45 protein-coding genes and 1 riboswitch are annotated in these 49720 nt (G+C 42.6%); of the genes, 30 read left to right on the forward strand and 15 right to left on the reverse strand.

Features of this window, described 5'->3' with window-relative positions; all coding sequences use genetic code 11:
- Window positions 1-384: 384 nt before the first annotated feature.
- From V7K21_RS25490 to V7K21_RS25510, 5 genes are all read left to right on the forward strand, one after another.
- The gene (locus V7K21_RS25490) at window positions 385-1257 is read left to right on the forward strand and encodes an aldo/keto reductase family oxidoreductase (RefSeq protein WP_335178164.1); all 873 of its coding nucleotides are present in this window, start codon (window positions 385-387) and stop codon (window positions 1255-1257) included.
- Window positions 1258-1355: 98 nt separating this feature from the next.
- Window positions 1356-2711, forward strand: coding sequence for an aromatic ring-hydroxylating dioxygenase subunit alpha (locus tag V7K21_RS25495; RefSeq protein WP_335178166.1), 1356 nt, complete (start codon window positions 1356-1358; stop codon window positions 2709-2711).
- A gap of 172 nt (window positions 2712-2883) precedes the next feature.
- Window positions 2884-3222, forward strand: coding sequence for a hypothetical protein (locus V7K21_RS25500; RefSeq protein WP_335178168.1), 339 nt, complete (start codon window positions 2884-2886; stop codon window positions 3220-3222).
- Window positions 3223-3490: 268 nt separating this feature from the next.
- On the forward strand, window positions 3491-4675 hold the full coding sequence (locus V7K21_RS25505) for an AbrB family transcriptional regulator (protein WP_335178170.1): 1185 nt from the start codon (window positions 3491-3493) through the stop codon (window positions 4673-4675).
- A gap of 452 nt (window positions 4676-5127) precedes the next feature.
- Window positions 5128-5943 carry a DUF1838 domain-containing protein gene (locus V7K21_RS25510; RefSeq protein WP_335178172.1) on the forward strand — a complete coding sequence of 272 codons (816 nt, stop codon included), beginning with the start codon at window positions 5128-5130 and terminating at the stop codon, window positions 5941-5943.
- A gap of 79 nt (window positions 5944-6022) precedes the next feature.
- On the opposite strand, the gene V7K21_RS25515 is transcribed toward V7K21_RS25510, so the two are convergent.
- From V7K21_RS25515 to glsA, 3 genes are all read right to left on the reverse strand, one after another.
- Window positions 6023-6187 (reverse strand): hypothetical protein, encoded by a 165-nt coding sequence (locus V7K21_RS25515; RefSeq protein WP_335178174.1) that lies wholly within the window; start codon window positions 6185-6187, stop codon window positions 6023-6025.
- Window positions 6188-6271: 84 nt separating this feature from the next.
- Entirely contained in the window at window positions 6272-6580 is a 309-nt protein-coding gene (locus V7K21_RS25520; RefSeq protein ID WP_335178176.1) for a hypothetical protein, read from the reverse strand.
- 414 nt (window positions 6581-6994) lie between these two features.
- Window positions 6995-7969, reverse strand: a complete 975-nt coding sequence (gene glsA / locus V7K21_RS25525) for a glutaminase A (RefSeq protein WP_335178178.1) — start codon at window positions 7967-7969, stop codon at window positions 6995-6997.
- Window positions 7970-9205: 1236 nt separating this feature from the next.
- Between glsA and V7K21_RS25530 the strand changes: the two genes are divergently transcribed.
- The 7 genes from V7K21_RS25530 (at window position 9206) to V7K21_RS25560 (ending at window position 16612) form a co-directional block, all read left to right on the forward strand.
- Window positions 9206-10309: a septal ring lytic transglycosylase RlpA family protein gene (locus V7K21_RS25530; protein WP_335178180.1), complete on the forward strand. Its 1104-nt coding sequence runs from the start codon at window positions 9206-9208 to the stop codon at window positions 10307-10309.
- 210 nt (window positions 10310-10519) lie between these two features.
- Complete coding sequence (locus tag V7K21_RS25535) at window positions 10520-12127, forward strand: bifunctional pantoate--beta-alanine ligase/(d)CMP kinase (RefSeq protein WP_335178182.1); 1608 nt, start codon at window positions 10520-10522, stop codon at window positions 12125-12127.
- A gap of 496 nt (window positions 12128-12623) precedes the next feature.
- The gene (locus V7K21_RS25540) at window positions 12624-13226 is read left to right on the forward strand and encodes a superoxide dismutase (protein ID WP_335178184.1); all 603 of its coding nucleotides are present in this window, start codon (window positions 12624-12626) and stop codon (window positions 13224-13226) included.
- A gap of 369 nt (window positions 13227-13595) precedes the next feature.
- Entirely contained in the window at window positions 13596-13931 is a 336-nt protein-coding gene (locus V7K21_RS25545; protein ID WP_335178186.1) for a hypothetical protein, read from the forward strand.
- Window positions 13932-14097: 166 nt separating this feature from the next.
- Window positions 14098-14325, forward strand: coding sequence for a hypothetical protein (locus V7K21_RS25550; protein WP_335178188.1), 228 nt, complete (start codon window positions 14098-14100; stop codon window positions 14323-14325).
- A gap of 11 nt (window positions 14326-14336) precedes the next feature.
- On the forward strand, window positions 14337-15524 hold the full coding sequence (locus V7K21_RS25555; RefSeq protein ID WP_335178190.1) for an AIR synthase related protein: 1188 nt from the start codon (window positions 14337-14339) through the stop codon (window positions 15522-15524).
- A 401-nt stretch (window positions 15525-15925) separates the two neighbouring features.
- Complete coding sequence (locus V7K21_RS25560) at window positions 15926-16612, forward strand: PHP domain-containing protein (RefSeq protein WP_335178192.1); 687 nt, start codon at window positions 15926-15928, stop codon at window positions 16610-16612.
- 99 nt (window positions 16613-16711) lie between these two features.
- Here the strand turns inward: V7K21_RS25560 and V7K21_RS25565 are convergent, their stop codons facing one another.
- From V7K21_RS25565 to cobG, 3 genes are all read right to left on the reverse strand, one after another.
- The gene (locus tag V7K21_RS25565; protein WP_335178195.1) at window positions 16712-17416 is read right to left on the reverse strand and encodes a precorrin-2 C(20)-methyltransferase; all 705 of its coding nucleotides are present in this window, start codon (window positions 17414-17416) and stop codon (window positions 16712-16714) included.
- A gap of 2 nt (window positions 17417-17418) precedes the next feature.
- On the reverse strand, window positions 17419-18045 hold the full coding sequence (locus V7K21_RS25570; protein ID WP_335178197.1) for a precorrin-8X methylmutase: 627 nt from the start codon (window positions 18043-18045) through the stop codon (window positions 17419-17421).
- Window positions 18046-18213: 168 nt separating this feature from the next.
- Complete coding sequence (gene cobG, locus V7K21_RS25575) at window positions 18214-19797, reverse strand: precorrin-3B synthase (RefSeq protein WP_335178199.1); 1584 nt, start codon at window positions 19795-19797, stop codon at window positions 18214-18216.
- A 1-nt stretch (window position 19798) separates the two neighbouring features.
- A riboswitch (adenosylcobalamin-variant (AdoCbl-variant) riboswitch) is annotated at window positions 19799-19891 on the reverse strand.
- A gap of 148 nt (window positions 19892-20039) precedes the next feature.
- Here cobG and V7K21_RS25580 point away from each other — a divergent pair.
- The gene (locus V7K21_RS25580) at window positions 20040-20291 is read left to right on the forward strand and encodes a hypothetical protein (protein WP_335178201.1); all 252 of its coding nucleotides are present in this window, start codon (window positions 20040-20042) and stop codon (window positions 20289-20291) included.
- Window positions 20292-20442: 151 nt separating this feature from the next.
- Here V7K21_RS25580 and V7K21_RS25585 read toward each other — a convergent pair whose 3' ends face one another.
- Both V7K21_RS25585 and V7K21_RS25590 read right to left on the reverse strand, forming a co-directional pair.
- A complete protein-coding gene (locus tag V7K21_RS25585; protein WP_335178203.1) occupies window positions 20443-20859 on the reverse strand; it encodes a hypothetical protein in 417 nt (138 codons plus the stop codon).
- Window positions 20860-21150: 291 nt separating this feature from the next.
- Window positions 21151-22002, reverse strand: coding sequence for an FAD-binding domain-containing protein (locus V7K21_RS25590; protein ID WP_335178205.1), 852 nt, complete (start codon window positions 22000-22002; stop codon window positions 21151-21153).
- Between the two features lie 232 nt (window positions 22003-22234).
- Between V7K21_RS25590 and V7K21_RS25595 the strand changes: the two genes are divergently transcribed.
- The 6 genes from V7K21_RS25595 (at window position 22235) to V7K21_RS25620 (ending at window position 27425) form a co-directional block, all read left to right on the forward strand.
- A complete protein-coding gene (locus tag V7K21_RS25595) occupies window positions 22235-22477 on the forward strand; it encodes a 4-Cys prefix domain-containing protein (RefSeq protein WP_335178207.1) in 243 nt (80 codons plus the stop codon).
- A 75-nt stretch (window positions 22478-22552) separates the two neighbouring features.
- On the forward strand, window positions 22553-23995 hold the full coding sequence (locus tag V7K21_RS25600) for a serine/threonine protein kinase (protein WP_335178244.1): 1443 nt from the start codon (window positions 22553-22555) through the stop codon (window positions 23993-23995).
- A gap of 209 nt (window positions 23996-24204) precedes the next feature.
- A complete protein-coding gene (bcp, locus tag V7K21_RS25605; RefSeq protein WP_335178209.1) occupies window positions 24205-24684 on the forward strand; it encodes a thioredoxin-dependent thiol peroxidase in 480 nt (159 codons plus the stop codon).
- A 167-nt stretch (window positions 24685-24851) separates the two neighbouring features.
- The gene (locus tag V7K21_RS25610; RefSeq protein WP_335178211.1) at window positions 24852-25508 is read left to right on the forward strand and encodes a type I restriction endonuclease; all 657 of its coding nucleotides are present in this window, start codon (window positions 24852-24854) and stop codon (window positions 25506-25508) included.
- 76 nt (window positions 25509-25584) lie between these two features.
- Window positions 25585-26211: a type I restriction endonuclease gene (locus tag V7K21_RS25615; protein ID WP_335178213.1), complete on the forward strand. Its 627-nt coding sequence runs from the start codon at window positions 25585-25587 to the stop codon at window positions 26209-26211.
- A 5-nt stretch (window positions 26212-26216) separates the two neighbouring features.
- Complete coding sequence (locus tag V7K21_RS25620) at window positions 26217-27425, forward strand: cysteine desulfurase family protein (RefSeq protein ID WP_335178215.1); 1209 nt, start codon at window positions 26217-26219, stop codon at window positions 27423-27425.
- Here the strand turns inward: V7K21_RS25620 and V7K21_RS25625 are convergent.
- Window positions 27373-28329 (reverse strand): aldo/keto reductase, encoded by a 957-nt coding sequence (locus V7K21_RS25625; protein WP_335178217.1) that lies wholly within the window; start codon window positions 28327-28329, stop codon window positions 27373-27375. The genes V7K21_RS25620 and V7K21_RS25625 overlap by 53 nt on opposite strands.
- A gap of 225 nt (window positions 28330-28554) precedes the next feature.
- Between V7K21_RS25625 and V7K21_RS25630 the strand changes: the two genes are divergently transcribed.
- Window positions 28555-29295: an SDR family oxidoreductase gene (locus V7K21_RS25630; RefSeq protein ID WP_335178219.1), complete on the forward strand. Its 741-nt coding sequence runs from the start codon at window positions 28555-28557 to the stop codon at window positions 29293-29295.
- 362 nt (window positions 29296-29657) lie between these two features.
- On the opposite strand, the gene V7K21_RS25635 is transcribed toward V7K21_RS25630, so the two are convergent.
- The 3 genes from V7K21_RS25635 to lepA form a co-directional block, all read right to left on the reverse strand.
- Window positions 29658-30707, reverse strand: a complete 1050-nt coding sequence (locus tag V7K21_RS25635; RefSeq protein WP_335178221.1) for a cyanophycinase — start codon at window positions 30705-30707, stop codon at window positions 29658-29660.
- Window positions 30708-31112: 405 nt separating this feature from the next.
- Window positions 31113-32300, reverse strand: coding sequence for a glycosyltransferase family 4 protein (locus tag V7K21_RS25640; RefSeq protein ID WP_335178223.1), 1188 nt, complete (start codon window positions 32298-32300; stop codon window positions 31113-31115).
- Window positions 32301-33111: 811 nt separating this feature from the next.
- Entirely contained in the window at window positions 33112-34923 is a 1812-nt protein-coding gene (gene lepA, locus V7K21_RS25645) for a translation elongation factor 4 (RefSeq protein WP_335178225.1), read from the reverse strand.
- Window positions 34924-35534: 611 nt separating this feature from the next.
- Between lepA and V7K21_RS25650 the strand changes: the two genes are divergently transcribed.
- From V7K21_RS25650 to V7K21_RS25675, 6 genes are all read left to right on the forward strand, one after another.
- A complete protein-coding gene (locus tag V7K21_RS25650; RefSeq protein WP_012408258.1) occupies window positions 35535-35771 on the forward strand; it encodes a hypothetical protein in 237 nt (78 codons plus the stop codon).
- Between the two features lie 170 nt (window positions 35772-35941).
- Window positions 35942-37717 (forward strand): ATP-binding protein, encoded by a 1776-nt coding sequence (locus V7K21_RS25655; RefSeq protein WP_335178227.1) that lies wholly within the window; start codon window positions 35942-35944, stop codon window positions 37715-37717.
- A gap of 522 nt (window positions 37718-38239) precedes the next feature.
- Window positions 38240-38470 carry a NifU family protein gene (locus V7K21_RS25660; RefSeq protein WP_012408256.1) on the forward strand — a complete coding sequence of 77 codons (231 nt, stop codon included), beginning with the start codon at window positions 38240-38242 and terminating at the stop codon, window positions 38468-38470.
- A 78-nt stretch (window positions 38471-38548) separates the two neighbouring features.
- Window positions 38549-40783: a glycoside hydrolase gene (locus tag V7K21_RS25665; RefSeq protein ID WP_335178229.1), complete on the forward strand. Its 2235-nt coding sequence runs from the start codon at window positions 38549-38551 to the stop codon at window positions 40781-40783.
- Between the two features lie 434 nt (window positions 40784-41217).
- On the forward strand, window positions 41218-42270 hold the full coding sequence (locus V7K21_RS25670) for a serine/threonine-protein kinase (RefSeq protein WP_335178230.1): 1053 nt from the start codon (window positions 41218-41220) through the stop codon (window positions 42268-42270).
- 446 nt (window positions 42271-42716) lie between these two features.
- Window positions 42717-44750 carry a serine/threonine-protein kinase gene (locus V7K21_RS25675; RefSeq protein ID WP_335178232.1) on the forward strand — a complete coding sequence of 678 codons (2034 nt, stop codon included), beginning with the start codon at window positions 42717-42719 and terminating at the stop codon, window positions 44748-44750.
- A gap of 315 nt (window positions 44751-45065) precedes the next feature.
- Here V7K21_RS25675 and V7K21_RS25680 read toward each other — a convergent pair whose 3' ends face one another.
- Window positions 45066-45227, reverse strand: a complete 162-nt coding sequence (locus tag V7K21_RS25680; RefSeq protein ID WP_335178234.1) for a hypothetical protein — start codon at window positions 45225-45227, stop codon at window positions 45066-45068.
- Window positions 45228-45380: 153 nt separating this feature from the next.
- On the opposite strand from V7K21_RS25680, the gene V7K21_RS25685 reads away from it, so the two are divergent.
- Window positions 45381-45680, forward strand: coding sequence for a WGxxGxxG family protein (locus tag V7K21_RS25685; RefSeq protein ID WP_335178236.1), 300 nt, complete (start codon window positions 45381-45383; stop codon window positions 45678-45680).
- 216 nt (window positions 45681-45896) lie between these two features.
- Window positions 45897-46088, forward strand: coding sequence for a hypothetical protein (locus tag V7K21_RS25690; RefSeq protein WP_335112920.1), 192 nt, complete (start codon window positions 45897-45899; stop codon window positions 46086-46088).
- Between the two features lie 264 nt (window positions 46089-46352).
- Here the strand turns inward: V7K21_RS25690 and V7K21_RS25695 are convergent, their stop codons facing one another.
- Window positions 46353-47666: a TldD/PmbA family protein gene (locus tag V7K21_RS25695; RefSeq protein ID WP_335178238.1), complete on the reverse strand. Its 1314-nt coding sequence runs from the start codon at window positions 47664-47666 to the stop codon at window positions 46353-46355.
- On the opposite strand from V7K21_RS25695, the gene V7K21_RS25700 reads away from it, so the two are divergent.
- Entirely contained in the window at window positions 47665-47853 is a 189-nt protein-coding gene (locus V7K21_RS25700) for a hypothetical protein (RefSeq protein WP_334795015.1), read from the forward strand. The two genes, V7K21_RS25695 and V7K21_RS25700, sit on opposite strands and share 2 nt — an antisense overlap.
- 83 nt (window positions 47854-47936) lie before the next feature.
- On the opposite strand, the gene V7K21_RS25705 is transcribed toward V7K21_RS25700, so the two are convergent.
- Window positions 47937-48797, reverse strand: coding sequence for a Tab2/Atab2 family RNA-binding protein (locus V7K21_RS25705; RefSeq protein WP_335178240.1), 861 nt, complete (start codon window positions 48795-48797; stop codon window positions 47937-47939).
- 130 nt (window positions 48798-48927) lie between these two features.
- On the opposite strand from V7K21_RS25705, the gene V7K21_RS25710 reads away from it, so the two are divergent.
- Window positions 48928-49314: a hypothetical protein gene (locus V7K21_RS25710; RefSeq protein WP_335178242.1), complete on the forward strand. Its 387-nt coding sequence runs from the start codon at window positions 48928-48930 to the stop codon at window positions 49312-49314.
- Window positions 49315-49720: the final 406 nt, after the last annotated feature.

Raw genomic sequence — 49720 nt, forward strand, 5'->3', positions numbered from 1 at the left:
ATCAAGCAATGGCTGAAGTTGTAAATTATATTACCGAGGATGATACTTTCGGTTGGTTCAATCACTGTGGTCTATTTACCTGAAAACTGCTGTAAATAAATTAGCTCTGAGTCCTGTTGATATTAAATTAATAAACAGAAGAAGCAAAAGTGGTGGAAGCAGCAGCGCAGGGTCAATTTTGGCTGATGCACCATCTGCTATTTACCTATCAAAAAGCTTTGGTAAACGGCTATCTTGTGGAGTATGCTGATGTTTTAGTTTATTAATGGAGTTCGCTATTTCGCTATACTGATTTCTGGAACGTGGAGCAGTTGAAGGCGGCCATTACCACTGCAAGTCATTGATTTCTTCACAAACCGATAAACATTTAGGAGGAACAAAAACATGATTGCTCAAGTGAACCTTGGCGGTAGTTTCACGCTCACAGGCACTTCTGTGACTCTGAAGCGGATAGGCTATGGTGCGATGCAGCTTGCTGGATCAGGTGTTTGGGGACCGCCACGCGACGTGGATGCTGCCGTTGCCGTTCTGCGCGAAGCGATCGCACTCGGAATCAATCACATCGACACCAGCGACTTCTACGGTCCGCACATCACCAACCAAATCATTCGGCAGGCGCTTCACCCCTACCCCGAAGATTTGACGATTGTCACCAAGGTGGGCGCAGTGCGCGGCGCGGACGCATCGTGGAATCCAGCGCAGAGTCCGACCGAGCTTCGCCAAGCGGTGCACGACAACCTGACCAACCTGGGCGTTGACGTGATCGATGTCGTCAACCTGCGCCGATGGGGGGAGGGGCCGAACGAGGGGTCGATCGCAGAGCAATTCACTGCACTCGCCGAGATGCAGCAGCAGGGGCTGATCCGGCACCTGGGACTTAGCAATGTGACGGCGGCGCAGATCGAGGAAGCGCGCGCGATCGCGCCTGTGGTTTGTGTGCAGAACCAGTACAACCTCGCTCACCGCGACGACGACGCGCTAGTGGGCAATCTGGCGCTTAAGGGCATCGCCTACGTGCCGTTCTTTCCGCTCGGCGGCTTCAACCCGCTTCAGTCTTCGACGCTGGACACGGTGGTGGCGTCGGTCAAAGCTACTAAGATGCAGGTTGCGCTGGCGTGGCTGTTGCAGCGCTCGCCGAACATCTTGCTGATTCCGGGTACATCATCGGTTGAGCATCTGCACGAGAATCTCAAAGCCGCAGATTTGCAACTTCCACCGCAAATAATTGCCGAACTGGACGCGATCGGCGGCGCTTAACTATGCCGACCGTACTCGTCTACGGTACAGCCAGCACCAAAAACTTTGAGATGCTACGCGGTTACGGCGCATAAAATCAAAGAAACTTGGAGAAAAGTATGTCATTAGAAACAGAGACACTACAGGCTACACCACCAACTTCTACCTTTGAGACACCTGAAAAGAAGCAAGAATTTAACTGGAGGCAATGCTGGTATCCCGTTAGCTTTGTACAACACTTGCCTGCCAACCGTCCTTATAGCTTTTCCTTGTACGATGAACCCTTCGTTTTGTTCAAAGACCAAAATGGACAACTTATCTGTTTAACAGATCGTTGTCCCCACCGTGCAGCTAGACTTTCTGATGGACAAATTATTGACGGCAAAATAGAATGCTTATATCACGGTTGGCAGTTTGGCAGTGATGGTCAATGTCTGCACATTCCCCAGTTACCAACCGATGCAAAAATTCCGGTAAATGCTTGCGTATCATCCTTTAAAGTCTTGGAACGTCAAGGGATCATTTGGATGTGGGCAGGGGAAGCCGAAACAGCTGTTGATGAGCTAATTCCATTTCTACCAGATTGGGAAAAGCCGGGTTGCTTCAACTTAGACTATGTACGTGACTTACCTTACGACCAAAGCTATTTTATTGAAAACATTATTGACCCGGCTCATGTTCCAATCAGCCATGATGGCATCATGGGAAGTCGCAAAGATGCCCAAGCGCTGGAACTAGAAGTCATTGACACCAATATTCAGGGAATTAAGGGAAGGTGGCGGCGCACAAGGACAGCTAATCTGCCTTGGATTTCATTAGATTTCATGGCTCCTAATTTGATTCTCTACAAATTTGGTAATGAACAACAAAATAAGTTTGGGGGCACAGCCTTGTATTCAATTCCACTAGGTAAGGATAGATCTCGGATTCTCGTTAGAAATTATGGCAATTTGTTTGGCCAAAAAATCAAACTGATGCCTCCCTGGTTAGATCACATCTTGATCCGAAACAAAATTTTAGAAGGTGATTTGCAATTAGTCGTTGAACAAAAGGCACAAATTGAGCGTTTGGGGCAAAATCTCAAAGAAGTATATTTACCGCTGAAAACATCTGATACTTTTGTGGTTGAGTATCGCAAGTGGCTAGATAAATTTGGCTCATCTTTGCCGTTTTATCAAGGTTATTCCACCTCAAAAAATCTCGGTAGTAGCGAGTGTGATCAAAAGTTGATCACGTTAGATCGATTCTCACAACATACACTTATTTGTCATTCCTGCAATCAAGCTTATCAAGTGACGAATAAGCTCAAACAAAGTTGTATAGGAGTAGCGATCGCTCTAGCGGCTGTTGCGATACTTGCAGATGATTCTAAAATCAGAATAGCAGCAATATCGGTTTCTATAGCAGCAGTTGTAATGTCCGCTATGGCTCAGACACTCAAAACTCACTTTGAGCGTTCCTACACTCGTCACTAAAATAGCAACTAGGGACTGGGGACTGGAATCGAAATTCTTCCCAACACTTAATCCCTAATCTATAATCTTAATCATGATGAATTTAGCGGCTCTGCGCTAAAGTAAAAATATTGGGATAAAAATCTCTGGCAGTAAGTTCAAGACATCACTAATCTTTACCACTGCGGCGATCATGTCTCAAGAGTATAACGAATCACTCAAAATTCAGGAGATCACCAAACTCAAACCGAAACACTTTGCTGATTTAGTCAGATCAGCACAATTGATTTTCGACCCCACAGCGGGAGTTTCGGGAAAAAGTGTCACAGTTGACTGGGAAGAATTTGGAATTCCCCATCATGTAGCGGACAATCTCAAATCACTTGGTCAACAGTACCAATATGCATCTCCTCACATCCCTGTTGAAGTCATTTGGAGTAAATTAACTCTAGAAACTCGTATTTGGTTTGTTGAAAATAAAGATAGGTTGTGGCAGCTTGAAGAAGCTTTCCCAGCCCTTGACGAAGATTAAACGGCTAAACCATTGAAAGGAATACAAATTATTTGTAGGGGCACAACCGCAATTGTGCCCCTATCCTCTCTCTATAGGCATTTTTGTTTGAATGGAAGACGCGGTAAATTTAGACTTAGAACACCAATTCAGTAATCCTGGAAGAACCTCTCTCCCAACCCTACAACGGTTGGGGGCTGGGGGGTTAGGTTGAATCGATGCTCTAGTTATTTCGGGCGATCGCATTAGCTTCAGTACATAAGTCAAACTAATAAAAAAGCTTGTATCGATGAATCAAAGTGTAAGTGTTGCTCCCAACCTGGAAGAACACACTCATGAAAATCCTGTTATTACCAAACAACAGCTATTTGCCAGGCAACTAATTGTCCTTGTCTTGGAAATACTTCTGGCATTACCTTTGGGTTTACTGCTGGCAAAGTTTCAAATTGGCAGAATTGCCTGGATATTTGGTGGGATTGCTGCTGGTACATTAATTCTTCAAGGGTGTCGAATTTTCTATCAATATTCCCCCCAACCTAACCGCACTGCAAGAAAAGTGGGAATGGCACTTGTAGGCTTAACTGTTGGCGCTTCCAGTGCCCACAGTAATCTAGCTAGTGTTATTTCTGATATTCCGATATTTATTTTTCTTACCTTGTTTCTAGTGCTGAGTGGAAGCTGTATTGGTTATATTTACTCCCGCGTCAGCAAAACCAACCTAATGACATCAATGCTGGCTACAGTTCCTGGGGGTGTCGGAATTATGGCAGCGATCGCCGCCGATTACAATAAAAATGTTACCTTAGTTGCCCTAGTTCAGGCGATTCGCGTCACCTCAGTAGTTGTTCTGATTCCCTTCATCGCTAGGACATCAGCTAGTAATTACTATCCCCAAACACTCCCGGTCAACGGTGCTTGGCTCAATTTTGATCCATCTCAACTAGAATTACTTTTGTTAGTACTGCTAATCACTGGATTAGTAGTTTACCCCGCTATATTATTTAAAATTCCCGCTGGTGATTTCTTTGGTGCATTATTAATTGGTATCGGGTTTAATCCTTTGCTACATTGGCTGCCTTTCTTGGGTGATATTAGCTTTAGTCCGCCGCCTTTAATTAATTTATTGGGTCAAATGCTCCTGGGAATTACTATTGGTGAGTGTTGGGGAGACAAACCCAACTTTAAAAAGCAGACTGTCAGCTATGCCTTAATGTCTGTGGGGATGACCCTTGTAGCCGGAGCGATCGCTGCTATACTTGCAATGCAATTAACCTCTTGGGACTGGTTAACTTGTCTCTTAGTCACAGCACCAGGAGGATCAGCAGAAATGATCTTGGTTTCCCTGGCATTGAATCATAATGTTGAAATTGTCACAACTGGTCATTTAGTGCGACTAATTGCGATTAATAGTTCTTTACCTCTTTGGGTGTTTTTGTTTCGCCGTTTGGATGAGCAAGTTTCTGAATCAGTTTAATTGATGAAGGCAGGGGAAGCAGGGGAAGAAAAATAGGCTTATTCTAAGCGTATTGCAATAGACCTCTTGCAAAAATCCTTGAATCACCCCTCCCCAACCCTCCCCGTATGTATTGGGGAGCGGGCAAGATTTCAAGTTTCCCACGTTTATAAGGCTACGGTGTATACACAAGTCTCAAGTAGTTGATAAATCTCGGTTTTACCCCACCCTAACCCTCCCCTTATAAAGGGGAGGGAACAACATTTTTTCTGTTTCCCCCCAATATATCGGGGGGATTAAGGGGGGTAATAGGACTTGTGTATACACGGTAGCTTTATAAGAGGGGTCTATTCGACTTATGCAAGAGGTCTAATAGTAGAGACGCGATTAATCGCGTCTCCTAACTCCCAAAGATGCAACTTGAATGCTGATTAGCTTATTCTTTTGTTATCCAGATACTAAGGATGCTTTAAATGGTTGCCCAAATCCAAGAACTTGAAGCCCAGCACTGGGTTAAAACTCGTTCTTCCCTCGACCCTAGCGAATCCACTTTCCTGATTTGGAAAGGTAAAATTTACGCCTTTATCCGCGGTGAGAAAAGACAACTCCTGTTTAAGATGCTGGGATTGAGTGTTAGCCGATGTATTCCCACAGCAGAAGGTAGCTGGGATTTTACTTCTAGGGAACTGACTTACTATCTCAACCCAAAAACAGATGAGGTTTTGCCCAAATGGGAAAATCCTTGGACAGGCGAGACAGTTCCGGTGATTCATGTTGCCAATAATCCAGTGCAGGGTAAATTCGATGGAAATTTTCCTGCACAAGTAGACGGTGATAGCACAACCTTCGTTTTTGATATATTTCCCTATTATCCCAATCCCTTAGCAGACGATCCCAAATTTGCCGAATACAGCCCAAATCCAATTTATCAGGCAGCCGAATTGTTTAAATTAACTGTGCCAACCGCAGATTTATTCAACACAGCCCTCCCCTCAGTTTCTCAACTCAAACTGAGTTGGGATCGGATTGGTCAATGGCTTCCCTGGATGAAAATGGGCGATCGCCCCGGTAATCTGATCTACAGTGCTGTTGGCAGCAAGATCAATGGTTTAACAGAACTGCCCCCACTGCTGCAAGACGAAATTAATAACCGTATTCCTCTATATAAAAAAGCCCCAAAAGCATTGATAGATGGAGAAGATATGACTTCCTGGTTGTACTTCCAAAAGCACTTTCAAGCTTACTTGGCTGGTGAAATCTTCCCGCTTCCCCAGGCAGAAGAATTGTAAATTAGCCTTAAAGCAAAATCAAACTCTTGCCAGGAGATAGCTGATGCTGATCCGAGAAGCATCAAGTCTAAAGTTAGAGCTAAGTTAACCGAAGCAAGCTAGAGATTGCTTCTACTAACGTCCTTGGTTCAATTGGCTTGGTGATGTGCTTGTAGAAATCCGCTTTTAATGCCTGTTGATGATTTATCTCCCTGGCGTAGGCAGTCAGGGCGATCGCTTTTATCTGTTCGCCTTGTACCAACAAGGTTCTGACCTGTAATCAACTCAAAAATACATCTAGCTAAAAGCGGATAAATTTAATATCCAATTAATATCTTATTTAAGCTTGCTACTGTTTCTTTTTAAATTCTTTTATTGCTTTGATATGAGCTTCATTTACCTTTATATGCTCGGTTACTACTTCTGAATACAACTCTGTTGAAGGATCTTCTGTTAGTCTATCCGCCAAATCTTTAAATTTCTGCGCGTGCTCGTGCATGGTTTCTCCAAACGCTTTAATACGTTCTTCTTGTTCCGGCTCTCTTTGGTGATTTGTTTCTAAACTCTTACCCAACTCTTGTATGTGTTCACTATGCTCAATTGATTGTTGAGCATGTTTTTGTGCTGTCTCTATAGTCTGCTTTGAAACTTCATGCATAATGTTAATCCCGACTATCGCTTTAAAATAACTATAAAATAGAAGCCATCTCGCCTATTTGTAACAGTTAGTGAAGAACTCACTATTGGAAAAATCTCATGTTTCAAAAACGCTTTATATGCTATTGAAAATTTGGCTAACTAGCTAAAGATGGATCGGATTGGCGTTTAAACTAATCCTTCCAACTGCTGCGATCGCTTCAACACACCATTCACTTTTACTGCCAGCTTCACGCTACACCATACCAATACGCTTGGGTTAAGGCTAAAACTCTTTGTAAAAATTAATTTTTTGAACGTAGACGCAAAGCGGCTTGCCGCAGGCTACCGCCAAGGATGCATAGACACTAAGTGGCTGACTGTAGGGTAGGACGCAAAGAGAAAGAAGAAATGCTTAATTGAACTATATTGATTTCTAGTAATCTTTTCTTTGACACTCAAATAGATGTAGCCCTAAGCGTTGGGAAAGTTCTTCACACACCTTTACCCCCCGCACACTGTTACCACGCACATCCAGCAGCGGCGAAAAAACTCCAATCCCCATTTGATTGGGTACAACGGCGATAATCCCACCACTAATACCGCTTTTCGCCGGAATACCAATTTTATAAGCCCACTCACCTGCAAAGTTGTACATTCCACAGGTATACATAACACTCAGAATATCTTTGATGTAATGCTTATTTACCGCCTGTTCTTTTGTAATGGGGTTAATACCTCTATTAGCAAGGGTAGCCGCCATCTTTGCTAAGTCTTGGCAATTTACCATCACAGCACACTGCTGAAAATAAAGATCCAAAGCTTCTTCAATATTTTGGTCAATCATCCCAAAGTTGAGCATCAGATGTGCCATTGCGCGGTTACGATGCCCTGTACTCCGTTCTGAGGTAAAAACTGAAATGTCAACGAATACATCGCGGCTAATATATCGCTGGAACATATCTAGCATTCGATTGAGGCGTTCGGTTGGGCCGAAACCTCTGATTAAGCTGGTGGTTGCGATCGCTCCAGCATTTACCATTGGGTTATAAGGTCGCTTCGATTGCTCATCCAAAATAATCGCGTTGAATGCATCCCCTGTCGGTTCCACGCCAACTCTAGTCAAAACGTAATCCAGTCCATGATCTTCTAGAGCAAGTCCATAAGCAAACACCTTGGAAATTGACTGAATGGTAAAGAGTTGGTCATAGTCCCCAACTTTGTAAACCTGACCATCTACTGTCACAATGCAAATGCTGAACAAGTCCGGGTTAACCTTTGCCAGTTCCGGAATGTATTTCGCTACTGCACCCTCTTGCAGTAACTTGTACTGGGAATGCAACTCGTTGAGAACAGTTAATAATGGCGATGGATCTATTTCTAAATCTCCTTGATTTGCTTGGCTTGTCATCAGGCTGATAGCATTTCCCAAATTACCTAGTATATAGGAATCTTATTTGATTTTTGAATAAGCTCCGTACATCTGTAAAGTGTCGAAATCAAAGGTAGTGTGTCTAATAAATGCGATCGCAACCCTAATTAAAAAATTGAAATCATAATCTTGCCAAAAAAGATAACCTTAAGATTTTAGGACTAGCCCTTTTAAGGTGAGCATATGTACTATCAACGTTTTTACGGCATTTCAGGCATCGGCTGGAATTATATAAAGTAATTCTGCATAAAACTTCTCTTTTTTGGGACTGTAAATTAAGCGATGCCTACGGCGGGCTACGCCTACGCCTTAGCTAAAATACCAAAATTGGGTTAGAACATCATTCTCATAGTACAAACGTTTACCTTGAAAGGGCACAGCCCCACATCTCTACAGTTGAAAAGACAGCTTGCTCTCAAAAATCATTTTTGAGCAACTACTTAGGGTAAAATATGACTTTTGTCTTTTTTAATACTTTGTAAATTTTGTTTTCAAGTGATCGCCAAGATTTACTAATTTTTTCATGATTAATCATAAAAAATATTAAGTTGAGTATCCTCTTTTTTTTATACTCAGCAATACTGTTATATTAAGTTATATTTATTACTAATTTTCGTCTAGTCATGAATAATCAAAGTCATGATTAATATCAGTAGAAAAAACTTTGAAAAAAGATATTAGACTCAAACTAATTTGCATAATTATTTTAGATGTAACTCCTATCACGACTTATTCATAGGGAAATCTAAATATTTCATTAATTAAGTACTTTTAAGTATTTATGCTGATGCCATTTGATTAAAGTTATTATATTCGGGTTTGCTCGTAAATAGTTGATAAGGATGTTTTCTATAATACAGTGGTAGTTGCGAGCCTTTAGAAGCGATGTGAATGGGGTATCGTCACTTTGGTGTGCAATAAATGTAAAGTTTTTTTAAGAAATTTTTGACTTGCATTAAAAAGCGTTACATAGCCAAAGTCCCCATTTGAAAAAGGTTTCGCCCTTAAAATTGGAATTTAAATAGAATCAAGTTGCCAATTATTACGCTAAAACCCTGATCCCCAAGCCAAAAGGTTCATGCTAGTCTGTTGCAGTTATAAATAAAAAGTGAAGGCGGAACGAGTTCGAGTTATCAGGAGGGAAGTCACTCTCACTAGTGAAAAATCCCGCGAATTATAAAACTTAAGTTCTACAGTCGCTTTAAAAACGGACGCATGAATCAAAGACATTTGTGGATTATTGTTACCCTGTCTATGGCTGTTTTGGGCATACCCTCAGTCGGTTGCACTCAAACCATCAAGGGAAATGTGCTAGCTTCCCAAAAATCGCCTGCCCCTGATGTGGTGAAGGTGGGAGAGTACCAATCCAGAGCAGGGGAACAAACCTTGGATGCTGTGATTACACAAATTCATCCTCACAACATTGGAGGACGTAAGGCAGCAACCCTTTTTATCCGAAATATACCAGTTCTCACCTTTTTGAGTTCTCTACCAGATACGAGCGTTGAAACTAAAAAAGTTGGGGCAATTGGAGATAATGGGGGCGTACAATCGTACGCCCTTATTGCTAGCAATTCACCAAAGACGGTGAGTACTGGGAACTTAACGGATGTGACTAGCCAGATTAGCTCTGTTGACAATGATCCGGTTCAGATAGCTGGTATAATAGCAGCTAAGATCAACCAGTTGAACCGAGAAAATGTAGACGGGAGTAAGATTACCGTAAGTTGGAAAGCAGGGGGCGAATCTACTGCCAATCAAGCGCAAAACAAAAGCGCTCCCCTCCAGCAAAATGGCGATCGCTATGTAATCAAAATTAATGACGAAGAATTGGTCGAAATCAACGAAGGTACGCGATTAGCAGGTACTACCAACAATTTGGCGGAAGATGCATTGCAAGCAACCAATCGCCTGCGGAGGCTACTAGGCAATGCATCTCCCTTAAAAGAAATTACGAATTTACCAGTGCGTCTACCAGTATCAATACCTAAATTGCCAAAGCAGATTACCGTCGGCCCAGTACGAATCTCTTTCGGAGGCATGGCTTCCTATTACGGCTATGATGGTTCTGGTAATCGTACTGCTAGCGGTCAGAGGTTTAATCCAGAAGAAATGACTGCCGCCCATCGCAGCTTGCCCTTTGGTACGCAAGTTCGTGTAACTAACACCTACAATGGTCGTTCTGTAGTGGTGCGGATTAATGACCGAGGCCCGTTCATTCGCGGGCGAATCATTGACCTTTCTGCTGGTGCGGCTCGGATTTTGGGAATGATGGGCAGTGGCGTGGCACAAGTGCATATTGAAGTCTTAGAGAAATAATCATGTGCTGAGTGACTTCGGCGTGAGCGCCCACTCAAGTGCTGAGTAGGGAATCTCACTTCTTTACTCAGAACCGGAACTCAGAACTCGCAACTGTTTTGCCCAATCCCCAGTTCCGGACAACTTAATTCCCCTAGTTCAAGCATCTCTTCCCTCTATTTCAGATATAAACTAGCGGGGGAGGGATCGATAAGAACTAGGGGTATTTTTGTGCGCCTGCTGACAACAGTCGCAGCTTTACGCTGCTATTTAACTAAACGCTGCTCAGAAAACAAGCTGATGGCAGTTACTGAGGATCTGAGACTAGATGAGATGACTAACTGGTATCAGACGGCAGTCGGTCTGGTGCCAACGATGGGGAATTTGCATCAAGGTCATTTAAGCTTGATCCAACGGGCGCGGCAAGAAAATTCTACAGTGATTGTTAGTATTTTCGTCAATCCCCTGCAATTTGCTCCAAACGAGGATTATCAACGCTACCCTCGCACTTTAGAGCAAGACCAGCAATTTTGTGAACAAGCTGGGGTAGATGCCATTTTTGCACCAACTCCGGAAGAAATGGCAGTTCCACACAAAAGTATACAAGAATCAAAGGTTACACAAGTTATCCCCCCATCTGCTATGATAACAGGCTTGTGTGGTCGTTCTCGGCTAGGTCACTTTCAGGGTGTCGCTACGATTGTGACCAAACTTTTCAACTTGGTACAGCCTGACCGTGCCTACTTTGGTCAAAAGGATGGTCAGCAACTGGCAATTATTAAACGCTTAGTGGCTGATTTAAATTTGCCAGTAGAAATTGTTGCTTGTCCAACAGTACGGGAAGCGTCGGGTCTTGCCTTCAGTTCTCGTAATCAATATTTGACTGCAACGGCAAAAGAGCAAGCAGCGGTGTTATATCGCGGCTTGCGACGAGCTGAAGCTGCATTCATTGCAGGCGATCGCAATAGCAACAAGTTGATAGCAGTGGTACAGCAAGAAGTGGCAATGGTCAGCACGGTCTCAGTGGAATATATTGAATTGGTTGAACCGACTACGTTGATGTCTTTAGAAAAAGTTGAGGAGGAAGGAATGTTGGCGATCGCAGCTCGTCTTGGTGCTACACGTTTGATTGACAATACGATATTGCGCGATCGTCAACCTATTATCGCCATTGATGGTCCAGCTGGTGCTGGAAAATCTACAGTGGCGCGTCAAGTGGCAGCAAACTTAAGTTTAGTGTATTTAGATACAGGAGCTATGTACCGTGCTGTCACTTGGTTAGTACTGCAAAGTGGGATTGCCATTGACGATGAGTGTGCGATCGCCGAATTAACTAGCAAGTGTAAAATTGAACTTACTCCTACCCAGGATTTAGAATCGACAGTGCGGGTTCGGATTAACGGTATCGATGTTACCCAGGCAATTCGCACGATTGAGGTAACATCTCTTGTATCGGCGATCGCGGCACAAAGCGCTGTCCGTCAAGCATTGGTTAAGCAACAGCAAAACTGGGGTAAAAGAGGTGGTTTAGTAGCTGAAGGTCGGGATATCGGTACTCACGTGTTCCCCGATGCCGAAGTTAAAATCTTCTTAACCGCTTCTGTAAGTGAACGCGCCCGTCGCCGCCAGCAAGACTTTAACAAACAAGGTCAACCCGAAGTGAGTTTAGAGCAGCTGGAACACGACATTGCCGAACGTGACTGGAAAGATAGTACACGCAAAGTTTCTCCTTTGCAAAAAGCAACGGATGCGATCGAAGTTCAAACCGATGGTTTAGACGTCTCTGAAGTTACCGCACAAATTATTAACTATTACCAGCAGCGTTTATCTCAGTGGTAATCACCGCTATTTGCTGTTAGTTTTTTAGTTTCAAAGGGTGGTGGGTGAGTGATTATTCACTTACCATCCTCAACACTCCACCCAAAGCAAAATATTGGATAATTTTACTATTGGCTCTCTTTACTTAAAATGAAGCTTTATATTATAAATTTTAAATTATTTAAAGATTAAATCATCTCGCTTTCGACTGATTTATTACATCATAATTAATCCTACTAAAGATAGAAGTATGAAAGCTGTAATTGCTAAATGCTAATTAATTATCAGTCTTTGATGATGAAATATTAGCTATTTTTATTTATAATCATTAATAACTAGCGATTTGACTTATCACAAAAGTACTTTGTTTTCATCTTCACTTTGGTAGTAGAATGACGATGTTAAGTTTTATGTTCCATAATGAAAGACATAAAACTCTTAAAAACAAAAGCTGCTAATTTCCTAAGCTTCTGCAATAGCTTTCAACTGGAAACCGATAAAGAGAGGATTTCACACAATGGTATTTGTACAAGAACCACTACCCTTTGACAAGGATGCTCTAGAGCCTTATGGCATGAAAGCTGAGACTTTCGAGTATCACTATGGCAAGCATCACAAAGCTTATGTAGACAACCTGAACAAGCTGACTGAAGGTACTGAACTTGCCGATAAGTCTCTGGAAGAAGTAATCAAAACTTCCTTTAAAGACTCCTCTAAGGCGGGAATCTTTAACAACGCAGCTCAAGTTTGGAACCACACCTTCTTCTGGAATTCTTTGAAACCCGCAGGTGGCGGCACACCCACTGGTGAAGTCGCAGCCAAGATTGATAAAGACTTTGGTAGCTTTGACAAATTCAAGGAAGAATTCTCTAATGCAGCCACAACTCAATTCGGCAGCGGATGGTCTTGGCTGATTGATGATGGTGGTACGCTGAAGGTGATTAAGACACCAAATGCAGAAAATCCACTAGCTCATGGACAGAAGGCACTCCTAACCTTGGATGTTTGGGAACACGCTTACTACATTGACTACAAAAACGCTCGTCCAGCGTTTATCAAGAATTTCCTAGAACAGTTGGTGAACTGGGACTTTGTTGCTGAAAATTTAGCTAAAGCTTAATGAATTGCCAGTTTTGAACTGCCTGCGATGCCTTTTGGCAAGCTGCTTCTCTACGAGAGGCTGCGCCAATGCGTCTACGTGGCTTGTGCCAGATATGTAAAATAGAAACAATCAGTTAATTGACCAATCTTGTTAGCAGTCACGAACTAGTCTCGTGGCTGTTTTTGGTTGACTGTTAAGGGGATGGGGAAGATCAGGGAGTAAAATCTAGCTTTTCTGAGAATTGCGATTCATTAATTATGACCGGGATAATGCTATTGGTTTTCTGTCATGAATCGTAAAATAGCATTTGGATCGTAACTAGGACATACTCTATTTGCCCCAGATTAGAGCTAAAAATTTTGAAACCTGGACTTAGGAGTAAAAATAATGGTGCAAGCTGTACAACAAGAACTGACACTAGAAAAGGTAAATAAAGCTATTGAGGCAATCCTCAATGTTTTGGATGTTCCCGAACCCGGAAATGATTTACACGCCAAGGCTTTGTCTGCCTTTGTAAATGGTGATTACCAAACTGTAAAGCGGTTAGCCTCTACCAATTTATCTGATTGTTATGTTAAAGCACTGGGTTATTTAGGTGGGGCTTTGAAGCTAACGCCAAATATTGACACAATTCTGGCAGAGTCGGCATCGGCAGCAGCTGACTTTGCACGAGAGAGAACATTACGTAAACTTGGAGATGCGTTGGCGAAAGCCTTGTCGTAGACATCGCATCTGCACTCAACTAATAATTTTTCTTAGAGGATGTTTTAAAAGTCCTCCCCACTTAATAGTTCAGATGAACTATAAATTACAAATAAAAAGGGAGATGAAAAATTGTCTACGAAAGTTGATACCCTTATCAAATATAGATTTTATTAAATTCCAGCAAATGTCAACTAATGAGCTAACGGGCAGTAGTAAAGAACTAGCGCAATACATCGAAGCAACGAATAGCATCTCTAAACCTTGGCTATTGGTACAACTGCGCCTCAAAAAATTGCAAGAGCGTCGAGCCACCCTTACAAATGATGTCTATACCAAAGAATTAGAAGATATTTACCAAGACTTGATGAATTTGGGGGAATGGTGGCGTGGTATTGAAGATGAGGTATTTTAAAGTCAGGAGTTATGAGTTTTCCTAACTCCTCACTTTTAACTCTTAACTTAAAACGCAACCTGATGCCTCAAGCTCTCGATCAAGTCGATTACGATACTCTCGATGCCGCAAAGCGACGCTTCATTGATGCCGCAAAACGTACACTTGGCTTTGCAAGTGCTTATGGTATCGTGCCCGCATCGGGTCTCGGAGCAAGCGCTAACACTTTCAACTTTAACCTCGCTCCGTTTCTGGAAGCAGGGGCTAGAGAACTTTTTATGACACTTGTCCCGGAAGGACTGGGCACCGCAGACGATACCCGCCCTGACAACCTCTGTGAGGAAGAGCTTCGACGATTCTGGTGGAATATTGGTATCAAGATTATCTCATGTCTGACGAACGACGCCGCAACCTCAGGTATGCAGACTATACTTCTCGGTCTCTATCTACCATCAAGCACTCCTGAAACAATCTTCACCCCCGCCTTCCTTAATGGGTTTCTTGATGGAGTGGTCGAGGGGTGCAAACGAGTGGGCTGCGTGTACCTCTCAGGGGAAACTCCTCAACTCAAAACCAAGATGATTCCAGGCCGGCTCGACATTGCAGGCTCCGTTTTTGGAGTTATGCCACCTGGTGTCGCTCCCATTGATAGCTCGCGTCTGGATGCTGGAAATACCATTGTTCTCGTCGAGAGTTCGGGCCCCCATGAAAACGGCTTTACTCCAATGCGAAAGCTCGCCCAGTCTCTCCCTGATGGCTATAGAACAAAACTTCCCAGTGGGCAGGAGTTCTGGGAAGCGATGAATGCCGCATCGTATCTCTACACACCACTTGTGCAGGCGGTGCTTGGCGAGGGAATTCGTCCCACCGCGATGGAGAATATCACTGGACATGGATGGCAGAAGCTGATGCGATCGGTGAAGCCGTTGCGGTACGTGATCGAAACGATGCTCCCAGTGCCGGAGATATTTACGTTTGTCGAGGGTCATCTTGAGGGCGGGGCAGAAACGATGCTTTCCGTGTTCAATTATGGAGCTGGATTTGCATTCTATACAGAGTCGGAGCAGGATGCAGAGAAAATTGTCATGCTTGCAAGAGAACATAAGCTAACGGCTGTGATTGCCGGAAGGGTTGAAGCGTCCCTTGCCCGTGAGGTAGTGGTAGAACCCCTTGGAGTCACCTTGAAGGGAGAGTCTTTTGGGATTGCGCGCGGGGTATAATCAGCCGCAAGCGATCGCTGAAGTCATGACTGGATTAAATAATTAAGTGTAATTATTGAAATAAAAAGTGTTTTTTTTCACGCTTTTTATAGTTAAAATTCAGGCTGATTAGATAAAAATATTCTACTAAGTCTTTAGAAATAAGTCATTCAGCACAAATAGCATGAGTGGATTTATAAAAATTGTATGTAACATTATTTACTACACAATCATAAAGTAGTTTAAATTACCCATTATCACTGAGGTTAAGATTTGCTAACGTAGTCTTAACATATTGAAAAATTTGCTGAGAAAGCTGAGAAAGTAGCCACCAACACTATATTTACAGTGTTGGAGATTTCTCATCTATAAATGGGGCATTTTAGTGTGTTAAGAATATATATTTTTATTCAGAGGGGGTTATGGCTGTAAATTTGGCCCGAACTACTGCTTCTGTAGAACTTTTGAAGCAAGTATTCCAGAACATTGATGCACAGAGTTGTCCAAGGTTATTCAACTTTCATATGCACACCGTCTACTCAGATGGGAGGTTGCAGCCGAGTGGATTGATGGAGCAGGCGATCGCTATTGGGCTAAAAGGGTTAGCTATCACCGATCATCATGGTATTATCGGCTATCAAGCGGCCCTTGCTTGGTTAGAAGATTGGAAGTGGAATAATCCTGGTTCAAGCACTCCTTACCTGTGGAGTGGCGTGGAAATCAATGCCAACCTTTTGGATATAGAAGTTCACATTTTAGCTTATGCTTTTGCAACAGAACACCCTAGTATGAAACCCTATCTGCAAAGAAGGGCGACTACAGGCAAAGAATATCAGGCAAGTAACGTGATTGCCGCTATTCATGAAGCTGGGGGATTGGCAGTTCTGGCTCATCCAGTTCGTTACAAGCGATCGCATTTTGACTTAATTCCAGCTGCGTCCCAAAAGGGTATCGATGGTGTAGAAACTTTCTACGCCTACAATAACCCCAATCCTTGGAAACCTAGCATATTGGAATCAGAACAAGTGCAAAAGTTGGCTGATGAATACTTTCTTTTCAATACCTGTGGTACTGATACCCACGGTTTGAGTTTGCTACAACGCTTGTGAAAATGAATCCATTTTTTTCAACTCTCCTGGTTCAATCTGCCAGGAGGTTATTCTATTTTGGATTTTCGATTAGTCATAGGCCGACTATTCATCAAAGGACTATAGTCGATTCTTTGTGGGAATCACAATCATCGAGAAATAGGGGACTTTGGCTGGATCAACTTCATCCAGAGGTACGATGCGTTGCTGTGACGTTGATGCCCGCTCAATATATCTTGCTCGTGATGCTAGCCCTAATTTATGTAGGATATCCCGCACTTTCGTAAAGTGGCGACCTAGTTTCATAATTGCTGCTGCATCAGTCATCAGCAGATGTGTAGTCAGTTCTTCTGCTGGCAATGGGGCGGGTAAGACTGTAAGAATATCGGTGTAGTAGGTGAAAGGTACACCCAAGGCTACCGGACAAGCCATCAGCGAGGAAACTCCGGGAACAACTTCTGTTTCGTACTGGTTACATAACCGCGTGAACAGGTACATAAACGAACCATAGAAAAATGGATCACCCTCACATAGCACCACGACATCTCGACCGGCTGCTAAATGGTCGGCGATTGGTTCAATTTCCTTGTCATAAATAGACTTTGCGTTTTCTGGTTCCAAAGCGCGGGGGAGGTGAAATAGCACCTCAATTTGATTGCCAGGAAGATACTGCGCCACGATCGCTCTAGCAATACTTTCTTTACCTGTTGCTGATTGATAGGCTACCACAGGAGCCGCACGTAATAATCGTAGTGCCTTCAGAGTCAATAGTTCTGGATCGCCTGGCCCAACACCAATTCCATAGAGACGACCTTTGGTTTGCATATTCATTCTTCCTCCGTTGCCAGGGCGTTAACTGCTGCGGCTGCGATCGCACTCCCACCGCGCCGACCATGTAAGGTTAAAAATGGCACATTTCTGCTGTCTGCTGCCAAGGCTGCTTTTGATTCGGCTGCACCGACAAACCCAACTGGAAAGCCTAAGATAATCGCAGGTTTAGCAGCTCCTTCATCGAGCATTTCTAACAGCCTAAACAGTGCTGTGGGCGCATTGCCAATTGCGATCACCGCTCCTTGGAGGTGCGATCGCCATAATTCCAGGGCTGCCGCCGACCTTGTAGTAGCTAGACGCTGGGCAATTTCTGGCACTTCCGGCTCATTTAGGGTACAAATAACTTGATTGTTTGCAGACAACCGCCGCCTGGTAACGCCATCGGCAACCATCCGGCAATCGCACAGAATCGGCGCTCCTGCTGCTAGTGCTTCCCTTGCAGATTGTACTGCTGTTGATGAATATCCCAAGTCAGTGACAATATCCGTCATCCCACAGGCATGAATGAGACGTACAGCAACTTTTGCAACATCTGGTGGCAGCACATCTAGGTTTGCTTCTGACCGGATGATTGCAAAAGAATTACGGTAAATTTCGTTGGCATCTCGGATGTAGTCTGGCATTCGATTTGGGATTTTAGATTTTGGATTGATTTGTTTAATATAGATATTCCCTTTTAATTAGAAGAATACCTAATTTAATTAACCGCAGAGGCGCAGAGAACACAGAGAAAGAGAAACAGAAGAATTGGGTAATTTTGCACTGCGAAGGGAGTAATCAATCATCTGTATTCATCTGTGTGCATCTGTGGTTCCATTTTCTAAGTATTTAATAAATAATTGCTGTAATTGGGCGATCGCATATCGATTAGCAAATTTCCCAAAGGACTCATCAGAATTTAGACGGTGAATTTTATATATATATAGCATCCGCTCTATAAATGCAGGTAGTTCGGCAAAAGTCACATATTGATATAGTTCACGTCCGAATTTCTCTTCGTTATCACCAACATAAATGTGATAACCTTCCACATTTTCATTGTCCGCCTCAATGCTGACACCGAGCAGAGTAATATCACTCTTGCTATGCTGGGCACAGGATTTTTCGCAGCCGCTAAAGTGGATATTAACTGGGCAATCCAGAGTAACGCGATCAAGATACTTTGCCAATGCCAACGCATGATCCTTGGTATCTGTGGCAGAAGCGGCGCAACCCTTTTTTCCAGAACAGGCAACTAATGCACTCTTGATGTTAGTTGCTGAGGAATCTAATCCTAAGAAAGCAATTTCTCGCAGGACATCGCCAACCCATTGCTGAGGAATATCTGTTAACAGCAGATTTTGCCAGGGGGTTAACCTAAGAGTGCCGTTACCATATTTTGCTGCTAAATCTGCTAAACCCCGCATCTGGCTACTCTCCAATCGCCCAAGAGGTAATACGACACCAAGATAAAATAATCCTTGCTGACGTTGGGGATGGATGCCAATATGCTGATACTTCCCCTCTCCTTGCAAAAGAGTAGAGAATTTCTCCCCTTTCCCTATTATGGAAGGGGGTTGGGGGGTTAGGTTTTTTCTTGTTTCACTGCATAAAAGAGAAAAAGGTAGACGCTGTTCAACTTCCTGGAGATAATTTTCACAACCAAAAATATTTAATAACTCTAAAAGACGTAGCCGACGCTTACTTGTAGTATTACTATGAGCTAGATAGACCTCTGCCAAAGCTGCCAATACGGGCAAACATTTTTCTGGTGGTAACAAAATTCCCATATCGCTGGGCGGTTGTCCCTTTGCGCCGACACTGAGATAAAGGCGGAAGTAAACATTACTGTTAACTGAGACAGCGACAAATAGGATATCATTCAAGCGATCGCACACTCGAATTATCCCACCGCCATCAAAGCAAACGCTAAATTTTGCCGACAGTCCCGAAAGCGCTGGATGTGCAGCAATATAATCATCCCAACCTTTGACAAAAGCGCGAGTGTCAATTAATTCCTGCGGGTCGATACCAGCAGTTGGGCTAGTCATAATATTACGGATGTGGTCTACAGCAGGATTGCGAGAACCCAGCCCCATATCCTGTAAATGCTTCAGAACTTCAGCACTTATCCCCGTGCGGATCTCACGGATTTGGAGGTTTGCTCGATTAGTCACATCCACATAGCCGCCCCCGTGCTGCTCTGCTATGTGTGCGATCGCACGGCACTGCTGACTACTAATAATTCCACCTGGTATTCTAATTCGAGATAATATACCATCGGCGGCGGATGTAGGATAAAACAAGCCAGGACAAGTGGCAAATCCAGAAAGCAAACTTGTAACTCCTTCCCCGTGCAGCGCAGGGAGTAGACGGTGAGGGTGTCTTGAGGACATCTTGAGAGTTGGCATTCTGACTTGGGTGATCCCATCACAGCTGCGGCACAGTCCCGGAATTTCACCGGAGTTTCCCAACTCCAAGCTTTAGTAATTTAGCACGAGAAGGTAGTCAGAAAATTTAATGCTTCATGCAAATTTTGAATCAAGCTATCCACGTTGACAGAGTTAGCCGTAGTTCACTAACGCTGTCAAGGTGAGTCTTGTATTCATTACTAGCTTAGAACTTGGAAGTTGAGCCTTTGAACTCGGAAGTTAAGCCTTTGAACTCGGAAGTTGAGCCTTTGAACTCGGAAGTTGAGCCTCTGAACTCGGAAGTTGAGCCTTTGAACTTGGAAGTTGAGCCTTTGAACTCGGAAGTTGAGCCTTTGAACTTGGAAGTTGAGCCTTTGAACTCGGAAGTTGAGCCTTTGAACTCGGAAGTTGAGCTTCTGAACTTAAGTTCTGGGCGGGATCTGGGTAAGCGAAATATTTTGACTGTTACAAAAATGTAGGTAATGACAAGCCTTAAAAAGGAGGGTTAGGAAGGATCAAGCCTTAACCCAAACGTATTGCTTCATCAGTTGAAGCTTGCGTCTGTTAGTACCAAACTATCAAACTTTGATAGAAGAAGCGATCGCTAAACATTACAATTTTATAATTGGGCTATTCAAAAACATAATTTTGAGCCACTTTCCAATAGCGCGAGAACCGCTTCAGGTCAATATAGCCGTCATACTCAAAAAATGGCTCTACCTCTAGCACTTCCACTGCAATAGAACCCTCCATTTGATTGCAGATATCATCAAACCGGGGACTGGGACTGTTGGCTGTGACGACTAAATTCGCATCATGTTCTTGAGCAAAAGCTAAAATTTCTTGTGCCATATCACCACGACGGATAATAACGGGTAACTCTAGCAAGCATTCGTAGATAAAGGCGAGGCGTTTGAGACTCAGTTGCCATTCTTTTATCAAAGCCTCGTCCCAAACCCAGATAGCTGGGGCATCGGAGTATTTTTGCAGTACAGGGTTGTATGGACTGAGGCAATCTCCGTGTACCCAAACAATTGGTTTACTCATTAGATTTTGGTTTTGTTTCCTGTTAAAAGGCAAAAAATCTTAGTACAGCATTTCATTAATTCCTAGCGAATTAAATTTAGCAATAGCAATGGCAATGCATCCTTTTGCAATGCCAATGCGTACCTTTACAATGCTAATGCATCCCTCTGCAATGCCAATGTGTCCCTTTACAATGCTAATGCATCCCTCTGCAATGCTAATGCATCCCTCTGCAATGCCAATGTGTCCCTTTACAATGCCAATGCGTCCCTTTGCATTTAAAAACGCTACAAATATTATGCTGACATGTACTTAGCGCCGCTTCTTCCCACGCTGCCAACTTTGGCTATTGGCTTGTTGACTAAATTCCCCTTTAGGAAAAAGTCGCTGTTCTAATTCTTCATAACTACCTTCAAAATCACAATGACCGTAAAGCGGACATTTCTGGCAATAAACGCTTTTGGTGTAGCGTTCTAAGTTCTCACGGTTGAAAAAATACGGTTTATGACTAAAGGTGCTGGCAACCCACTGCCATGACATATTATTGCTAGCAGGATCTCCATCTAAAAGGTTTTCGAGAAACCATTTGGCTCCTGCTTGCCAACGAATACGCCGCCAATGGACAATGTAAGCCGCTAACCACATGCGTGCGTGGTTATGTAGATAGCCAGTTTCTTTCAAGTCATGGCTAAAACTGTCAATGCAAACCCTACCTGTGGTTCCTTGTCTGATATCTTGCAGCAATTCGGGTGCATATTCACTCACCGTGTAACCAGTTTTGTACTCTTCCTGGTCTTTCCAGATTCCATCGCCTAACTTGACATACAACCGTTGCCAGTAGTCACGCCAGCCTAACTCGTTAATTAGTTTAGTAGCTTCGTCTTGGCGCTGTACCCGTTCAAGGACATAATCTCGAATTTCTCGCAAACTCAAAACGCCATAGCGGATGTAAGGTGAAAGTCGCGTCACAGCACCTGTGAAAAAATTACGTGTTTGCGCGTAGCTTACTGGGTCGATTTTTTGCAGCGCTTTCTCTGCTGCTTTGCGTCCTCCCACGGTTTCACTAATGTGGTCATCGCATTGTGCCGCATCTGGGAATTGTTCGTGCAGGTAGGCTACCAACTCATCGCGGTTGGTAAATTCGCGTTGCATATCTTGAGTCATGTGAACTTTGAAGGGTGAGGATAGATAAACAAAAATACTTGTAGGTTAAGTCATTATTATCGCGCAGAAACATAAGGGACTGTTCTCTATCTGACGAAAGAACTAAGCAAAGATGAATGAGTGCGTAGGCTAGCAAGAACCACAGGCATCCTCATTGTCCTAATTTTTACTGGTGACGAAAATATCTCCGTAAGGCTAGACTATTAGGGCAAACTGTGTTGCAAAAAACACTATGACCCTCTGCATCAATCTCCAATGCCCAAGACCTCAAAATTCTGAAAATATACTGTTTTGTCAAGCCTGTGGCTCAGAATTGCTCTTGGAAGGACGGTATCGAGTGACTCGCCAATTAGGCGCAGGTGGTTTTGCCAAGACATTTGAAGTTAACCACAGCAACACTCTCAAAGTCTTAAAAGTTTTGATGCTGGATGATGCTAAGGCAGTATCGCTGTTTCAGCAAGAAGCACAAGTCTAAAGCCATCTGAATCATCCAGGGATTCCAAAGGGAGATGGGTACTTTATCTTCTCTCCCAAAAATAGCCAAGCGCCACTGCATTGCTTGGTAATGGAGAAAATCGAGGGGTTGGATTTGTACCAATACATGGAACAACGAGGTAATCGCCCCATTGATGAAAAATTAGCACTTTTATGGTTAACCCAGTTGGCAAATATTTTGTATGAAGTGCATCAGCAGAACTTTTTTCATAGAGATATCAAGCCACCAAATATTATGCTCAAAGCAGATGGACATCTGGCTTTGATTGACTTTGGTACAGCAAGAGAAGTTACACGAACCTATCATCAAAAAGCAGCAGGACAGAATATAACAGGAATTATTTCACTAGGCTATACACCACTAGAACAAGCCAATGGTAAAGCCGTACCACAATCAGACTTCTTCGCCCTTGGTCGAACATTTGTTTATTTACTTACTGGCAAGTCTCCAGATCAATTTTCTGAAGGCCCGCGAACTGGTAGGTTAATGTGGCGAGACAGTGCCTTACAAGTTTCTAAGCAGGTAGCTGGTTTGATTGATTACCTAATGGAAGCATTTCCTGGCAAGCGTCCTCAAAATGCCCAAATGATTTTGAGGTGTCTATCAGAAATTAATTCAACTGTACAGTCATATTCTACTTCTTCTTCAGCATCACAATTACCACCTACAGAAATAGAAAAACCTAAACAAAGTAGGCAAATTAAAACGTCAGCGACTACTCAAATTCAATCTTCAAAAACTGAACCTGATATATTCTCTAGCAAGACTGCCCAATTCACAGGTGGAGTAATTGCTTTCGCTATACTTTTTTTAATTAAATTCGGTAGTTGGGTAATTCATAAGCCTTTTCAATCTCATCCAAGTCAGCCAGTTGTGACTTCAACACCAACTGAGCTACAAGCAAATAATTCTGAGCCAGCAAATACTGATTCCACTAATCAACAACCTCCTATTTCCGAAGAAAATATACCTTCAGGTGTTCCATCTGGTTGGAAGAAGTTTGAGGGTGGTGGCGCAGAATTATGGTTGCCTCCAAATTGGAAGACTATAGAATTAAGCCAAATATCTAACAAGAACTTTGGCTATTCAAGAAGTCTAGATCCCAATATGGAAAAGTTTTTTATTTATTTTAAACAATTATTGTCAACCGCATCCATCTTTTCTGTTAACCCCCCATCAGATCAATGGGCAATCGTTTTTAAAGAACAAATACCTGCTAATAATACATTAAAAACTTACTTACAAGAGACAAATAAAGCATTCTCGAATTCAAACCAAAGTCTTTTTCGTATAGTAGATATTCAAATAGGGCAAAATGATAAATATGAAAGAGGAAGAATAATATTAAAAATAAATAATGCATTAACAGAAGTAGTCTATTTAATCAAAGATAGACATACATTGTGGAGTGTAGGTTTTATTTGTAAATCTAATGATTTTCAAGACGATTTATCAATTTTTGAAACAAGCTTTTATACATTTTCATTTAATCAATAATTTGCAAATAAAAAATTGTTAAGTTATTTTTGTATTCACTATTTATCTACACAACTGAATATTATCTCAAATTATTGAGTAGGACTCCTATACTCTCATACTATACAAACCTCAGTATCACTCATGGGAAAAAGCATAGCCTAATATATGTACAATTCTAAAGCGATGTCTACGATAAGCTACGCTTACGCAATCTCTCACACCACATCATGAGCAACATTCCCCAAGTCGGACAACCAGCGCTAGATTTCTCCATTCCTGACCAAAATGGCAATTCAGTCACTCTCGATGACCTCAGCAGTCAGTGGATTGTCTTCTACTTCTACCCCAAAGATGATACACCGGGCTGTACCACCGAAGCAAAAGATTTCACCGATTTGTATCAAGACTTCAGCGCACTGGGAGCCAAAATCTTAGGTGTGAGTCCAGATTCGGGTAAGTCCCATTGTAAATTTATCAGCAAACATAACTTGTCAATCACCCTTTTAAGTGACCCAGAACATATTTTGACAGAAGCCTACGGCGCTTGGCGCTTAAAAAAATTTATGGGCAAAGAATATATGGGCGTTGCTCGCTCAACCTTTCTCATTTCACCTGATAAAATTATTGTCTATGCTTGGCCTAATGTAAAAACCAAAGGTCATGCTCAGGCAGTTTTAACTAAATTACGGGAATTAGCAGCCACGTAACGTAATTGGATGCAGGTATAGTTACAGCAATGCTACGTAAATTATATTTATAGTAATAAAGCAGGATGTGAGCAGCCTATTTGAGCAAAGTCTAGTGAAATGGCTCTATAAACTGCCAGCGCGATGATTGAAGTAAGAAATTAAACTTCTCGCAATTTGAAATAAACATGATTCAAGTCATCCAAGCTCAAAATATCACTCTCGCCTATTTAAAGCAAAAATTTGCTCTACACAAGTCTGAAGATGAGCAATTTTTTAGAGAGTGGTTTGATTACATTCCTGAAATTTCTGAATTAGAAAAGCAATACTTAGACAGAGTTAAAAATAACTATCTCAATGTGCTTGAAAATGCTCCTCTTTTAGAAGAAGCAGTAAAAATGGTAGTATTGTCTCCCCTGCTAGATTTGGCTGGTTTTTATCGTCATCCTTTTTACATCACTACAGAAGAAAGTTTAGAACTTAGTGAAGCAATTATCATTAGTAATGAAGTAAATACTGAAGAAACTAAAGAAATTATCAAAGGCAAAATTGATGTCTTAGTTCTTCAAGATCAGCTATGGTTACTGATAATTGAATCTAAGAGGTCTAGTTTTTCTTTGGCAAAAGCGATTCCTCAAGCACTGACTCATATGCTGGCTAATCCTCAGCCTGAGCATCCTGCATATTCCTTGGTAATAAATGGAGAAGATTTCCAATTTATAAAAATGATAAAACAAGATAAACCAATGTATGCTTTATCTGATAAATTCACTTTATATAGACGCAAAAATGAATTATATAAAGTTTTGAATATTTTAAAAAATTTAGGTAAAGTTTTAAGCTAATTATCTTTGAGCTTCCTATCTAGATTAATACTGGAACAGTGTGATAATAGTTATACTGCATCTTTATAAATGAATTATGGTTCAATTTATCCAAGCACAAAATGTCGGGCTTGCTTATCTAGAAGAAAGATTTGGTCTACAGATAGCCGAATATGAGGCATTCTTCACAGAATGGTTTGAGAATTTACCGGAAATTACAGATTTAGAAAAGCAAGATTTAGACAGAGTAAAACTTCATTTTCTCCGTTTAGTCAAGCGTCCTCCTTTGTCAGAAGAAACGGTGAAATTAGTAGTTTTATCTCCTTTACTCAATTTAGGTGGATTTTATGATGAGCCTTTTTATATGAGAGGCGAACAATCAATAGAAATTTCTGCGGAAGATGAAGGAGAAATTGTTAGAGGTAGAATTGATATTTTAGTTATTCAAGAACAATTATGGTTGTTAATAATTGAATCTAAAAGGTCTAGCTTTTCTCTTTTGGAAGCTGTACCTCAAGCACTTGCTTATATGCTGGCTAATCCTAGTCAAGACAAACCTGTTTTTGGATTGGTAACAAATGGTAGTGATTTTATTTTTCTGAAACTTAAGAAAGAAAATCAGCCAAAGTATGCTATTTCTGACCAATTTACACTTTTGAAACGGAAAAGTGAACTATATCAGGTTCTAAGTATATTAAAAAATTTGAGTCAAATTTTGAGTTAATAATTATGTCTATTCGTCCTATATACCTTGATTGCCATGCTACTACAGCCGTAGATGAACGGGTATTAGCAGCAATGCTCCCCTACTTCACAGAAAACTTTGGCAACCCAGCCAGTATTAGTCATGTTTATGGTTGGGAAGCAGAGGCTGCTGTCAAACAAACGCGAGAGATTTTAGCAGCAGCAATTAACGCCACTCCCGAAGAAATTGTTTTTACCAGTGGTGCAACAGAAGCTAATAATTTAGCTATTAAAGGTGTTGCAGAAGCTTATTTTAAAAAAGGTCAGCATATTATTACTGTTGCCACTGAACATAGTGCAATTATTGACCCTTGTAATTATTTACAAACTCTCGGTTTTGAAATTACTATTCTCCCAGTTTTAAAAGATGGATTGATTGATTTAAGTGAATTAAAAAAAGCTTTCCGTCCTGAGACGATTTTGGTGTCGGTAATGGCTGCAAATAACGAAATTGGTGTGTTGCAGCCATTGGCAGAAATTGGGGAAATGTGCCACGAACACAATATCATTTTCCACACCGACGCCGCCCAAGCTATTGGTAAAATTCCCTTAGATGTGCAAGCGATGAAAATTGACTTGATGTCGCTAACCGCACACAAAGTATATGGACCAAAGGGTATTGGGGCGCTGTACGTCCGCAGGCGCAACCCCAGAGTACAACTGGCTCCTCAGCAGCACGGCGGCGGACATGAACGCGGGATGCGTTCTGGGACATTGTATACACCGCAAATAGTCGGCTTTGGGAAAGCTGTAGAAATCGCTTTGGCAGAACAAGCAACAGAAACCCAACGCCTCACCCGGTTAAGGCAAAGCTTGTGGGAACAGCTTTCCCAACTTGAAGGAATTTATCTCAACGCACACCCTCAAAAGCGATTGGCGGGAAACTTGAATATCAGTGTTGAGGGGGTGGATGGAGCCGCACTTTTGCTAGGATTGCAGCCAGTAATGGCGGTTTCTTCTGGTTCTGCTTGCTCATCGGCAACCACTGCACCGTCCCATGTTCTCACAGCACTGGGACATTCCCAACAGCTAGCTTATGCCTCAGTGCGGTTTGGTATTGGACGGTTTAATACCCAAGAGGAAATTGATATTGTGGCGAAACATGCGATCGCTACTATTCAAAGTTTACGCAATACCTCTTTTATGGATTCTCCCGTAAGAAAGCGTCAATCTGATCTAGCTCCTGCTGATTAAGGCGAAATTCTCCAGCCCCGATGATTCCTTCCACCTGCTTGGGATTGCGTCCGCCAACGATCGCCCCTGTCAAAGCCGGATTATTTAAAGTCCAAGCGATCGCCACCTCACCGGGGGAGCGATCGTGTTGTTTACCAATGTGCTGCAACACCTCCACCAGCTTCAGGTTACGAGATAGACGTGGCTCCTGAAATTCACTATTCTTTTTGCGCCAATCATCATCTGGGAAATTAGCAACCCGCTCAGGTGTCATCTTTCCTGTAAGCAAGCCAGATTGCATCGGTGAATAAACAATCACACCGATGTTGTTTTCCTTACAAAAAGGTAGAATCTCCTTTTCAACATCGCGCTTAACCAGTGAATAAGGCGGTTGCAATGAGGTAACTGGTGCAATCTCCTGGGCACGTTTCAACTGTTCTACATTGAAGTTTGAAACCCCGATATAGCGAACCTTACCCTCATCCTTGAGCTTCGCCAAAGTCGTCCAGCCTTCTTCAATTTCTGAGTCAGGGTTGGGCCAGTGAATCTGGTAAAGGTCGATAGTTTCAATGTCGAGTCGGCGCAGACTAGCTTCAACCTCCCCCCGCAGAGAATCTGCCTTCAGGCTATTACCAATTTTGCCCTTTTCATCCCAGATCATTGAGCATTTAGTGAAAATGTAGGGGCGATCAGATCGACCTTTGAGCGCCTTAGCAACAACCTCCTCCGAATGCCCCAGACCATAGACAGCTGCGGTGTCAATCCAATTAACGCCCAGGTCGAGAGCGTGATTGATCGCTGCGATCGATTCCTGGTCATCCTGTTCTCCCCAACCAAAAGCCCATCCACCTCCACCGATCGCCCAGGCTCCAAAGCCGATTGGGGTAATGTTAAGCTCCGAATTGCCGAGCTGTTTGGTTTGCATATCTAGCTTCTCCAAAAATTTTTGAGTCAATTGCTAGTCTAGGCTGCAAATATCTTCTCAACCGCTATCTCAGGTGTGAATGACTACTACTGGAAACACGACAGACAATCACTACTTCTGTAGGATTACTAAATCCTAAAAGTTGTGTTGATACACACTACATATACACTAGACTTGCTTAAAGATGGTGACAGTTTAGGGTGTTTATCAAAATAGAGAAGTAATATGTCAGAAGATTTAAAAGGCAAAGTTGCGCTGATCACAGGTGCAAACAAAGGTATCGGGTTTGAGATTGCCCGCCAACTCGGTTCTAGAGGTGCTACTGTTCTTCTTGGTGCAAGAGGTATAGAACGTGGTGAAGAAGCGGCGAATAAACTTCGTTTAAATGAGATTGATGCTCGATCAGTTCAACTTGATGTCATCGACCAAAAAACAATCGACTCTACGGCTCAACAAATTGAGAGCGAATTCGGAAAACTTGACATTCTTGTCAACAATGCTGGGATAGCAAGTGATGGGGATCGCCTTCCACCCAGTCAAGTTGAAATTGAAACACTGCGACACACTTATGAAACAAATGTATTTGGAGTATTTGCAGTTACAAAAGCCCTGTTGCCACTTTTGAAGAAGTCAAAAGCAGGGCGAATAGTGAATTTATCAAGTGGTTTAGGTTCTCTGACTCAAAACTCTGACCCCAATTATGAGTTCGCTAATGCTAAGTCTCTTGCTTATAACTCATCAAAGACAGCATTGAATGCGATCACAGTTCTGTTGGCCGATGAACTTAAAGATACCCCGATTAAAGTCAATGCTGCTGATCCTGGTTTCACAGCAACTGACATTAATCAACACCGAGGGTACCGCACTGTTGAGCAGGGAGCGATCGCACCAGTAAGACTTGCTACTCTCCCTGATGATGGTTCTAGTGGAGGGTTTTTTAATGAAAATGGCGTGGTTCCCTGGTAGAAAGTAAAGGGGCATGGGGCACTTGTACTGAGCGTTGTCGTAAAGCCTGCGGCATAGCTACGCCCTAAGCGCCAGCCTCTCCAAAAGTTGTATTGAGCAGAAGTTAGAAAACTCGTTTCATCCACCTTTGAACTGGATGAATCCACCTTTAATACTCGTTAACGAATGTTTGAACTAGATGAATCCACCTTTAATACTCGTTAACGAGTGTTTAAACTGGATGAATCCACCTTTGATACTCGTTAACGAGTGTTTGAACTGGATGAATCCACCTTTGATACTCGTTAACGAGTGTTTGAACTGGATGAATCCACCTCATAATTCCGTTTATCCACCTTGTCCCCTTGTCCCCCACTCCCCACTCAATAGGGATTTGAATCAATCCGTCCCCTTTTAACACTCCTGAGATAGTAGCCAGAAGTTGGTCTGTTATTAAGATTAAAGGTGTCCCCCCTGCGAACTTTCCAAATTTTGTAATTGGAAAAGGTCAAAGGCGTTCGGGGTTCGCATACTTCCGGTATATGATTACCAAGTACAAAGTACACCGCACCCCTACCCATAACTTTCACCAAACCGTTTTTATCCACAAGAACCGATGTACTTTCACTAACCCCTATGCCCAAAACACTGCTAGATACACCGTCCTTAATTTGACGAGCAATAAAAGTCATAATTCGACCCATCCTTTCCCGCCTATCGAAGTGCGTATCTACGAGAGTTCCCTTCAAATTGCTCCAATTGAAAAAGTTGTAACTAAAAGTTATGTCCCGGTAAGGATCTTCGAGTGCGTCTCTAGTTTCAATGCCTTTTTCGGAAGAAGCACAAGCATCATAGACACAATCACTTTGAATCATCGCACCCGCACTGGTGCCACCAACACCACCACCCTTAAGGTAAACTGACTTAACGGCAGCCTCAAGCTTAGTATCTTTCCAGTAGCGGATGTATTCACATTGGTCGCCACCAGCAAAGAAAATCACATCAGCATTTCTGACTTTTTCATAAATCTCAGCTTTGTTTGCTTCTTGTCTACTGCGAATCACAAGAGTTTCCACAAATTTTACGCCCTTCATGGCATAAATTAGCCGATTGTAATCGTGATTACCATTAGTGCGGATAACTACAACATTAACTTTAGTGGTGGAGTCACTACCTCCCCTGACTTCATTAATCATCCACTGGATGGCATCATCGACATCGGGGCCACCCCCACCTAAGCTCAGAACCGGGCCCGCCAACGAAGAACGGACATCAAAATCAAAGGAGGGGGAGGGGTGGACATCAACAGTGTCACCCAGGAAGTAGCGTTTCCAGTTTTCGATAAAACGGGCTATAAGGAAGGTTCCCATATTCAACAACTTGATTCCTGTACTATTCAAGCGCCTTGCTATGCTTGGGAATGCCTTTGTCATACTAAGCTACTGGAGCAAACTGCAATTATTGCTAGGCTGTTACGCATTTTAATTGCTTATTTATTCGTGATCGTCCTTGATCATTAGTCCTTAGTCACTTGTATTTACAATTTGCCCTTAGACAAAAGACTAATGACAGTTTTAACGAAAAAATCTGCAATTTAAACGCGCACTAGCTTAACTCTGGCACTACAGAGGGTAGAATTTCCAGCGTACAGGGCTTGTACTGTTTTTTAACGCTATAAGAACCCAGAGTAATCATTAATTCTCTGTCCTACTCTGCGAAAATCTCTACATTGCTTGTGTCCTTTATAGTCCAATACGCTTGGGTTAAAATTTCAAATAAAATTTACATTGGATTTAGATCCCCGACTTCTTCAAGAAGTCGGGGATCTAACAAGTCGTTTACCAGACAACTTGCGATCGCTCCAAGGCAACTCGCTGATATACTTCTTCAGTTTGCTTGGCTAATTTTAGCCAGCTAAAGCGCCGCTCTAAATCCTTATAAGCATTATCCACCAGCCATTGCCGATAACCTGGATTGTTCAACACTTCCAAAATTCCCCAAGCTAAAGAATCGGGATTATTCGCCCAAGTAACAATGCCTGTTTTGGTATGTTGCACCACTTCTGGTAAACCACCAGTATCAGAAACTACTACAGGAACGCGAGAAGCAAAGCTTTCTAAAGCCACAATCCCAAAAGGTTCGTAAAGGCTGGGAAATACTGCACAGTCAGCGACAGTTTGGAATCTATCTAAGTATCTATCAGAGAGAAAACCTGTAAAATAGCAATGATGCCAAATTCCCAAATCCCAGGCTTGGCGCTTGAGATGGTCAGTATTGCCGCCACCAACGATGACAAGTTTAACGTTACCTCCCATTTGGGAAAGGATCTTAGGTACGGCATTGAGCAATACAGGTACACCCTTTTCATAGGTCATGCGACCGAGGTAGTAAACGATTTTCTCATCGTCTGTAGCGAATTGGCGGCGAAAATTCACAGCATGAAAATCTACATGATGTTGTTTCTTTTCGGCTCGGATACCGTTATAAATGACATCAATTTTGTCCCAAGGACTGTGTAGTACTCGTTCTATTTCTTGGCGCATATAGTCGCTACAAACAATAATCCGCCAAGCGTTGAAAGCCAGCAAGTTTTCTTTGCCATTAATATAGCCTTGGATGTCAGTGTGAATACCGTTATAGCGCCCGTATTCTGTAGCGTGAATTGTGGCAATTAGTGGTATTTGGAAATTATGTTTGAGAGCGATCGCAGCATCTCCTACTAACCAATCATGGGCATGAATTAAATCAAACGATCCCTCCTCTAGAATCAACTTACCACCGTGATCTCCCATACTCAGGTTGAGATTGACTACCCAGTGGAAAAAGTCGTTACTATAGCCGACAGGCACCCGATGCACCTTTACGCCCTCAACCACCTCATACATTGATGCCTGACCAAACTCTGCTGTAATCAGGTGGACTTCATGCCCTAGCTTTACCAGTTCCGGGTACAACTCCGCTACATGCCGCGCAATTCCCCCAACAATCCTCGGCGGAAACTCCCAACTCAGTACTAGTATCTTCATCTGCTAGACTCCCCGACGCTTTACAAATATCTAAAAAACTACATTTATCTAAAAATACAAGGATGCTGAATGCAGTGAGTATGTTTACTAAAATTTTTAGATGTCTTTGACAGTGATTTTGTTAAAGCTTATCAAAGGTTATCAACTGTATGCTATGGATAATAAGCAAGGTCAGGGTAAGCGCATCTTGTCAATAAATCCTCAAAGATGATCAATAAGTAAGCATTATTGATCATCTTTTAGGCGATACCAAATAGCCCATCATAGACATCGCTTTGAGCCTTGCGAAACAAATCAAACGAGAAACTTTGATTATTCCTTCATCCACAAACCAAGATTTTTGTCAAGACTAATTTAGATGTGCTTACCCTGTAAGCAAGGTACAATTCGTAATTTGTAATTCGTAATTAGGACAATTGAGCGCCCGTTTTGCAACTCAGGCTTTAAGAAGAGGTAAGTAGCTGTTCAGTAATTTCTAGGCTTTCAAAAGCATTTGAGCCTGTAGAAAAAGATTGTCTAATACCATTTCACTTTAATAATGATACAAATACGTTGGTAGGCACATGGCAATGCCCCTATAATAAATCTATCTGTATCAGGGTTTTCGTGAATTGGTATAACTCGTTTTCCCAATTTTTCGTTTGAAGCGTCTGAACTTGAATCTGAGTTTGTTTATTTTGATGAATTTGACGAAATTGAAGGCATTAACTCCCCCCAACCCTAGTAGGGAAGGGGGTTAGGTCTATTTTATGTTTTTTCAGGTCGAGGTGTAGCCGCAGCCAACTGTCTGTGAAAATTAAGCACTTTTAAATTAGCTTTGATCCAAGCGCAATACTGCCATAAAGGCTTCCTGGGGTACGTCCACTGTACCTACAGATTTCATTCGCTTTTTACCTTTTGCTTGCTTCTGTAATAGTTTCTTCTTCCGGCTGATGTCACCACCGTAGCACTTGGCTAACACGTCTTTCCGCAAGGCGGGGATGTGTTCGCTGGCGATAACTTTACTGCCAATAGATGCCTGAATTGGCACTTTAAATTGATGGCGGGGAATTAGTTCTTTGAGTTTTTCTGCCATTGAGCGTCCGACGTTGTAAGCTTTATCCCGGTGTACAATCATCGCCAAAGAATCTACGGGATCGCCGTTAATCATGATATCCAGCTTCACCAGAGGATTTTCACGGTAGCCAATCAGGTGATATTCCATGCTGGCATAACCGCGCGATCGCGACTTCATCTGGTCAAAAAAGTCAGTCACAACTTCCGCCAAGGGGAGTTCGTAAGTGAGGGTGGTTCGTCCTTGGGTGAGATATTTCATATCCTTGAAAATGCCACGGCGATTTTGTGACAACTCCATCAAGGTGCCGACATAGGTTTCCGGCGTAATCATCTCTACTTGGACGTAGGGTTCTTCAATTTTTTGGCGATCGTTGGGAGAAGGTAGACGGCTGGGATTATCGATGTACAGTTCCTCCCCTTTCAGGGTGATCACCTTATAAACCACCGAGGGGGCTGTAATGATTAAATCGAGATTATACTCTCGCTCTAGCCGTTCCTGGACAATTTCCATGTGCAGCAAGCCCAAAAACCCGCAACGGAAACCAAACCCCATCGCGCTAGAAGTTTCTGGTTCGTAGTGCAGCGCCGCATCGTTGAGTTCGAGCTTTTCTAAGGCTTCCCGCAAGTCTTCAAATTGATCAGCATCAATGGGGAACATGCCACAATAAACCATCGGGTTGGCTTCTGCGTAACCTGGTAAGGGTGACTCCGCTTTCGCCTTACTTAAGGTAATTGTGTCTCCCACCCGCGCATCAGCTACAGCTCTAATTGCCGCTCCCAAATAGCCGACTTCCCCAGCGTGCAGTTCTTCAACTTGCTTTTGAGTAGGAGAAAGAACGCCTAACTCATCAATTTCAAATTCTTTACCAGATGCCATTAAATGGATGCGATCGCCTTTTTTCACGGTGCCATCCATCACCCGGAAATACACAATTACTCCCCGATAGCTGTCATAATAGCTATCAAATATTAACGCCCGTAAGCGTTCATTTATCGTATTGGGTGGTGGCGGTATCCGCTCGACAACTGCTTCTAAAATCTGATCAATACCAATTCCTTCTTTAGCAGAGGCCAGAATCGCCCCACTGCAATCTAGACCAATAATTTCTTCAATTTCACCTATTACCCGTTCTGGTTCAGCCCCTGGCAAATCAATTTTATTCAAAACCGGGATAATTTCCAGGTTATTCTCTAACGCTAAATATACATTCGCCAAAGTTTGCGCTTCCACACCTTGGGACGCATCTACTACCAATAGCGCTCCTTCACAAGCTACAAGAGAGCGGGAGACTTCATAAGAGAAATCCACATGTCCCGGAGTATCAATTAGATTCAGCACATACTGCTGACCATCCTTAGCTGTGTAGTTCATCCGGGCAGCTTGCAGCTTAATTGTAATCCCGCGCTCCCGTTCCAGATCCATATTGTCGAGAAACTGTTCCTTCATCTGTCGGTCTCCAACAGTGCCAGTAGCTTGCAGCAAGCGATCGGCAAGGGTTGATTTCCCGTGGTCGATGTGAGCAATAATACAAAAATTGCGAATGCGAACTGCGGGAACGTCAGTCATATACTATCTTTGCCTTAGCAGCAACCAAAGTTAAAAGAGCAATTTACTTAATGTATTTTAATGCTTTATTAGCCAAGACGCTTCTAGCTTTTAGTGCTGAGTGCTGATACCGATTACCTGTGAGGTTGCTTTAGAACTTGGAACCCCAAGTCTCACCAAGCTTAATTTTTTGCAGTTTCACAAAGAATTGGTATGAGTTAGGAGTTATCATTCTCCCTCATCTCCCTCATCTTCCCCTGCCTCTCTTCACCCCATCTTTAAGTTTCGATCTAAATAGGTGGACTTTTAAGAATATTATGAAAGTCTATTTGTCACTGCTAGTAATCATCAGCTAGGAGCGTACAATAAATGTAAGTAAGTACATGTAGGGATCGTGGGCAATTACCACCCGTAAATGCCCGGAATCACTGATTTCTCGGCAAAACTTATAAAGCTATTGTCTAGTCAGTTATATGAAAAATGCGATTTGAAAGTTAAAGCTGTTACTTTGGTGCTATTTCAGGGAACTATCTAACTGTGCCCTTGAAGATTTTTCAACGAATTAGCCCAAATGATGAATATAACTACTTTACAAAACTTTAGACAAAACCAATTCAGAGTATATCAAATCTATGAATATGCAAGAGAAAACTACCGAAGCGGAAAACACACGAGCCGATAAGGTAGAAATTGCTGTCCGCCTAGACTCAGAGTTACTAGAGCAAATTCAGCATCTCACCAATGATCCCAGTAAAGTCATTGAAGTGGCGATTCGCCAGTGGTTACGGGGTGAAATCCTTAGGGATGATGAACTGACACGCACCCCTGTGCGTACCCCTGTTCCTCCTCGGGGTGAATGGAACGATTGACGTGATCAATCAGCTGTCAATGCAAGTTAAAAAAATGAAGTTTGTCAATCTAGATTTCAAAACACCAAGAAATACCCAATAAAACGAAAAAGCTGTAAAAATTTCTGCAAAAATTTGAACAGCTTTAGTAAAATTACGGTCGGATACCCTTTGTCTATCCAACTCAATTAATGACTATTACTGCCAATTCCCAATTGCCAAATGTATTTTCCCAAAATCTGGAATCTATCACCAGTAAGACTGATGGCTCATTACCAACTCAAGGAGCCGAGTTGGTGTATACGCAAGATGGGGCAGGGCGCTATCTGACCTTTTGTTGGCAGCACAGCGAACTCCTGGGGTTAAATACTGAAAAAGTAGTTGACGATCTGAACCAGTCCCAAACCTTTGCCCCAGTGGATAAGGTTACTTATTTGGAACGATTGCAGCGAATTTTGACAAGTTTGATGCCAGAAAGGTTTCAGTGCTGGTTTAGCTACCACCAGAAATTATTTGAATTGGACTTAGTGATTAGTCCGATTATGCCGAGTTTGGGAACGACTGCCACTACAGTTTTAGTGATGGGAAGGTTAGTGCAAGCGACACCAAACAAAAAACAAGTGCGTATGGCATCAAAAACGCCCACACAAATAGAGTTGGCTTTACGTTCACAGCAACACCAAAAACTGGTAAATCGTATTACCAGAAATATTCGCCGGACATTGGATTTCGATATTATTTGGCAGCAAACAGTTGACAGTTTAGGGAAAGCACTGCGGCTAGAGCGCTGCATTATTTGTCGTCCTTACCAGCCTTGTAGCTTAAAAGTGAAAGTGATGGCTGAGTATCATCAGCCAGAACTCAACTCAATCATACTAGGCTCAGAAGAAATAGATATAGCTTCTGAGCCTGCCTTTGCTCAGGCTTTGACAACCCTAGAACCAGTTGTGATGGAAGTGCCTGGATACACATCTGGGCGGCAGAAAACTTTGGTGATTGCGACTTGCTATCAAGACCAAGCCAATGGATTGGTTGCCTTGACTTGGCAGGATGAATGCTACACACTAACAGAATCGGAATTAGAACTGGCAAAAGAAGCAGCAGATCAATTAGGAACTGCGATCGCACACGCTACTTTATATAAAGAATTAGAAGCAGCGCGTCAAAAAGCCGAAGAAGCTTCCCGCCTCAAAAGCGAGTTTCTGGCTAATGTATCCCATGAAATTCGTACCCCCCTCAACGGGATGATCGGCTTTTTGAAGCTGATTTTAGAAGGGATGGCAGATGATCCAGAAGAACAAAACCAATTTTTGGCAGAAGCTCACCAATTATCGATACATCTGCTGAATATCATCAACGATATTTTGGACATTGCCAAAATTGAAGCGGGCAAAATGGATCTAGTTTACGCTCCTGTCAAGCTAGATGAGCTATTCAGTGATGTAGAAAGTTTCATGCGTCCCCAAGCAGAAATGAGAAACCTCAGCTTCCGGATGCAAATGCCTGCTACCTCTGACGAAATCATTGTCCTAAGCAACTACCAACGATTGCTACAAGTTATGCTCAATTTACTAGGTAACGCCATCAAATTTACTCATGAAGGTGGTGTCACTGTCAGTGCCGATTTAGTACTCAAAAAAGCGAAGCCGAACTTTCAAGGTCAGGAATTTCCTGGCATGGTGAGAGTCCGTGTGGCAGACACTGGCATCGGCGTTTCTTTGGACAAACAAGATAAACTGTTTCAATTATTCTCTCAGGTGGATGGCTCCCGCACTCGCCAGTACGGCGGTACAGGTTTAGGACTGGCAATATCCCAGAAGCTAGTGGAGGCAATGGGCGGCGAGGTACATTTTTATAGTCTGGGCGAAGGACTTGGTTCAACAGTGACATTTACAGTGCCACTATATCAACAGCCAGTCATGGTTTCATCTAGTGATAGCGACTCAACAAACAGTGCTGAGTGCTGAGTTAAGAGTTAGGATACTTGGCAATACTGGGTTTTAAGTTTTAAACATTATTATTTAATAACAAAATTGGGGATTGGAGATTGGAAAGAATTCCGTCCCTAGTCCACAAAATTGTATAATTATAGGCTGGTTTGAGGAAAAAACACAACAAACGCCTAAATGTTGGCTTTCGCTTTGTTCTACTCAATTTACGAAAAATAGTATTTTTAACCCCTTTTTACGGTGACGTATAGTTAAAAGCATTAAATCCTGCGTTCGTTAGACTGCAAAGCAGAATCTAAAGGCTAGAGTAAAGTAAGAGGCTCACACCAACGTAATTACTGTCTTCTCTACCAGACGCCCTCTCAACGCAGCCTCAACTCTTAGAGAGGCTGCGCCAACGAGTCCGCCTACAGAGTGTCATTAGTAATTATGAATTACGAATTGTTAATGCCCAATGACGCCACTTGCCTCAACCGGGGGAACCCCAGCAACGCAGTGGCTCTCCCCAATGCCCATCATTAACTTAGCAGGTCTAAAACTATGGAACTCACAATTGACAATGTTGAAACAGTCTTAGATGAAATGCGCCCTTATCTGATGTCTGATGGCGGCAACGTGGAACTCGTAGAACTCGATGGACCTGTTGTAAAACTGCGGTTGCAAGGTGCTTGTGGTTCTTGCCCCAGTTCTGCAATGACCCTGAGAATGGGTATTGAGCGCCGCCTCAAGGAAATGATTCCCGAAATTGCAGAAATTGAGCAAGTGGTGTAAAAGTTAGGAGTTAGGAGTTAGGAGTTATGAGTTTTGAATCAACTCCTAACTCCTTATTCTTAACTCCTAACTATTCTTATGTCCCATCCTCTTTACATCGCTTTTATCTGGCATCAACATCAGCCGCTGTACAAATCTCCTGGCAGCGGCGTTTCGCTATCTTCGAGTCAGCAGTACCGTCTACCTTGGGTACGTTTACATGGGACTAAAGATTATTTGGATCTGGTATTGCTATTAGAGCGGTATCCTAAGTTACACCAAACAGTGAATTTAGTTCCATCGCTGATATTGCAACTTGAAGATTATATTGCTGGTACTGCTTTTGACCCTTACCTTACAGCCAGCTTGACACCAGATGAACAACTCAAGCAGCAACAGCGGGAATTCATTATCCAACACTTTTTCGATGCCAATCACCACACCCTGATTGACCCCCATCCCCGCTATGCCGAGTTGTACCAGCAAAGGCAGGAGAAGGGGCAAGCTTGGTGTTTGGCAAATTGGGAATTGCCAGATTATGGTGATTTGCTAGCTTGGCACAATTTGGCTTGGATCGATCCGCTCTTTTGGGATGACCCGGAAATTGCTGCTTGGTTAAAACAGGGGCGGAATTTTACTTTAAGCGATCGCCAGCGCATTTATTCCAAACAGCGAGAAATTCTCAGCCGCATTATCCCCCAACATCGAAAAATGCAGGAGGCGGGGCAGTTAGAAGTTACCACCACGCCTTATACTCACCCGATTTTGCCCTTACTAGCTGATACCAACTCTGGTCGGGTAGCTGTGCCTAATATGATATTGCCTGAGCAGCGATTTCAGTGGGCAGAAGATGTTCCCCGCCACTTGCGGAAAGCTTGGAACTTCTATAAAGAACGCTTTGGACAGATACCTCGTGGTTTGTGGCCTTCGGAACAGTCAGTAAGTCCACAGATACTTACAGACATTATTAACCAAGGATTTAAGTGGATATGCTCAGATGAAGCCGTCTTAGGGTGGACGCTGAAAAACCTTTTTCATCGGGATGGGGCGGGGAATGTGCAGCAACCAGAACTGTTGTACCAACCGTACCGCCTGCAAACCGCAGAAGGCGATTTGTCAATTGTGTTTCGTGACCACAGATTATCAGATTTGATTGGCTTTACCTATAGTGCGATGCCAGCAAAACAGGCAGCAGCAGACTTAGTGGGACATTTGCAAGCGATCGCTAAAATGCAAAAAGACAGTCAAAGTGAACAACCTTGGCTAGTTACCATTGCTTTGGATGGGGAAAATTGCTGGGAATTTTATCCCCAAGACGGCAAACCCTTCCTTGAAGCTTTGTATCAAAGTTTGAGCGATGAACCCCACCTCAAACTCGTCACCGTATCTGAATTTCTGGAAGAATTTCCAGCCACAGCCACTATTCCCGGAGGGCAACTACATAGCGGTTCTTGGGTGGATGGCAGCTTCACCACTTGGATCGGCGATCCTGCCAAAAATCGTGCTTGGGATTACTTGATAGAAGCCAGGAATCTGTTGGCAAGTCATCCCGAAGCAACGGAAGAAAACAACCCAGAAGCGTGGGAAGCATTATATGCCGCAGAGGGTTCTGACTGGTTTTGGTGGTTTGGTGCAGGACACTCCTCAAATCAAGATGCCATCTTTGACCAGTTATTTCGAGAACATCTGTTTGGCATTTACAAGGCATTAAATGAACCTGTACCGTCCTATCTCAAGCAACCAGTGGAAATCCACGAAGCACAGGGAAACCACACCCCACAAGGGTTTATTCATCCCGTCATCGATGGTAAAGGTGATGAACAAGATTGGGACAAAGCTGGACGCATAGAAATCGGTGGGGCACGGGGGACAATGCACAATAGCAGTGTCATCCAGCGACTTTGGTATGGCGTGGATCACCTCAATTTTTATTTGCGGCTGGACTTTAAAAGTGGCGCTGCACCAGGGCAAGATTCGCCAACAGAGTTGAATCTGCTGTGGTTTTATCCAGAAAAAACAATGGTCAACAGCCCAGTTCCCTTGGCAGATTTACCAGATGCAGCCCCACTTAATTACCTTTTCCACCATCTTTTGGAAATTAACTTGCTGACACAATCGATTCAGTTTCGGGAAGCTGGAGACAATTGTCAATGGCATCCCCGTTTCAGTCGCGCTCAAGTAGCAATAAATAGTTGTTTAGAGTTGGCAGTGCCGTGGGCAGACTTGCAAGTTCCGCCAGATTATCCGTTGCGCCTGATTTTGGTGCTTGCGGATGAAGGGCATTTTTCCAATTACTTACCAGAAAATGCTTTGATTCCCATTGAGGTGCCTTAGAACTCACTACCCTTGGTGTCACAAAATACTTATACCAATTCTTTGTGAAACTGCACAAAATCAGGCTTGGTAAGACTTGGGGCAAAATTCCCTTGTTCTATGTAACCTCACAGGTAATCAGTATTAGTCCAGTGGGCGTTTAACTCTAGCTACTATCTCAATTTACAAGACTTAGGGCTTAACAAGGGGCAAAATCCCCTTGTTAAAGGTCGGCAAAGTTGCGCCACTACAGGTGATTTATGTGTTGCAGAGATTTTTGGAAAACATATTTAATTCTTTCTTGTCAATCCGTAAGTTCTACAAAAATTTATTTTTGCTTTTTGAATTTTTAATAGAAAAGTAATGATGATTTAGCAAAGATGCAGTAATTTTACTGTTGCCAAGGAATATTTATCGTAAAATTAGAGACATCTCAGAGTAAATATTCTATACTAATGAATCGCTTTTATCAGAAAATAACGAATTCTCTAGAGAGCATTTCACAGCAAACTCAACTTGGTCAGATGTGTGGTTCCAAGAAGCTATTTCGCGATCGCTATGAAATATTGCAAATTTTGGGTAGAGGTGGTTTTGGCATTACCTTTTTAGCCAAAAATACCATATTACCTGGAAAGCCACTGTGTGTTATTAAACAGCTTTGTCCGAAAGTGACTAATCCGCAAAGTTGGCAAAGGGCATGTATGCGCTTTGAAAAAGAGGCAAGAACTTTGGGTCAACTCGGTAGTCATTCCCAAATTCCCATGTTATTAGACTACTTTCAGGCGAATGGAGAATTTTTTTTAATTCAAGAATACGTACCGGGTTTGACTTTGGCACGAGAAGTGCGGCAAACTGGACCCAAAGGTGAAACCTCAGTTAAACATTTTTTACAAGAATTATTACCAGTATTACAGTATCTTCATCAACATCGTGTAATTCATCGGGATATTAAGCCTCAAAATTTATTGCGGTGTGAGGATGATGGGCGGCTAGTGCTGATTGATTTTGGTGCGGTAAAAGAGCAATTAGTTGACGTTTGTGAAAAGTCAATCAATCAAGCTGCACACACCAATTTTATTGGGACTAGAGGATTTGCACCACCAGAACAGTTTTCTCTACATCCAGTTTATGCCAGTGATATTTATGCACTGGGTATAACTTGTATTTATATGTTGACTGCTAAAAATCCTTTAGAGTTTGAATACGACGCGAATTCTGGTGAGATATGCTGGCAAAAAGAGGTAAATATTAGCAACAGTTTCGCTCATATTTTAGGAAAAATGGTGAAAGTTACGTTAAATGAGCGGTTTAAGACTGCCGATGAAGTGATGAAAGCTTTAAGTAATAAAAGCTATTTGCCTACTTTGGCTAACTGTCTAACTACCCAAAAATCAAATAATAAAAGTATTACACAACACGAAAATTCTCCCGAAAATCCTGATGTATACATACCACCTGCTGCCAGAACTGCTAGTGCTATTCGGAAATGGAGAGCAAAGCTCAAGTAAACAAGGTGACAAAATTAAGGTTGAAGCTTTATTTGGCTAAGGTATCAAATGAATAATTAATTATGGGCGATTTAAAATATTAAAAACAAATCTAGTAAGCATTTTGACTTGATTTCATAGTCAGTAATGGTTAATTAATCAGGGTTTAACTTAATACTTAGTCAATTGTCGCTTGCCAATATACAAGCAAAATTACTAGGGCTAACATTTCGGAAAAAATTTCTATTCAGATTATTATATAATCGAAAGAATAATTAATATTATGGCTCTCGTAGTTTTCCACAGATAAGGAAGACTGACCACTATTTACAAACGCTAACGATATAAGTAATTCCCCAATCCCCAGACAGGGTTTTCTACCACAAGTAAGCGAGAGTCAATTTTCTTAAGGGAAATGTTAGGGGCAAACTTAGCCTAAGTTGTCATGCAGTCGCGCCTGTCAGATCATGATCTGCTGCTTAAATCCCGATTGCCCAAATCCCCTGAATCCCAATGGAAAGAAGTTTTGCCAAAGTTGTAGCACCCCATTGGTGTCACTTTTAAGAAATCGCTTCCGTGTCATCCGAGTCCTTTCAGATGAGGGGGGATTTGGCAGAACCTATCTATCAGAAGACGTAGATAAACTCAATGAACGCTGTGTTGTTAAGCAATTAGCTCCAAAATTCCAAGGAACTTGGTCGCAAAAAAAGGCGATGGAGTTGTTTGCAGAAGAAGCGCAGCGACTACAAGACCTTGGGGAACATCCCCAAATTCCGACTTTGCTAGCTTACTTTGAGCAAGATGGCTGTCTATACTTAGTGCAGCAGTTTATCAATGGGGAGAATTTGTTAAAGGAGTTGCAACAGCGCAAGGCATATAAAGCTAGCGAAATTCAATCTATTTTGCTAGATTTACTGCCCATCCTCAAATTTATCCACGATCGCAAAGTCATTCATCGGGATATCAAGCCAGAAAATATTATCCGCCATAAAAGTGATGGGCGATTAAGTCTGATTGATTTTGGTTCCTCAAAGCAATTCACCGCGAGAGTGCAGCAGAAATCTGGCACATCAATTGGTTCGCATGGTTATTCTCCCCTAGAACAGATTAGAGATGGTAAAGCTTTTCCCGCCAGTGACTTATTCGGTTTAGGGGCTACCTGCTTTCATTTGCTAACGGGAAATTCCCCCTTTCAGTTGTGGATGGAATCTGGGTACGCTTGGGTGAGTAATTGGCGGCAATATTTGCGGAGTCCATTAAATCCGGAGTTGGATTTTGTGATCGACAAGCTTTTGAAAAAAGACATTCAACAACGTTACCAGTCAGCCGATGAAGTCCTCAGAGACTTGACTCCAAAACAACTACTTGCACTACCACCAGCCGGAAAATCCTCTGGAAAAATACCACCAACTAAAGCCCCATATTTACCAAAAAGTTATCCCTTACTGAGAATTTTGATTTTGTTGAGTGCTTTGATTCTGTTGTTCGGATTCCAAAAATCTTGGTATAAACATTTTCGCCGGATTCAGACTAGTTTGGTTTCTAAGCTTCAGCACAATAGCCCTGGCAAAGATGAAGCGCTTTTAGGTCAACCCCCAAAGATTACCTTGGCAAAGGTTTCCTTAGCTAACACCCTCCAAGGACATGGAAACTCGGTTTTATCTGTCGCCATCAGCCCCGATGGCAAAACCATTGCCAGCAGTGGCGGCGATCGCACCATCAAACTTTGGAATCTAGCAACCGGAAAAGCAATCTCTTTACTCAACGGGCATTCTCAGCAGGTGAATGTCGTTGTTATCAGCCCAGACGGCAAAACTCTGGTTAGTGGTAGTGATGATAACACCATCAAAATCTGGAATCTGACAACGCGAAAGCAAATTCGCACTTTGCAGGGGCATTCTGACTCAATTCATGCCCTGGCCATCAGTGCTGATAGCGAGACTCTAGTTACTGGCAGTGATGACAACACCATCAAAATCTGGGATTTGGCAACAGGAGAGCAAATTCGGACACTGGCAGGGCATACATTTTGGGTGCGATCAGTAGCCATCAGCCCCGATGGTGTGATTCTTGCCAGTGGTAGTTTTGACAAAACTATCAAAATCTGGAATCTAACAAAGGGATACCCAATCCGCACACTAGAAGGAAATTCTCAAACCGTAACAACCGTAGCAATTAGCCCAGATGGGAGAACTTTAGCCAGTGCTAGCCGTGATCGCACCATCAAACTTTGGAATCTACCTACGGGAAAAGAAATTCGCACACTGGCGGGACATGACAACACTGTCACATCCGTAGCCTTCAGTGCCGATGGTAAAATTCTTGCTAGTGGTAGCCGCGATCGCACCATCAAATTGTGGAATCCAGCTACAGGAGAAGAAATGCTCACATTGGCAGGGCACACCAACACTGTGACATCCGTCGCTTTCAGTCCTGATGGCAAGACCCTTGTCAGTGGTAGTGAAGACAATACTATTAAGATTTGGCAGTTGTCTCAGTGAAAATCTCTCCTCTGGTAGAGGAGAGTAAAACTAAATTGTCTAATATAGCTTTCCACCTTAGCGTTGCGGGACGTACCCCTACGGGGAAGCAAGCTACGCGTTAGCGTCTCCAAGAGTTGTCCGGGGCGCGGCATGAACCAAAAAATCTTTTATCTAAAATCTAAAATTCGTAGTCAATTGTGAATTATGGGTATGCACACTTATGTCATGAAAGTCTCACGCAAAAATGCAAAGGAAAACCTATAAAATCATCTGGGATTTATTTATGCAATATTTGAATTATTAAGCCCACCCCTGACCAAAATCACTGGATTTTTAAACCAGAAACGATCGCTGTGGAAATATTGCTTTCACTTCTGGGCATCTGTCATCCCTGAAGACGTAATTTTTAGTTTTAAAAAGAAATATTTCCCCTTCTGGAATCGAGCTAGCTTGAATGCGATCGCTAACTACACTATTGCCTAATTTGCCATGCATCGGAATCTATATGTATACCAAAATCCTTATTTGGCTGATTACAAATGCAACTTTAAGCAGATTTATATTTGCAGCTAAAGATTGATGCTGGCGCTGTCAGAACTTAATAAACTTTAATTATAATTAAGAGCAATTTAACTGAGGAATGTGATCGTGAAACGCTTTAATGTCTCTAAAATTCTGGGAAGTAGTGTTCTAGCTTTAAGTTTGGCTACGTTACCCACAGTTCTACCTGCTTCTGCTCAGACAACAACCACTCCTGATCCTAGTGTTACAAATACTACTACAGATCGCACTGCTACTGACGGAAATCATCGGGATGGTGATTGGGGTTTACTGGGCTTGCTCGGTTTATTTGGTTTATTTGGTCGCAAGAGCCGCAGAGGCGATGATATTATAGGTAATGGTGACTCTAATGTGGTAGGCTCCTCTGGCTCCCGTTCTAACTTTTAGGCAGCATGTAAAAATAAGTTGTACAAATTTGATTTGGAATGGGTTGCTAAATATAGCTTTCGCATGAAAAATGTTCTGGCTATTTTTACACGCCTCCTTAATAAAGAATTGCGTTGTAATTTGGCGTAAGTTCTAAAGATAATTATAGGTAAAGCCTGCATTAGCAGGCTTTGTTTGTGTGTTTATATTTTTTTGTATACATATAATTGATAAAAAATGGAAGATTCAGTATTTATTATATTTCTTGCCTTTGGGTGTATTTGGATTTTGATGGGAGTTGTAGGTTGGATTGCCTTTTTAAAATCTGAGGGTGAGGAAATTAAGTTTGGCAAGTGGGGACTTATAGTTGCTATTCCAATCCTAATACCAATAATTGTTACTTTGATTATTGGCATATTTTATCATTAACTGTTAATTGCACCCTTAACCGAAATCACTGTACTTTCTATACCAGAGGCGATCGCTAAACCTCTTCTAGGCTGCCACCAGGTGCGAAAGCGGTGATTCATATCAATTTTGGATTTTGGATTTTGGATTTTGGATTACGAGTCTCTTAATCCTCTGATTTCTAAGGAGGAAAAGAGAGGATAAAGCCTTAACCCAAGTGTATTGGACTACATAAGTACTGTCTTCAATTACGAATTACGTTAGCGTAGCGTCATTACGAATTATTTAATTGCTTCTCCCCGTGGTGGATAGCCCTTCTACTATCAGAGATGGAGTATAACAAGAACCATTCCAATCAGCATCGTTGCCTAGTGCAACCAATTGCTTCAGGGCTATGTAGACATTACCTGCAACCATCGTATCTTTAACGCGCCCAATTACGTGACCATTTTGCACGCGGTAGCCTAAATCAACGTTGATTGAAAAATCTCCAGAAATACTGCCGCCATCACCCAGCATTTGATCCACAATTAAGCCATCATCTAGTTGTTGAATTAAATCTGGTAGTGATGCCGAACCTGGCTGGATGAGAAAATTAAATAAACCAGGAGTGGGATAGCTACCTAAACCAGGGCGAAAACCATTTCCAGTGGTGTCAGTACCCAGTTGGCCTCCGGTGGTACGATCGCTATAGAAACGCTGTAAAATCCCGTTTTGAATAAATACTAAAGATTGAGTCGGAGTGCCTTCATCATCAAAAGGACAACTGTAAGGGCCCGCTTTCGGGTCTTGGTAGAGGGTAAGGCTGGGTACAACTACTTGCTTGCCCAAACGTTCTGCCCAAGGCGAAGCTACTTCTAAAACTCGCTTACCATTCAAAGCTTCTTGCACAGTACTCCAAAGCATATCGGCGGCTTTAGAAGTGAACAAAACCGGGACGCGACCAGTAGGAGGTGAGACATTTTCTCTGGCCCAAATTAACCTCTGTAAAATTTGATTAGCTAATCTCTCAGGGTGGAGTTCGCCCCGCTTAGTTTCACCATCGGAAACACTTAAAAAATCATCGCCACGCACCCATTCTGCTGATATGTAGCAGCTGAGAGTAGTGTCAGTGTAGTGACAATCTAAACCTTTGGTATTGATTAGTCTAGTGGTTTCAACATCACATTCCCAGTCACCATTGCATACAACATCGGCATTGGCATCACGGATGAGTGCGATCGCTTCTTTGCCCCAATCTACCAAAATCTCTATCGGCACACTTTCCCCTATATCTGGGTAGGAGGGCTGAACGTTAGAGCCTAATTCTACTGTTTCTGGTTGATTGAGTTGACTTAGTGCCAGAGCTTTTTCCACCATCACTTCGGCGAGGACAGAACCGTAAGCCACCGTAAGTCCCGGACGCCCGTTTCGCCAAAGCCGCAATGCTGTGCCTTCAGATTGGTTGGTTTCTAGCTGTTTGAGTCGGTTTGCCTCAAAAAACACTGGACGAGAAAGCGATCGCGACTGATACACCTCAGCAGCTTCGGCTCCAGATTTTATCGCTAGTTCCAGCAACTGTTCGGCTAGTGTATCTTGTGACAAATTTTCAGAAACCATGACCCTTAGTGCATTGTGGATTTTGAACCGCATATCAACGCTGTCTCAAGAAAAGTGCGATGTCTACGACGGGCTATTCGGCGTCGCACTTTTTGCTGATGGAGGCAGCATAACTATCAAAAAATTATCAGCGTGCCTTTGCAGTTGTGATTTGGAAGTGCAGATCAATGCTGATGAACGCAGTTAATTATCCCAAATCATCGCCATGTCTTAACGGATCTTAGCGATCGCCATTTTTAATCATTAGTCATTTCTGCCCAATGTCCTTTTTCAGAGGTTAACCTCTTGCAACAGCCAAAAACCAGCAAAAGATTCTGCTTTGGGATCAGACTGGACACCGAGAAAATGCACCCCATTAGCTTTTTGCTTGGCTTCTTCAAAACCTTTGGCTTCTGCTAAGATTTGAGGTTTTTTGATATTTGCCACAATCCAGCTTTCAGTTACACCAGTTTCTAAAAGCAATCTCGCCTCTTCGCTGCTGTCAAATCTTAAGAAAGCCAACTCCAAACCAGACATCCAGCCTGCCAAGGGCAACGCTCTAGATGAGAAAATCAAAATACCAGGAATACGGGCTTCGGGTGAAACTTGCGCCAACTCTAGGGGGAAAGCTTCACCAAAGCCAATTTCCCACTCTGGCATATCTGCAAAATCCGCAGCATCTAAGGTAACAAATACCCACTGCTGTCCTTCCAAAGCATCTGGTAAACGTTGCGGCAAAGGTTTTTCTAAACGGACTGAAGGATTAGTCCCCCCTTGATACCCTGATTCTTGAGGATACACTTCCTCCATCCGCTGTTCTAACCATTGGTTGAGAAGCAAAGTGCGGCGGCTAGGCTGGGCGGGAATGCCCAAGTCTTGGCAAGCTTTAGTAATCATGTTGTTCATTTGGCGGCGGAAAAAGCGGATTTTAATTGGTGCTTTTCCAGCTTTGTTAATAGCCTCCTGTAATGCTGTCCGCAACCAGCCTGAATTTACCTGGGTACTGGGACAATATTGAGCATAGCGAAACAAAGAATCTGCTTTTGTGCTGATATCCAAGGGACTTTCGCAGACTAAAACTTCCCAAATTTTTTTCTGATTAGCGTCCAATATCGGACGGGAGTAAAAATCGATTTCCCAAATACTGCCCATGTTTTGCGGTAAAAATCTGGCTGTTATGTTTTCCTGATATTTTGATCATACGAGTGTTAGGGCAGCATTGGGCATTGGGCATTAGGAATGCAGATTTTGAGTATCTGAGGTAGATGAACGGAGTTCTGAGGTGGATGAACGGAGTTCTGAGGTGGATGAACGGAGTTCCGAGGTGGATGAACGGAGTTCCGAGGTGGATGAACGGAGTTCCGAGGTGGATGAACGGAGTTCCGAGGTGGATGAACGGAGTTTCGAGGTGGATGAACGGAGTTCTGAGGTGGATGAACGGAGTTCTGAGGTGGATGAACGAGTCTCTGAACTTAATGCTTCAAATTCTAAGGGAACTCGAAAAAATAAATTATCCAATTTCTGGAATAAAAACGATGTTCCATCCCCAGCTAAGGAACGTGGATTAAATAAAATACAAAACTTCATCCTCTATCTTGCTTCCCTCTCCTTTACAAGGAGAGGGATTGAGGGTGAGGTAAGTCAGGGACATAAATTGTATGTTATTTAATTCTTATTCCTAAGTGCCCCCTACTCCTTTACCATAAAAGCGTTCGCGTAGCGTCCCGCAGGGATGGGATATCTTTTTATTTAGAAGTCCCTAACTCTTCACCATCTCCCTTATTTCTCATGACAGTTTGAGAAATTACAGTATAAATAACCTGTTATAGATAATTTATATGAGTAGATTGCAGAAATTTGGCTATTGGACTTATGTCTTCTCAACTATTGTTATAAGTTTACTTGTACTCCGAGTTAATTTTTGCCTGTTAACAGTGTCAGCCAAAGATTATGCACCTGGAAAACTTAGTCCTGATGCACTAATGCAATTAAAGAACATCAAACGACGGTTAAATGCAGGTGAAGGAAAAACGATGCAGGCGTTTTTCCCAGAAGGATGGTTTTTTAGCCATATA

It is taken from the genome of Nostoc sp. (assembly GCF_036919595.1).
GTDB lineage: Bacteria > Cyanobacteriota > Cyanobacteriia > Cyanobacteriales > Nostocaceae > Nostoc.

What these genes read in the sequence shown, in the direction of transcription:
- V7K21_RS25490 (WP_335178164.1), top strand. Translation starts at nt 385, where the DNA reads ATGATTGCTCAAGTGAACCTTGGCGGTAGTTTCACGCTCACAGGCACT.
- V7K21_RS25495 (WP_335178166.1), top strand. Translation starts at nt 1,356, where the DNA reads ATGTCATTAGAAACAGAGACACTACAGGCTACACCACCAACTTCTACC.
- V7K21_RS25500 (WP_335178168.1), top strand. Translation starts at nt 2,884, where the DNA reads ATGTCTCAAGAGTATAACGAATCACTCAAAATTCAGGAGATCACCAAA.
- V7K21_RS25505 (WP_335178170.1), top strand. Translation starts at nt 3,491, where the DNA reads ATGAATCAAAGTGTAAGTGTTGCTCCCAACCTGGAAGAACACACTCAT.
- V7K21_RS25510 (WP_335178172.1), top strand. Translation starts at nt 5,128, where the DNA reads ATGGTTGCCCAAATCCAAGAACTTGAAGCCCAGCACTGGGTTAAAACT.
- V7K21_RS25520 (WP_335178176.1), bottom strand. Translation starts at nt 6,580, where the DNA reads ATGCATGAAGTTTCAAAGCAGACTATAGAGACAGCACAAAAACATGCT.
- glsA (WP_335178178.1), bottom strand. Translation starts at nt 7,969, where the DNA reads ATGACAAGCCAAGCAAATCAAGGAGATTTAGAAATAGATCCATCGCCA.
- V7K21_RS25530 (WP_335178180.1), top strand. Translation starts at nt 9,206, where the DNA reads ATGAATCAAAGACATTTGTGGATTATTGTTACCCTGTCTATGGCTGTT.
- V7K21_RS25540 (WP_335178184.1), top strand. Translation starts at nt 12,624, where the DNA reads ATGGTATTTGTACAAGAACCACTACCCTTTGACAAGGATGCTCTAGAG.
- V7K21_RS25545 (WP_335178186.1), top strand. Translation starts at nt 13,596, where the DNA reads ATGGTGCAAGCTGTACAACAAGAACTGACACTAGAAAAGGTAAATAAA.
- V7K21_RS25550 (WP_335178188.1), top strand. Translation starts at nt 14,098, where the DNA reads ATGTCAACTAATGAGCTAACGGGCAGTAGTAAAGAACTAGCGCAATAC.
- V7K21_RS25555 (WP_335178190.1), top strand. Translation starts at nt 14,337, where the DNA reads ATGAGTTTTCCTAACTCCTCACTTTTAACTCTTAACTTAAAACGCAAC.
- V7K21_RS25560 (WP_335178192.1), top strand. Translation starts at nt 15,926, where the DNA reads ATGGCTGTAAATTTGGCCCGAACTACTGCTTCTGTAGAACTTTTGAAG.
- V7K21_RS25565 (WP_335178195.1), bottom strand. Translation starts at nt 17,416, where the DNA reads ATGCAAACCAAAGGTCGTCTCTATGGAATTGGTGTTGGGCCAGGCGAT.
- V7K21_RS25570 (WP_335178197.1), bottom strand. Translation starts at nt 18,045, where the DNA reads ATGCCAGACTACATCCGAGATGCCAACGAAATTTACCGTAATTCTTTT.
- cobG (WP_335178199.1), bottom strand. Translation starts at nt 19,797, where the DNA reads ATGTCCTCAAGACACCCTCACCGTCTACTCCCTGCGCTGCACGGGGAA.
- V7K21_RS25585 (WP_335178203.1), bottom strand. Translation starts at nt 20,859, where the DNA reads ATGAGTAAACCAATTGTTTGGGTACACGGAGATTGCCTCAGTCCATAC.
- V7K21_RS25590 (WP_335178205.1), bottom strand. Translation starts at nt 22,002, where the DNA reads ATGACTCAAGATATGCAACGCGAATTTACCAACCGCGATGAGTTGGTA.
- V7K21_RS25595 (WP_335178207.1), top strand. Translation starts at nt 22,235, where the DNA reads ATGACCCTCTGCATCAATCTCCAATGCCCAAGACCTCAAAATTCTGAA.
- bcp (WP_335178209.1), top strand. Translation starts at nt 24,205, where the DNA reads ATGAGCAACATTCCCCAAGTCGGACAACCAGCGCTAGATTTCTCCATT.
- V7K21_RS25610 (WP_335178211.1), top strand. Translation starts at nt 24,852, where the DNA reads ATGATTCAAGTCATCCAAGCTCAAAATATCACTCTCGCCTATTTAAAG.
- V7K21_RS25615 (WP_335178213.1), top strand. Translation starts at nt 25,585, where the DNA reads ATGGTTCAATTTATCCAAGCACAAAATGTCGGGCTTGCTTATCTAGAA.
- V7K21_RS25620 (WP_335178215.1), top strand. Translation starts at nt 26,217, where the DNA reads ATGTCTATTCGTCCTATATACCTTGATTGCCATGCTACTACAGCCGTA.
- V7K21_RS25625 (WP_335178217.1), bottom strand. Translation starts at nt 28,329, where the DNA reads ATGCAAACCAAACAGCTCGGCAATTCGGAGCTTAACATTACCCCAATC.
- V7K21_RS25630 (WP_335178219.1), top strand. Translation starts at nt 28,555, where the DNA reads ATGTCAGAAGATTTAAAAGGCAAAGTTGCGCTGATCACAGGTGCAAAC.
- V7K21_RS25635 (WP_335178221.1), bottom strand. Translation starts at nt 30,707, where the DNA reads ATGACAAAGGCATTCCCAAGCATAGCAAGGCGCTTGAATAGTACAGGA.
- V7K21_RS25640 (WP_335178223.1), bottom strand. Translation starts at nt 32,300, where the DNA reads ATGAAGATACTAGTACTGAGTTGGGAGTTTCCGCCGAGGATTGTTGGG.
- lepA (WP_335178225.1), bottom strand. Translation starts at nt 34,923, where the DNA reads ATGACTGACGTTCCCGCAGTTCGCATTCGCAATTTTTGTATTATTGCT.
- V7K21_RS25650 (WP_012408258.1), top strand. Translation starts at nt 35,535, where the DNA reads ATGAATATGCAAGAGAAAACTACCGAAGCGGAAAACACACGAGCCGAT.
- V7K21_RS25655 (WP_335178227.1), top strand. Translation starts at nt 35,942, where the DNA reads ATGACTATTACTGCCAATTCCCAATTGCCAAATGTATTTTCCCAAAAT.
- V7K21_RS25660 (WP_012408256.1), top strand. Translation starts at nt 38,240, where the DNA reads ATGGAACTCACAATTGACAATGTTGAAACAGTCTTAGATGAAATGCGC.
- V7K21_RS25665 (WP_335178229.1), top strand. Translation starts at nt 38,549, where the DNA reads ATGTCCCATCCTCTTTACATCGCTTTTATCTGGCATCAACATCAGCCG.
- V7K21_RS25670 (WP_335178230.1), top strand. Translation starts at nt 41,218, where the DNA reads ATGAATCGCTTTTATCAGAAAATAACGAATTCTCTAGAGAGCATTTCA.
- V7K21_RS25675 (WP_335178232.1), top strand. Translation starts at nt 42,717, where the DNA reads ATGATCTGCTGCTTAAATCCCGATTGCCCAAATCCCCTGAATCCCAAT.
- V7K21_RS25680 (WP_335178234.1), bottom strand. Translation starts at nt 45,227, where the DNA reads ATGCATGGCAAATTAGGCAATAGTGTAGTTAGCGATCGCATTCAAGCT.
- V7K21_RS25690 (WP_335112920.1), top strand. Translation starts at nt 45,897, where the DNA reads ATGGAAGATTCAGTATTTATTATATTTCTTGCCTTTGGGTGTATTTGG.
- V7K21_RS25700 (WP_334795015.1), top strand. Translation starts at nt 47,665, where the DNA reads ATGACCCTTAGTGCATTGTGGATTTTGAACCGCATATCAACGCTGTCT.
- V7K21_RS25695 (WP_335178238.1), bottom strand. Translation starts at nt 47,666, where the DNA reads ATGGTTTCTGAAAATTTGTCACAAGATACACTAGCCGAACAGTTGCTG.
- V7K21_RS25705 (WP_335178240.1), bottom strand. Translation starts at nt 48,797, where the DNA reads ATGGGCAGTATTTGGGAAATCGATTTTTACTCCCGTCCGATATTGGAC.